At 60.4% G+C, this 57,671-nt stretch carries 46 protein-coding genes and 1 tRNA gene (1 of these 47 running past the window's edge); 25 read left to right on the forward strand and 22 right to left on the reverse strand.

What is annotated here, in order from left to right; translation table 11 throughout:
- The first annotated feature begins 137 nt into the window (after positions 1-137).
- Positions 138-2,663 (forward strand): T9SS type A sorting domain-containing protein, encoded by a 2,526-nt coding sequence (locus LGH70_RS00005; protein ID WP_226181499.1) that lies wholly within the window; start codon positions 138-140, stop codon positions 2,661-2,663.
- A gap of 100 nt (positions 2,664-2,763) precedes the next feature.
- Here the strand turns inward: LGH70_RS00005 and LGH70_RS00010 are convergent, their stop codons facing one another.
- The 5 genes from LGH70_RS00010 to LGH70_RS00030 all read right to left on the reverse strand — a co-directional run bounded on the left by LGH70_RS00010 (position 2,764) and on the right by LGH70_RS00030 (position 9,377).
- On the reverse strand, positions 2,764-5,607 hold the full coding sequence (locus LGH70_RS00010; protein ID WP_226181501.1) for a TonB-dependent receptor: 2,844 nt from the start codon (positions 5,605-5,607) through the stop codon (positions 2,764-2,766).
- Positions 5,608-5,799: 192 nt separating this feature from the next.
- Positions 5,800-6,798, reverse strand: a complete 999-nt coding sequence (locus tag LGH70_RS00015) for an MBL fold metallo-hydrolase (protein ID WP_226181503.1) — start codon at positions 6,796-6,798, stop codon at positions 5,800-5,802.
- 86 nt (positions 6,799-6,884) lie between these two features.
- Complete coding sequence (locus tag LGH70_RS00020; RefSeq protein ID WP_226181505.1) at positions 6,885-7,577, reverse strand: SGNH/GDSL hydrolase family protein; 693 nt, start codon at positions 7,575-7,577, stop codon at positions 6,885-6,887.
- Between the two features lie 139 nt (positions 7,578-7,716).
- Positions 7,717-8,238, reverse strand: a complete 522-nt coding sequence (locus tag LGH70_RS00025) for a hypothetical protein (RefSeq protein WP_226181507.1) — start codon at positions 8,236-8,238, stop codon at positions 7,717-7,719.
- Positions 8,238-9,377: a cystathionine gamma-synthase gene (locus LGH70_RS00030; RefSeq protein ID WP_226181509.1), complete on the reverse strand. Its 1,140-nt coding sequence runs from the start codon at positions 9,375-9,377 to the stop codon at positions 8,238-8,240. Before LGH70_RS00030 ends, LGH70_RS00025 begins: the two co-directional genes overlap by 1 nt.
- 173 nt (positions 9,378-9,550) lie before the next feature.
- Here LGH70_RS00030 and LGH70_RS00035 point away from each other — a divergent pair, with 173 nt between their 5' ends.
- From LGH70_RS00035 to LGH70_RS00050, 4 genes are all read left to right on the forward strand, one after another.
- Entirely contained in the window at positions 9,551-10,537 is a 987-nt protein-coding gene (locus tag LGH70_RS00035) for a DUF2167 domain-containing protein (RefSeq protein WP_226181511.1), read from the forward strand.
- Positions 10,538-10,612: 75 nt separating this feature from the next.
- Positions 10,613-11,323, forward strand: coding sequence for a TVP38/TMEM64 family protein (locus tag LGH70_RS00040; protein WP_226181513.1), 711 nt, complete (start codon positions 10,613-10,615; stop codon positions 11,321-11,323).
- Between the two features lie 124 nt (positions 11,324-11,447).
- Positions 11,448-11,524 (forward strand) — tRNA-Arg (locus tag LGH70_RS00045).
- Positions 11,525-11,694: 170 nt separating this feature from the next.
- Positions 11,695-12,270 carry a hypothetical protein gene (locus LGH70_RS00050; RefSeq protein ID WP_226181515.1) on the forward strand — a complete coding sequence of 192 codons (576 nt, stop codon included), beginning with the start codon at positions 11,695-11,697 and terminating at the stop codon, positions 12,268-12,270.
- Positions 12,271-12,350: 80 nt separating this feature from the next.
- Here LGH70_RS00050 and LGH70_RS00055 read toward each other — a convergent pair whose 3' ends face one another.
- The gene (locus LGH70_RS00055; RefSeq protein ID WP_226181517.1) at positions 12,351-13,397 is read right to left on the reverse strand and encodes a LacI family DNA-binding transcriptional regulator; all 1,047 of its coding nucleotides are present in this window, start codon (positions 13,395-13,397) and stop codon (positions 12,351-12,353) included.
- A 315-nt stretch (positions 13,398-13,712) separates the two neighbouring features.
- On the opposite strand from LGH70_RS00055, the gene fbaA reads away from it, so the two are divergent.
- From fbaA to LGH70_RS00080, 5 genes are all read left to right on the forward strand, one after another.
- Positions 13,713-14,798 carry a class II fructose-bisphosphate aldolase gene (fbaA, locus tag LGH70_RS00060; protein ID WP_226181519.1) on the forward strand — a complete coding sequence of 362 codons (1,086 nt, stop codon included), beginning with the start codon at positions 13,713-13,715 and terminating at the stop codon, positions 14,796-14,798.
- Between the two features lie 308 nt (positions 14,799-15,106).
- Positions 15,107-15,640 (forward strand): TetR/AcrR family transcriptional regulator, encoded by a 534-nt coding sequence (locus LGH70_RS00065; RefSeq protein WP_226181520.1) that lies wholly within the window; start codon positions 15,107-15,109, stop codon positions 15,638-15,640.
- A 548-nt stretch (positions 15,641-16,188) separates the two neighbouring features.
- Positions 16,189-17,625, forward strand: a complete 1,437-nt coding sequence (locus LGH70_RS00070) for a carbohydrate-binding protein (RefSeq protein WP_226181521.1) — start codon at positions 16,189-16,191, stop codon at positions 17,623-17,625.
- A gap of 120 nt (positions 17,626-17,745) precedes the next feature.
- Positions 17,746-20,190: a carbohydrate-binding protein gene (locus LGH70_RS00075; protein WP_226181522.1), complete on the forward strand. Its 2,445-nt coding sequence runs from the start codon at positions 17,746-17,748 to the stop codon at positions 20,188-20,190.
- 121 nt (positions 20,191-20,311) lie between these two features.
- On the forward strand, positions 20,312-22,321 hold the full coding sequence (locus LGH70_RS00080) for a carbohydrate-binding protein (protein WP_226181523.1): 2,010 nt from the start codon (positions 20,312-20,314) through the stop codon (positions 22,319-22,321).
- A 74-nt stretch (positions 22,322-22,395) separates the two neighbouring features.
- Here LGH70_RS00080 and leuB read toward each other — a convergent pair whose 3' ends face one another.
- From leuB to LGH70_RS00135, 11 genes are all read right to left on the reverse strand, one after another.
- Positions 22,396-23,517, reverse strand: a complete 1,122-nt coding sequence (gene leuB, locus LGH70_RS00085; protein ID WP_226181525.1) for a 3-isopropylmalate dehydrogenase — start codon at positions 23,515-23,517, stop codon at positions 22,396-22,398.
- Positions 23,505-24,101: a 3-isopropylmalate dehydratase small subunit gene (gene leuD, locus LGH70_RS00090; protein ID WP_226181527.1), complete on the reverse strand. Its 597-nt coding sequence runs from the start codon at positions 24,099-24,101 to the stop codon at positions 23,505-23,507. The genes leuB and leuD overlap by 13 nt, the downstream gene beginning before the upstream one ends.
- Positions 24,102-24,266: 165 nt before the next feature.
- Positions 24,267-25,661 (reverse strand): 3-isopropylmalate dehydratase large subunit, encoded by a 1,395-nt coding sequence (gene leuC / locus LGH70_RS00095; RefSeq protein ID WP_262905194.1) that lies wholly within the window; start codon positions 25,659-25,661, stop codon positions 24,267-24,269.
- A 5-nt stretch (positions 25,662-25,666) separates the two neighbouring features.
- Positions 25,667-25,813 carry a hypothetical protein gene (locus LGH70_RS00100; RefSeq protein WP_226181529.1) on the reverse strand — a complete coding sequence of 49 codons (147 nt, stop codon included), beginning with the start codon at positions 25,811-25,813 and terminating at the stop codon, positions 25,667-25,669.
- A gap of 14 nt (positions 25,814-25,827) precedes the next feature.
- Positions 25,828-26,994, reverse strand: coding sequence for a 2-isopropylmalate synthase (locus tag LGH70_RS00105; RefSeq protein ID WP_226181531.1), 1,167 nt, complete (start codon positions 26,992-26,994; stop codon positions 25,828-25,830).
- A gap of 493 nt (positions 26,995-27,487) precedes the next feature.
- Positions 27,488-28,762, reverse strand: coding sequence for a threonine ammonia-lyase IlvA (gene ilvA, locus LGH70_RS00110; RefSeq protein ID WP_226181532.1), 1,275 nt, complete (start codon positions 28,760-28,762; stop codon positions 27,488-27,490).
- Complete coding sequence (ilvC, locus tag LGH70_RS00115) at positions 28,755-29,819, reverse strand: ketol-acid reductoisomerase (RefSeq protein WP_226181534.1); 1,065 nt, start codon at positions 29,817-29,819, stop codon at positions 28,755-28,757. Before ilvC ends, ilvA begins: the two co-directional genes overlap by 8 nt.
- Before the next feature lie 119 nt (positions 29,820-29,938).
- Positions 29,939-30,544, reverse strand: a complete 606-nt coding sequence (gene ilvN, locus LGH70_RS00120; protein ID WP_226181536.1) for an acetolactate synthase small subunit — start codon at positions 30,542-30,544, stop codon at positions 29,939-29,941.
- A gap of 169 nt (positions 30,545-30,713) precedes the next feature.
- Complete coding sequence (ilvB, locus tag LGH70_RS00125) at positions 30,714-32,450, reverse strand: biosynthetic-type acetolactate synthase large subunit (RefSeq protein WP_226181538.1); 1,737 nt, start codon at positions 32,448-32,450, stop codon at positions 30,714-30,716.
- 20 nt (positions 32,451-32,470) lie between these two features.
- Positions 32,471-34,138, reverse strand: a complete 1,668-nt coding sequence (gene ilvD / locus LGH70_RS00130; protein WP_226181539.1) for a dihydroxy-acid dehydratase — start codon at positions 34,136-34,138, stop codon at positions 32,471-32,473.
- Between the two features lie 76 nt (positions 34,139-34,214).
- The gene (locus LGH70_RS00135; protein ID WP_226181540.1) at positions 34,215-35,117 is read right to left on the reverse strand and encodes a branched-chain amino acid transaminase; all 903 of its coding nucleotides are present in this window, start codon (positions 35,115-35,117) and stop codon (positions 34,215-34,217) included.
- Between the two features lie 531 nt (positions 35,118-35,648).
- On the opposite strand from LGH70_RS00135, the gene LGH70_RS00140 reads away from it, so the two are divergent.
- Positions 35,649-37,193 (forward strand): hypothetical protein, encoded by a 1,545-nt coding sequence (locus tag LGH70_RS00140; RefSeq protein ID WP_226181541.1) that lies wholly within the window; start codon positions 35,649-35,651, stop codon positions 37,191-37,193.
- Positions 37,194-37,377: 184 nt separating this feature from the next.
- Here the strand turns inward: LGH70_RS00140 and LGH70_RS00145 are convergent, their stop codons facing one another.
- Positions 37,378-37,872 carry a hypothetical protein gene (locus LGH70_RS00145; protein WP_226181543.1) on the reverse strand — a complete coding sequence of 165 codons (495 nt, stop codon included), beginning with the start codon at positions 37,870-37,872 and terminating at the stop codon, positions 37,378-37,380.
- A 208-nt stretch (positions 37,873-38,080) separates the two neighbouring features.
- Positions 38,081-38,317: a hypothetical protein gene (locus LGH70_RS00150; protein ID WP_226181546.1), complete on the reverse strand. Its 237-nt coding sequence runs from the start codon at positions 38,315-38,317 to the stop codon at positions 38,081-38,083.
- Between the two features lie 187 nt (positions 38,318-38,504).
- Between LGH70_RS00150 and LGH70_RS00155 the strand changes: the two genes are divergently transcribed.
- Positions 38,505-39,239, forward strand: a complete 735-nt coding sequence (locus tag LGH70_RS00155; protein WP_226181548.1) for a LytR/AlgR family response regulator transcription factor — start codon at positions 38,505-38,507, stop codon at positions 39,237-39,239.
- 3 nt (positions 39,240-39,242) lie between these two features.
- Here the strand turns inward: LGH70_RS00155 and LGH70_RS00160 are convergent, their stop codons facing one another.
- Positions 39,243-42,026, reverse strand: a complete 2,784-nt coding sequence (locus LGH70_RS00160) for an ATP-binding protein (protein ID WP_226181550.1) — start codon at positions 42,024-42,026, stop codon at positions 39,243-39,245.
- A 279-nt stretch (positions 42,027-42,305) separates the two neighbouring features.
- On the opposite strand from LGH70_RS00160, the gene LGH70_RS00165 reads away from it, so the two are divergent.
- From LGH70_RS00165 to ureG, 6 genes are all read left to right on the forward strand, one after another.
- A complete protein-coding gene (locus LGH70_RS00165) occupies positions 42,306-42,905 on the forward strand; it encodes an urease accessory protein (RefSeq protein ID WP_226181552.1) in 600 nt (199 codons plus the stop codon).
- Positions 42,906-43,060: 155 nt separating this feature from the next.
- Positions 43,061-43,819, forward strand: a complete 759-nt coding sequence (locus LGH70_RS00170) for an urease subunit beta (RefSeq protein WP_226181554.1) — start codon at positions 43,061-43,063, stop codon at positions 43,817-43,819.
- A 2-nt stretch (positions 43,820-43,821) separates the two neighbouring features.
- Positions 43,822-44,265 carry a hypothetical protein gene (locus LGH70_RS00175; RefSeq protein WP_226181556.1) on the forward strand — a complete coding sequence of 148 codons (444 nt, stop codon included), beginning with the start codon at positions 43,822-43,824 and terminating at the stop codon, positions 44,263-44,265.
- Between the two features lie 30 nt (positions 44,266-44,295).
- Positions 44,296-46,011, forward strand: a complete 1,716-nt coding sequence (gene ureC / locus LGH70_RS00180) for an urease subunit alpha (protein WP_226181558.1) — start codon at positions 44,296-44,298, stop codon at positions 46,009-46,011.
- 171 nt (positions 46,012-46,182) lie between these two features.
- Positions 46,183-46,854: an urease accessory protein UreF gene (locus LGH70_RS00185; protein WP_226181560.1), complete on the forward strand. Its 672-nt coding sequence runs from the start codon at positions 46,183-46,185 to the stop codon at positions 46,852-46,854.
- A 178-nt stretch (positions 46,855-47,032) separates the two neighbouring features.
- Entirely contained in the window at positions 47,033-47,785 is a 753-nt protein-coding gene (gene ureG, locus LGH70_RS00190; protein WP_226181561.1) for an urease accessory protein UreG, read from the forward strand.
- A gap of 115 nt (positions 47,786-47,900) precedes the next feature.
- Here ureG and LGH70_RS00195 read toward each other — a convergent pair whose 3' ends face one another.
- Both LGH70_RS00195 and LGH70_RS00200 read right to left on the reverse strand, forming a co-directional pair.
- Entirely contained in the window at positions 47,901-48,749 is an 849-nt protein-coding gene (locus LGH70_RS00195; protein ID WP_226181562.1) for an urease accessory protein UreD, read from the reverse strand.
- Positions 48,750-48,751: 2 nt separating this feature from the next.
- Positions 48,752-50,161 (reverse strand): urate hydroxylase PuuD, encoded by a 1,410-nt coding sequence (locus LGH70_RS00200; RefSeq protein ID WP_226181563.1) that lies wholly within the window; start codon positions 50,159-50,161, stop codon positions 48,752-48,754.
- Between the two features lie 221 nt (positions 50,162-50,382).
- Between LGH70_RS00200 and allB the strand changes: the two genes are divergently transcribed.
- The 7 genes from allB to LGH70_RS00235 all read left to right on the forward strand — a co-directional run.
- Complete coding sequence (allB, locus tag LGH70_RS00205) at positions 50,383-51,726, forward strand: allantoinase AllB (RefSeq protein WP_226181564.1); 1,344 nt, start codon at positions 50,383-50,385, stop codon at positions 51,724-51,726.
- An 80-nt stretch (positions 51,727-51,806) separates the two neighbouring features.
- Positions 51,807-53,123, forward strand: a complete 1,317-nt coding sequence (locus tag LGH70_RS00210; RefSeq protein ID WP_226181565.1) for an allantoate amidohydrolase — start codon at positions 51,807-51,809, stop codon at positions 53,121-53,123.
- Positions 53,124-53,870, forward strand: coding sequence for a (S)-ureidoglycine aminohydrolase (gene allE / locus LGH70_RS00215; protein ID WP_226181566.1), 747 nt, complete (start codon positions 53,124-53,126; stop codon positions 53,868-53,870).
- 155 nt (positions 53,871-54,025) lie between these two features.
- The gene (gene uraD, locus LGH70_RS00220; RefSeq protein WP_226181567.1) at positions 54,026-54,532 is read left to right on the forward strand and encodes a 2-oxo-4-hydroxy-4-carboxy-5-ureidoimidazoline decarboxylase; all 507 of its coding nucleotides are present in this window, start codon (positions 54,026-54,028) and stop codon (positions 54,530-54,532) included.
- On the forward strand, positions 54,529-54,867 hold the full coding sequence (gene uraH, locus LGH70_RS00225; protein WP_226181569.1) for a hydroxyisourate hydrolase: 339 nt from the start codon (positions 54,529-54,531) through the stop codon (positions 54,865-54,867). The genes uraD and uraH overlap by 4 nt, the downstream gene beginning before the upstream one ends.
- A 47-nt stretch (positions 54,868-54,914) precedes the next feature.
- Positions 54,915-56,351, forward strand: coding sequence for a DUF6986 family protein (locus LGH70_RS00230; RefSeq protein WP_226181571.1), 1,437 nt, complete (start codon positions 54,915-54,917; stop codon positions 56,349-56,351).
- A 739-nt stretch (positions 56,352-57,090) separates the two neighbouring features.
- Positions 57,091-57,671, forward strand: partial view of a SulP family inorganic anion transporter gene (locus LGH70_RS00235; RefSeq protein ID WP_226181573.1) — the 5' end (the start) only. 1,786 nt of this gene lie beyond the right edge of the window; the window shows 581 of its 2,367 coding nt (coding positions 1-581); its start codon is at positions 57,091-57,093; its stop codon lies beyond the right edge, outside the window.

The following is a 57,671-nucleotide window of genomic DNA, read 5'->3' on the forward strand; positions in this document are numbered from 1 at the left end:
ACGTGCTGCTGCTCAAGAAAGTGGAGGAGCTTACCCTGCACCTCATCGACCTCAACAAGCAGGTCCAGCAACTCAAAGCGGAACAGACGACCCGCAAGTAAGCCAAGTCATTTTGCACGTTTAACAGCACTTGGTTTATGAAAAATCGACATCTTCTTACCCTGCTGGTTCCCCTTAGTCTGGGCCTGAGCCAGCCACTGCAGGCCCAGGCGCCCACGCCCTGCGGCACGATTGCGCCGAACGACATGACCAGCCGCGACTTTGCGACCTGGGACTGGGAAACACCCCGCGTGAATGCCGCGGGCAACTCGCTCGACTATTGCCGCACCTGGGCCATCCGGCGCCCAAACTTCGCTAACACTTCTGTCGATGCGCCCTGGGAATCGGGTTCCAACGGGGGCCCGCTGCTTCAGCTCAACTACAACCAGGACTATACCCGGGCCAAAGGCTGGGAGCTGCTGCGCGAAAACCTAGGTGCCCTGAACCCCGTGGCCACACCCTATTTCGTGCTGTATAACAAGTACACTGGCATGATCCGGGCGTTCTTCTACCTGGATACCAGCCAGGGCACATACATCAACGGCGCGGTGGTGACCATGAGCCACAGCAGCGTGAATGCCAACCGTAGCACCGGCGTAATGGCCCTGACCAATGAGTTGCTGCTCACTCCGGACAAGTACCAGCAGCGGACCGACCTGAGCACCGACGTAGTGTCGTACGTAGCCAAGCTAAGCGGCCAGAACCACTGGCTCATGGCCGAGTTTACGGCCGCCTACGACCCCAATGCGGGCAGCAGTCAGTTTGCTGGCAACGCCCTGGAGTTTGCCGTGCACGGCATCGTTACGTCGGATGTGAAGCTGAGCGGCAACCTGAGCTTCAAAACCGAGGCCCAGGAAGACTATGCTTTTGCCGGCAAGAAGGCCGAGGTAATTCAGGAAGATCCGGCCGCGGGCGTCAAGAAGTTTCTGACCAAAGGCAAGAAGCTGCTGGGTTCGGTCAAGCCCGACCAGGCCGAGAAGTTCGTGAACAAAGTACACGACAAGGCCAACAAGCTGCTCTACGCCCCCAGCTCCCAGCGGGCCGGCAACGCCGGCATGCTCAACATCTACAGCAAGGTTGCCCAGGCCACCAGCGCCGGGGGCAACCTGCAGAAGACCATTAAAAACGTGCTGAACGTGGCGGGCAGCGTCAGCTCGGCCTTCGGCATCATCGGCAGCGTGGTGGGCTTCCTCTGGCCGTCGGAAAATGCAGCCACTGAGCCCCAGGCTCCGCCCTTCACCCCGACTATTTCCAACGGCACCATCTCGCTGGAAGGCTCGATTACGACCCGCTACCCGCTGGTGACCATCACCGTGCAGGTGCCGGGCACCCAGCACCTGGGCACGGGCACCACCCAGCCCTACTACGACTGTAAGCTGGGTATTTTTAACATCAAGAACACGCCCGTCCTCAACAAGCTGGCGTGGAACTATTTGGCCGGCGAGCAGACGTATTATGATCCTTGCTACTATACGAACTGCATCGGTGAATGGGTCACGGCTCCTTACTACGACCAACTGGAGTCGTACCAGGTCAGCAACGACCTGATTGCGGCCTACAACAAAGCCGCGGGCTTAAACCTGACGTCGGTGGAAGCAGCGCTGGTGGCGGTAAACACGGGGGAGCCGTTCTACGAGGAAGGCACCTACTCGAGTACCTCCAACGACACGCGCACAGCGCGCGACTACATGCAGAATCAGATTCAGGCCGGCGTGCTGCAAGTGACCAACATCGACCCGGATAACAACACGCACATGCTCCAGACGCCCTTCGTAAGCCTGGCCTGCTTCAAGAACATGTCGATTACCGTGAAGCCCGGCGCAAAAGTATACGTACGGGTGAAGGCCATTCTGCACCGCTCCGACCGCGCCAACGACGCGCCTCCCGTGTACTATGTGCAGGACTACGACGTGACCGTCAACACCGCCAATGCAGTGGCCACCAACCCACGGTTTGGCGCGGGCAACGAGCCTCCCTTCACCAATCTGGCCGCCGCCCTCGACCCCACGAAGGTAGACGTGGAGCTGAACGATTACAGCGGCTCCTCCACCCGGTACACTACGCCCTTTACCACGCAGGCCACCAATTCCATTTTGGCGTCGAACTTTGACTATGCCTACGGCGTGACGACCACCCGAACGGTTGACCACCCGGGCAGCACTGGCGCGTCGAAGCTTCTGGCGGGCAATTTTATCGGTCTGGACGCAGGCTTTGAGGTAACGCCCGGCACCAACTTCGTGGCCCTGCCCACGCTGATGGAGCAGCTCACCTGCGGCCCGCTGCAGGTTGAATTCACGGCGGCGGGCTCCTGCCCCTTCAATACCGGGGCCTACCCCCGCGTGGCTCTGAGCACGGAGGAAACCAAGGCTGCACCCCTCAACGACTTCACGCTCTACCCCAACCCCTCGCACGGGCAGGTGCAGCTAGAGCTGAACGCAGCCCCCAACACTGAAGTCCACGTGCGGGTATACAATGTGTACGGCAGCTTGGTGCAGAATCTGAAGAAGCTGCCCCGCGGTCAGAAGCAGCTCAGCCTGAGCCTGGAAGGCCAGCCCGCCGGCATCTACGTGGTGCAGGTCACGATGGGGCAGAACACCATCAGCAAAAAGGTGGTGCTGCAATAACCAGAAGCCCTGATTTCCTCGGCCGCAATGCCCTTACATTTACCGACAACAGCCGGCTTCCTACGCGGAGGCCGGCTGTTGTGGCTATGGCGCAAATCGTTTAGTTCGAAGTCGGCAGGTTGATTAGCAGCCGGGCAAAGTAGAAGCCGCCGTTGTAGCCGAACTGGTTGGGGTTGTAAATGGTACGGCCCCGGTTGGTATTGTCGCGGGAGGAGTTGTAGCCCAGGGCGCCCACGGCAAAGTTCTGCTCACTGTTCAGGGCATTCACCCGGAACTTGTCGGGGTACACGTCGAAGATGTTGTTGGCACCCACCGTCAGCCCGATTTCCTTGCTGAGCTGCGCACTCAGGGTCAGGTCGGTTATCCACTTAGCCGCAAACGTCTGGTCGATGCTGGAAAACAGGAAGCCGTTGTTGGCGCCGGGGTTATCCAGGCGGGCATCCCGGTATTCTACCGAGCCAAAACGCAACGTACGGGCCTCCACGCTGAACTTACCCAGCGCATAGCCGGCCGTCAGGTTGATTTTACTGCGGGGCTGGGCATTCTCGATGCGGCCCCGCTGCTGGCGGTCAAACAGCGTGTTCTGCAGGCCGGTCTGGTCGGCGTCGATGGTGGAGGAGCTGTTCACTTTGCGCACTTCGGTCTTGTTGAAGTTGGCCGCTATCGTCAGAGTCAGGCGGCCGGGGCCTACTTCCATGCGGTTGTTGGCTACCACGTCGATGCCGCGGGTGCGGGTGTCGATGGCGTTGGCAAAAAACTGCACCTGACTCACGGGCAGCGTACCCAGAATGGCTGCTACCGTGGCATTGGCCCGGCTGAACTGTGACGACAGCACAATCCGGTCCGCAATGTCAATCTGGTAGGCGTCCACCGTCAGGCTGGCCGTGCGCAGAATGCGGGCCGTAATGCCCAGGCTGTAGTTCAGGGATTCTTCCTGCTTCAGGGCCGGAATGCCGAAACCCTGCTGCCCGGTGCCGCCCGCCGTGAAGGTGTTGCGCACGATGGGGTTGTCGTTGTTCACGGTCAGCACCTGGTTGGGGGCGCCCTGCACAAACTGGGTGCTGGTATTGGTGAAGTAGCGCTGCTGCAGGGAAGGCGCCCGAAAACCGTTGCTCAGGGCCCCGCGCACGGCCACGTCGGGCAGAATGCTGTAGCGGGCCGCCACCTTGCCGCTCACGTTGTTGCCAAAGTCGCTGTAGCGCTCGGCGCGGCCGGCCACGCTTACCAGCAACTTCTCGGTGATGTCACTTTCCAGGTCGATGTAGCCGGCGGTATTGGTGCGGGAGCGGTTTACGGCGTCGGAGGGCTGGTAGCCGGGAAACACCTGGGCCCCGGCCGCAGCCGGCGTGCCGGGCGCAATCAGGCGGCCGTAGTTGGCGTAGGAGCCCCGCTCTCCCGCCATAATCTGGTAGTTGTCGTCGCGGTATTCCAGCCCGAAGGCCACGTTCAGGGTGCTCAGCGCGGCTACGTCGGTAAAGCGGCGGGTGAAGTTCAGGTTACTCGTGTTCTGCCGAAACGCGATGGAGCCGGCGTAGAAGTTGGTCGGACTCAGCCCCACGGGCAAGGAGGCGTTGAGCGTGTTGCTGATGTCGAAGCGCAGCTCGTTGCGGCCAAACGTGTTGCTCAGATCCACGTCGAAGCCGGCCACCTGGGTGCGCAGCCCGGCAATAATCGACTGGTCATCAATAAGGGTATTGATGAAGGGCAGAAAGCCGTTGGGGTAGATGGTGGCGTCCATTTGCGTGAGCTGGTTGGGCAGCCGGTAGAAGCCGGCGGCCTTGCCGGTGCGGTGCGTCACGCCGGCCGTCACGTAGGCCTGCAGCCCGATGGATTTCACCAGGGTGTAGCCCAAGTTGAGGAAGCCGCCGTAGTTGCGGGCTTCCGACTGGCCCAGGCGCAGGTTTTTGCGGTCGTAGCCGTTTTGCCGGACCAGCGCGTCGTCCTGAGCTTTCAACTCGCGGCGCTTCTGCTCGGTGTCGGCGCTGCCAGGGTAGTTGCCGCCGTTGCCACCGAGGTAAATCAGCGGGGCCGTGTCGGTACCGGTGCGGTTGGTGTAGCTGCGGTTGCTGAACTGCCCGCTCAAATCGAGGTAGCCGCGCCCGTTCAGGCCGATGCCCACGTTGGCATCGGCCTGGTAGAGGCGGCCGTCGCCCTCGTAGGTCTGGCCCACGGTGCTGCTGGCCTGCACGCCGGTGGTGTCATCCTTCAACTGAATGTTGATGACGCCCGCAATAGCATCGGAGCCGTACTGGGCCGCCGCTCCGTCGCGCAGCACCTCGATGCGCTTGATGGACGCATTGGGAATCGTATTCAAGTCAGTGCCCACCGAGCCGCGGCCCACCGTGCCGTTGATGTTGACCAGGGCCGAAGAATGCCGCCGCTTGCCGTTCACGAGCACCAGCACCTGGTCGGGACCGAGGCCGCGCAGGGAGGCCGGGTCCACGTGGTCGGTGCCGTCGGAGATAGACTGGCGCGACGACTGAAATGACGGGGCCACGTAGGTCAGAATCTGCGACACGTCGACTTGGGCAAACAGCTTTATTTCGCGGGCCGAAATAACGTCGACGGGCGCCGTGGTCAGGATATTGGACCGGCCCTCGGTGGCCCGGGAGCCCGTCACGACCACCTCGCTGAGGTCGGTGGTGGCGTCCTGCAGACGCACGTCAACAGCGGTGCGTCCCCCCACGGCTACCTGCTGGGCGGCGGAGCCGATGGCGGAAAAAACCAGAACGGCATTGGCGGGCACGCCAATCGAGTAGCGGCCCTCACTATCGGTGGAAGTGCCATTGGCGGTGCCTTTTTCCAGCACCGTGACGCCGGGCTGGGCCGCGCCGGTAGCACTGGTTACACGCCCCGTTACGGTGGTGGTTTGGGCAGAGCTGCGGGTGGTCAGCAGGAGCAGCGTGAGCAGCAGCGTGCAGGTAAGGAGTAGGCGTTTTTTCATACAAACCCAAAATGTAAATGGTGGAAAGTCGGCTAATGCAGCAGCTGCGGGAAGCCGTACGCCCGGTTACAATGGTATTTTGTTGGTAATCAGCCCGGTTTCCTTAAATATAGCAGTATACCTATAACAAAAAAGCAAACCGCTTGGGGTTTGCTTTTATACTTTTCCGTTCAACTGCCTTCTCAGCAGCGTTCAGCTACTGAGTGGGTTGCGCCACCACTGCGAGTTCAGCGCCCCTTCTGCCACCGTCACGCGCTGGCCGGGCCGGGGCAGCACCAGCGGCACTTGTAGCGCCGCCGCGGCTTGCAGCAGCCGCTCCACCGGCTCGGTCCAGCCGTGGAAAGCCAGATTGAACGTGCCCCAGTGCAACGGCAGCAGCAGCTGGCCGCCCAGCGCCTGGTGAGCCGCCAGGGCGTGGTCGGGACCCATATGAATGTCGGCCCACAGCTCGTCGTAAGCCCCGATTTCGAGCATGGTCAGGTCGAATGGCCCGTAGGCCGCTCCGATTTCTCGAAAGGCGCTTTCGTAGGGCCCAGAGTCGCCGCCGAAAAAGGCGCGGTGCGTGGGCCCGAGCAGGCACCAGGAGGCCCAGAGCGTGTTGTCGCGGGTGAGCGTGCGGCCCGAAAAATGCCGGGCCGGCGTGGCCACCAACGTATGCGTACCGTCCAGCCGCACTTCCTGCCACCAATCCAGCTCGGTTATCTGAGAGGCCGGCACGCCCCAGCGGCGCAGGTGGCCGCCCACGCCCAAGGGGCAGAAAAACGGCACGCCCGTGCGGCTCAGCGCCCGAATAGCGTCTTTGTCGAGGTGGTCGTAATGGTCGTGGGAAAGAATGACGGCGTCGAGCGGGGGCAGTTCGGCCAGCTGTAGCGGCGCGGGAAAGAAGCGCTTCGGTCCTACCACCGCCAACGGCGAAGCCCGCAGCCGCCACACCGGGTCGGTCAGAAACCGTTTGCCGTCCAGCTCAATCAGCGTGGACGAGTGCCCGAACCACGTGACGCGCAGCGTGGCGGCCGGTACCGGCTCGGCCAGAGCGGCTACGTCGGCCCGGAATGGGCCCAGCGGCGCTTTCGGCTCCCGCTCCTCCGTGCCCCGCAACCAGCGGCTCAGCATCCGACCATAGTCCATCGACATGCCGGTGACAACGGTATTCAGGTATTTTTTGCCCGTAAACTGCGAAGGTGTTTTCATGGGAAAGCCGGGAGGTAAGAGCCAGCTGTTCTACCAGACGCACAGCGGCCGACTTTACTTTACGACTCCTGGTGGGCACCCCGCTTTTACTTCAGCAGACCCTGCGCGACCGGCAACGCCCGCTGGGCCCACTGCTGCATCTGCTTGCCCGAGTAGTGCAGGCCATCCGGGGCAAACTGGCTGACGTCCCCGGTCGCAGCCCGGGTCAGGTCGGTGATATCGACGAAGGCTACCCCGGCCCGCTGGCACTCCTCCCGCGCCGCGCCGTTGAACTGGTCTATTTCGCGGGCAATGCGGGCCTGGTCGGAGCTCTGCGCATAGGGCGAGCGGCCCCAGTCCGGGATGCTCAGCACGAATACGCGCCCCGGGCGGTTGCCGGCAAAGGTGGTGGCCGTTTGCAGCAGCTGCCGAAACTCGGTGCGGTAGGTAGCCAGCGGCAGGTTGCGAAACTGGTTGTTCACGCCGATCTGCAACGAAACCAGCTCGTAGGTGCGCGTATTGTTGGCCTCCCGAATAGCCTGCTGCAGCTCCCCGGAGGTCCAGCCAGTACGGGCAATGATGTCGGGAGAAGCAAAGCCGGCCGTGCGGGCCAACTGCACGCTCCAGCGGTCGGCCTGCGGCACGCCCTGCCCGATGGTGTAGGAGTCGCCCAAGGACAGAAAAGAAGCGCCCGAACCAGTCGGCGCAGTTGGCCCGGAGCCGGGACCCGCCGCCGGAAGCGGCGACTTCTCGGTGCAGCCGAAGCTGAAAAGAAAAGCAAGAATGATCAGCAGGCGCATACGCTCGGGGAAATCGGAAACAGACTCTGCCACATACGCCGTCCTTCACCCGTCAGATTTAGCCCAGCGGCCCGAAAACCAAAAGCCGCCCGCTCCCTGCGGAACGAACGGCTTGGTAAGGAGACTACTAGCGGGCGGGTTACCAGGGCATTTTCAGCGCGTCGTCTAGCTTGGTGAAGGCGCCGAAGCGGACTTTGCCCCGGCTGTAGCGCAGCGTGCCTTGCGGCACGGCCTGGGCGGCGGCTACCACCTGCCGGAAAGCCGTTTTGTTCGGAGCCGATTCCAGGCCGAAAAACTCGGCCGGGAATGCCGTGGAACCGCTGTTCATGGGCCCGGCCAGCAGGAAGAGGCCGGTCAGCTTCCAGCCATCAGCCACGCGCACGGCCCGGATTTTCATCTGTTCCTGCAGCGTCTGGGCCGAGGCCTGAGACTGGGTCGTTACCAGACCTCGCTCTGCATCCAGCGTATCCAGCACAAAGCCATTACGCTTCAGACACTGACCGAGCCCGGCCAGCACTGAGTCGGGCTGAGCGGTGGTTTGGACCAGCACGGTGTTGGCCCGACTAAATGGAACTGATTCCTCTTTCGGCTGCTGGGCCGCCGCCGAAAGGCTGGTGCCCAGCGCAACGCTCAGTGCTCCTGCAAACCAGCTGTTCCGCATTAGCCGATGGCCTGCTTCAGGTCCTCAATCAGGTCTTCCACATCCTCGATGCCCACGCTGAGGCGAATCAGGGAGTCGGACAGGCCGGCGGCTTTGCGGGCTTCGGCCGGAATGCTGGCGTGCGTCATGGTAGCGGGGTGACCCGAGAGGCTTTCCACGCCGCCCAGGCTTTCGGCCAGCGAGAACAGCTGAAATTTCTCCAGCACGGCAATGGCGTCTTCTTTCCGGTCGCCTTCGAGCACGAAGGAAATCATGCCGCCGAAGTCGTTCATCTGCCGGGCCGCCACCTCATGGTTGGGATGATCAGCAAAGCCGGGCCAGTACACCTTGCCCACTTTGGGGTGCGCCTTCAGATACTCGGCGATTTTGCGGCCGTTTTCGCAGTGGCGCTGCATACGGATGTGCAGCGTTTTGAGGCCGCGCAGCACCAGGAAGCAGTCCTGGGGGCCGGGCGTACCACCGCAGGCGTTCTGGTAGAAGCTCAGGCGCTCGTGCAGCTGGTCGTCGTTGTACACCAGGGCACCCATCACGGTATCGGAGTGGCCGGCCATGTACTTAGTGAGCGAATACACCACGATGTCGGCCCCCAGCGCCAGCGGAGTCTGCAGGTAAGGCGTCGAGAAGGTATTATCGACCACCAGCAACGCACCGGCTTCCTTAGCCACGGCGGCGGCGGCGGCAATGTCGATGACGTTGAGCAGCGGGTTGGTGGGCGTTTCCACCCAGATCATCTTGGTGCGCTCGTTCACCTTGGCCCGCACGGCTTCCATATCGTGCATGGGCACAAAGTGGAATTTGATGCCCAGCGGCTCGTATACTTTAGTGAAGATGCGGTAGGAGCCGCCGTAGAGGTCGTTGGTCGAAATAACCTCGTCGCCGGGCTGCAACAGCTTCACCACGCAGTCGGTGGCGGCCATGCCCGAGGCGAAAGCCAGGCCGTGCTGGCCGTTGTCGAGAGCCGCCAGCGCGTCCTGCAGCTGGGTGCGGGTCGGGTTGTGGGTGCGCGAGTATTCGAAGCCTTTGTGGTCGCCGGGGGAGCGCTGCACATAGGTAGAGGTCTGGTAGATGGGCGTCATGATGGCCCCGGTGGTGGGGTCAGGGTGCACGCCGGCGTGGATGGCTTTGGTACCGAATTTCATGGGTGAGGTGTTACGGAATCAAAAAGGAAGACGCGTTGCTCGGAGCTGGGCGCCAAAGGTAAGAAGGTCGGCGCGAGAAAAGTTTCTTTAAATCTGGGGCGGCCTGCATACGTGCCCGCCGCAAACCGGTACCTTGGTGGCAAAGTTTTATTCACACCTAACCCGTTATGCGCTTGAAACAACTTCTACTCCTATGGGTGCTACTCAGTACACTCGGGGCCGCGCAGGCTGCCCCCACTCCCACCGCCGACTCGGCCGCTTACTTCCAGGCCCGGCGCGACTCGCTGCAGGGCGCGCTACGCTACCAGACCGGCACCATCAAGCTGCCCGACGACGTGGGCGAAATCACCGTACCCAAGGGCTTCCGCTACCTCGACGCCACCCAGAGCCAGCAGGTCCTGACGCAGTTCTGGGGCAACCCCGACGGCAAGTCTCTGGGCATGATTTTTCCGGCCGACAAAGGCCCGTTGGATGAAAAGGGCTGGGCGTTCATCGTCGAATATGAGCAGGTAGGCTATGTAAAGGATGACGACGCCGACAAAATCAACTATGACGAGCTGCTCACCGAAATGAAGGCCGATGTAGAGGAAGGCAACCAGGAGCGCATCGACGCCGGTTACGACCCTATCACCCTCATTGGCTGGGCCGCCAAGCCCTACTACGACAAGGAGAAAAAAGCCCTGCACTGGGCGAAGGTGGCCCAGTTTGGCACTGCTACCGAGCACGTAATGAACTACAACCTGCGCCTGCTGGGCCGCAAAGGCGTGCTCGTGCTCAATGCCGTAGGTTCGCCCGGCCAGCTGGCTGAGGTGCGCCAGAGCATTCCCGGCCTGATTGCGGGCGTGAGCTTTTCCAAGGGCCTGCAGTACGCCGACTTCAACCCCAGCATGGACGAGGTGGCGGCCTACACCATCGGGGGCCTGGTGGCGGGTAAGGTGCTGGCCAAAGCCGGGCTCATCGGCCTGGGGCTGAAGTTTGGCAAGGTCATTCTGCTTACGTTGCTCAAGTTCTGGAAGGTGGCCCTGGCTCTGCTGGCCGGCGCCTGGACGTTTATCCGGCGCTTTTTTGGCAAGACCACCCCAGAGGAAGCAGCCGAAACCGCCGAGCCCCAACTGGCCCTCGAAGCCGAAGCGCCCGGCAAGACCGACGAGGAAGTGTAGCCTTCTGCCGAGTTCTTTCGTTTTACCTTCGGGCCGGCTGCTCTTAGCCGGCCCGATTGTTTTTTAGCGTTGCCTATGGCTTTTCTCAAGGAGCTTTTTCAAAAGAATGCTTCCACCCTGCTGTCCATGCTGTTTCTGTCGGGCATGCCGCTGGTAGGCGTTTCGTTGGTGTCCTTGTTGCTCTACAAAAACCAAGGTTTGCTGGAGCAGCTGACGTTGCTGGAAGGTCTGCTCTACTTCGGGCTCATGGCCTTGCTGATGGCGTTTGCACTGATGCCGACCACGGTTGGGGTGCTCATTACGGGCTTCTATTTCGGCTGGATTGGCTTTCCGGGCATGCTGCTGGCCTACGCGCTGGCTGCGCTGGCGGGCTACCAGCTAGCGTCGTCCCTGGACCACGGCAAGATGACGGCCTTTCTGCACCGCTTTCCGAAAGCCGAAGCCGTGATGCGCGAGCTGAAGGCCGACAGCTTGCAGCTGATTGTGCTAACCCGAATTTCGCCCGTCACTCCATTTGCGCTGATGACCTTTATCCTAGCCGTGGTAGGCGTCGACCGGCGGCGGTTTCTGCTGGGCAGTGTAGTGGGCATGCTGCCGCGCAGCCTGTTCTTCTACTGGCTCGGCACCAAGGCCCAGGACGTTTTCACGCTCGTCAACCACCCCGATACCGGGACGGCCGGCAAGCTGCTGCTCGTGGGCCTGATTGCCATTTCCCTGTTTGGCCTCTACTACATCTTCAACCGGGCCCTGAAGCGGGCTTTGGGCCGTAGCACCGCGCAGCAGTAGAAAATATTAAAACTGACTTTCAACGATTTGTGCTTTCTTAGGGTCTTTTTTCGGAAGAATTTTTACCCCGCGTTTGCTTGACCCAGATTTTTGCTCTTATCTTTGCAGCACCAAAACGGTAGATGGTTGTATAGCTCAATTGGATAGAGCATCTGACTACGAATCAGAAGGTTTAAGGTTCGACTCCTTATACGACCACCAAAAAGGCCTCTAGCAGCACGCTAGAGGCCTTTTTTATTTTCCAGTGGCAGTTGCAGAGGCCACTGGTAGCGGTAGCGGCTCTGGTTCAGGCGGGCACGAGGCCGAGGCTAATACTGGAGGCGTCGACCTGGAAAATATAGGCTACACTTCCCCGCATCAACTGTCGCTAAGTGAATCACTTCATCAATGCGGCTTGGGCGTCGTCTCTACTGCTTCTCTATAGCTGTATCCAGGAACAGCGTACACCGGGAAAAGTACAGCATGCTTTCTATCCGTACACTCTTGGGGCTATTACCATGCGTGTTCCTGCCTCCTGGAAACCTGCTGACTATACCCCCGACTCAGCAGATTCCACCCGTACGAGCCAGACATACGTCTTCGTGAATGCGGCGCAACCGGACAGTGCCTTTCGTGACGCAGTTGTGGTTAGTGTGAAGAAACGCAATGACAAGATGTCTGGCAATTACATACGGACTCACTTTGTCGAAGGAATGCAGCAGGGCTCCAACCGCGTTTCAATGCTTACCTACCAGGACACTGTGCTGGCTGACCGGGAACTGGTGCTTATCGACTTTGATAACGACATGCAAAGGCCAGATTTAACCTTAACCGGGACTTATGCCTGCTATCTAAAAGGGAAATATACAGTCTCCATAGTAGCATCGGCACGTAAGCAATCCACAGAAGCAGACAGCAAGAGCCGGGCTCTATTTCGAAAGATTATTTATTCGGTTAAGGGGCTCTAACGACACTGAGCAATCTTTACAGCGGCCAGACCTAGACGAGTATTTCGGTTAGCCTGCTATTGCCCTGGCTTTATTCAGCTCTACCCTTTTCTGCGCAGCCGCACCGACGAATCCCGGATGATGAGCTTGGGCTCCAGCACCACCGGCTTGAGCGGAGCGGCGGTAGCGGGCCGGTTCAGGAGCTTGAGCAGGAGGCGCACGGCGGTACGGCCCATCTGCTCGGTGCGCTGATCCACGGAAGTCAGGGTGGGCTCGGTCAGCTCGGTGAAGGCCTCGTTGCTGAAGCCCACCAGGGCCACATCCTCGGGCACGCGCAGGCCCTGCTCCTTCACCACCTGCATGGCCCCCACGATGGCCAGGTCGTTGGAGGCAAACACGGCATCGGGGCGCTGGGGTAGCCGCAACAGCTTGCGCATGGCCTGGCTGCCACTTTTCAGGTTAATATCGGTGTGGTGCGACACGTACTCGGGGCGCAGGGGCAAGCCGTGGGCCTGGAGCGCATCGAGGTAGCCCTGGTAGCGGTTCTTGTTGATGTTCACATGCAGCGGGCCGCTGAAAATGGCAATGCGGGTGCAGCCCTGCTCAATCAGGTGGGACACGGCCTGGTAGGCGCCCAGGTAGTCGTTGAGCACCACGGCACTCACGTTGGGCCCCTGGAAGCCTTCGATAATCCGGTCGAAAAACACGAGCGGCAGGCGCTGGTCCTTCACCGAGTCGAAGTGGGTGAAGTCCTGGGTCGTGTTGGCCAACGACACCAGCACGCCTTCCACCTGGGCGTTCATAAACAGGTCGATATTCTTCTTTTCTTGCTGCACGTCCTCGTCCGACTGGCAGATCAGCACGTTGTAGCCGGCTTTGCTGGCCTCGGTGGCAATGCCGTGCACCACGTGCGGGAAGAAGTTGCCGGTAATGTGGGGTACCAGCACGCCCAGGGTTTTGCTGTGGCCCCGGCGCAGGGCGGCGGCCAGTTGGTTGGGCCGGTAGTTGAGCTCCTGGGCCAGCTGCCGCACCCGCTCCTTGGTGGCCTCACTCACGTCGTTGTGGTCGGCCAAGGCCCGCGAAACGGTGGAGGCCGACAGGCCCAGGGCTTTTGCTAAGTCAGTGATGGAGGCCCGACGATGTGCCATGCGCGGAAAAGTTGATTCGACATATGCCGGGGCTCAAGATAGAGCCAATTTCACAGCTAAAGCCACGCGTGTATGAAATCTGCCTTATCTTTAGCCCAGTTCCCGGGCGGTGTCGCCCCGGAATTCCGGGGTTGTTTTTCGGGCTTACCGGGAAAATTCTCCGCTAGTTGCCTTATTTATAGCACCAACGGATGCGGTGGTATTCTGGGGAAGCAGCCCGGCTTCTTGCCCGGATAGTCTACGGCGCGGTGGTGGCTTTTTTTGTCGCGCTTTCCCTCTCCAATTCTCGTTTCGCACCCTAATTCCTCTCCCTCAATGGCAGAATCAACGCTTACCGGCTTGCGCGCCGGCGTGCTCCACAGCGACGAAGTTCAATCCCTGTTTAAAGTGGCCAAGGCTCAGTCCTTCGCTTTGCCGGCCGTCAACGTGACGGGCACCAACACGGTGAATGCCGTGCTGGAAACGGCCAAGGCCGTTAACTCGCCCGTCATTATCCAGTTTTCGAATGGCGGGGCTCAGTTCTTCGCCGGCAAGTCGTTGCCCAACGACAAGCAGCAGGCCAGCATTGCCGGTGCTATTTCGGGTGCTCAGCACGTGCACCTGATGGCCGAGCTCTACGATGTGCCCGTGATTCTGCACACCGACCACGCCGCCAAAAAGCTACTGCCCTGGATTGACGGCCTGCTGACGGCCGGCGAAAAGCACTTCGCCCAGTACGGCCAGCCGCTCTACAGCTCCCACATGCTGGACTTGTCGGAGGAGCCGATTGAGGAAAACATTGAAATCTGCAAGCGCTACCTGGAGCGCATGAGCAAAATCGGCATGACGCTGGAAATCGAGCTGGGCGTAACCGGCGGCGAGGAAGACGGCGTGGACAACTCCGACGTGGACTCCTCGAAGCTCTACACCCAGCCCGAGGAAGTGGCCTATGCCTACGAGCAGCTAAGCGAGGTGAGCAACCGCTTCACCATTGCCGCCGCTTTCGGCAACGTGCACGGCGTGTACAAGCCCGGCAACGTGAAGCTGCAGCCCAAGATTCTGCACAATTCCCAGGAGTTTCTGCGTCAGAAGCACAACATCACCGAGGCCCTGCCCATCGACTTCGTGTTCCACGGCGGCTCGGGCTCGTCGCAGGAGGAAATCCGCGAGGCCATCAGCTACGGCGCCATCAAGATGAACCTCGACACCGACCTGCAGTGGGCGTTGTGGCAGGGCATCAAGGATAACTACGTGAAAAACGAAGGCTTCCTGCAGGGCCAAATCGGCAACCCGACCGGCGCCGATTCGCCCAACAAGAAGTACTACGACCCGCGCGTGTGGCTGCGTAAGGGTGAAGAAACCTTCGTGGCCCGCCTCAAGCAGGCCTTCGACGATTTGAACTGCATCAACCGCCGCCCCTAACCGGCCCGCGTTTGTTGCCTCCTTCCTGAAAAAGCCCCTACAAAAACGATGTGGGGGCTTTTTTTGTACTGTATGGGCTTCCCTAGCTATGGCTTTCCGTAAAACTATTGTAGTTTGCCAGCTTATGGTTGTGGTTGGCAAGCCCCAGATTGATAGATTTGCAAGGTTGCGGAGTGCGCAGCCAGCTCTTGCCAGCCTGGCCCCGGCGGCCTGGGTTTCTGGCCCTGTCAACTCCAAAGCAGCTTTTATCTCTACTTGCTGAGCAACAGCAACTGCCGGAATTCTTCCGGCCAAACGTATCCGCGCCCATGACGAACCGTAAGCAGCACATTGCCCAGGTAGCATTGCAGCTATTCGGCGAGAAAGGCTTTGAGCACACGCCCACGCAACTGATTGCGAAGGAAGCGGGTGTTTCGGAAGCCCTGATTTTCAAGTATTTCGGCTCCAAGGAGCAGCTTCTGGAGTTCATTATCAAGAACGGCTACAAGCGCATCATCGAGCACAACCGCGGCTGGCTGGAAGAGCGCGACTCCCTGGGCCTGATTCACAGCGTGATTGAGCTGCCTTATAAGCTGGTGAAGGAAGAGCCCCACTTCTGGAAGCTGCAGTCGCGCCTGACCAACAGCGAGGTGGCCCAGAAGCAGCACGAGCGGTTTTTGCAGCCTGTGCCGGCCCTGCTGCACCGCGCCTTCGTGAAGCTGGGCTACGCCGAGCCCGACAAGGAAGTAAGCCTGCTGCTGCTGCTCATCGACGCACTGTGGAAGATTCAGGCCCAAAAAACCGACGAGCAGATTCAGGAGACGCTGGACTTCATCAAGTCCAAGTACAAAGCGCAGAGCTAGAAGCCGCGGGTGGAGCCAACTCCTGGTTGGGCTGCCAGCCCAACCAGGAATACGACGAGGCCGGACATCTGCATGTCCGGCCTCGTTTGCTTTGGGCAAGTTGGAAGGTGAATTCACGCAAAACTGCGCTATTATCAAAATACCGACACTCGTATTGATATTATTACAACTCAGCCAGCTGAAACCGGATATTTTTTGCGTGTTTTTTATCCGCCCCGAGTTGTGCACAGGTTGTGGGGCGCTTTCACCGTTTCCGGCGGGAGAAGCGCCCTTCAAGTGTGCCGTAAGCGTGTAGGCCACTTCGCCAAACCGGCTCCGCGCGGCGTATAAGCTATTCTCTACCTTGCTTTTGAGGCGGGCGGCGAGGTATATTTGACTACACCGCCCCTATTGCTACCGGCCTTGCCGCCTTGTTGCGCAGCTCTCTTCTTCGCTCGCGCCGTCGCCCGGCACCTCGCTCCTCTTCCCGAATTCCATTCCGCTTCCGGCCACTTGCTGGCGGTGGCTTCCGCACGCTCTTTCCTTTCACTTCCAACCCCACCAACCCCATGAGAAAAGCACTTACTACCCTGTGGCGGGCCGCTGCCTTCCTGGCATTGTGCCACGTTCCGGCCAAAGCCCAAACCTATCAGCAGGTCTGGGCCGACGAGTTCAACGGCAGCATTAGCTCGGCCTGGCAGTTTGAAACCGGCGGCGGCGGCTGGGGCAACAACGAAAAGCAGTATTACCAGCGCGCCAATGCTACCGTCGTGAACGGCATTCTGCAGATTACGGCCCGCCGGGAAAACGTGGGCGGCATGCCCTACACCTCCTCGCGCATGATTACCAAGGGCCTCAAGGAGTTCACCTACGGCAAAATGGAGGCCCGCATCAAGCTGCCGCTGGGCCAGGGGCTGTGGCCGGCTTTCTGGATGCTGGGCGGCAACATCAGTCAGGTGAGCTGGCCCGCCTGCGGTGAAATTGACATTATGGAGCACATCAACTCCGAAAACAAGATTTACGGCACCCCGCACTGGGACAGCAACGGCCACGCCGAGTACGGCGGCAGCACCATCACCACGCCCGCCGACTACCACATTTACTCGGTGGAGTGGGACGCCAGCTCTATCCGCTGGTTTTTGGATGGGGTGCAGTACCACGTGATGAGCATTCAGAACAATGCGGGAGGCACCGAGGAATTTCACCGACCTTTCTTTCTGCTGCTGAACCTGGCCGTAGCTGGCAACTGGCCCGGCCAGACCGTAGACGAAAGCAAGCTGCCCGCCACCATGTATGTGGACTACGTGCGGGTGTACCAGAAAACCAGCACGCCCCCGCCTACTTCGTCGCGCCTGATTCAGGCTGAAGCCTACAATGCCATGAGCGGCGTGCAGCTGGAAGCCTGCTCCGACACGGGCGGCGGCCAGGACGTGGGCTGGATTGACACCAACGACTGGATGGCCTACAACGCTATCAACTTCCCGACCTCGGGCGCTTATACCATCGAGTACCGCGTGGCCAGCGGCGCGGCTGGCGGCCGGATTTCAGCCGATTTGAATGCCGGCTCGATTCAGCTGGGCTCGGTGGCCGTGCCCGCCACCGGCGGCTGGCAGAACTGGACCACCGTGACGCAGACCGTGAACGTGAATGCAGGCACCTACAACTTCGGCGTATTTGCCCAGGCCGGCGGCTGGAACCTAAACTGGATCCGCATCACCAAGTCGGGGGCGGCCCGGGTAGCGGCGCCGGAAACTTCAGTTGCTTCGGCGGCACCTTCTACGGAGCTGCACGTGTATCCTAACCCGGCTACCAATCAGCTCAACGTACAATCGGAGCTAAACCTGAGCGGCAGCCAGTACCAGATTGTTGACCAGCGCGGCAAAACCGTAGCCACGGGCACCCTGGGCGCGGGCCGGGTAGAAGTAGCCAACCTGAAAAACGGCCTCTACACGCTCATTATCCTCACCCAGGACAACCAGAAGCTGACCCGCCGCTTCAGCAAATAACCCACTGTATTCCGAACTTGGAAGGCTGCCTGCACAGGCAGCCTTCTGTGCTGTTGCCGGTTGAATTCGAATTTCTTAGCTCTCCTTCCTTTCCACAATCCAATTCTCTTCTAACTCACTATGAAACAACTTTATTGGCACGGGCTCAGCGCCCTGCTCCTCGGCGCCGGATTTGGCAGCCCCGCCTGGGCCCAGACCCAGGATGCCAAAGCGCCCTATTCCCTGGGCTCGGCCCAAACGCTGGTGCGCCAGCTGGAAGCCCAAACCGCGGTGGCCGAGCTGCAGCGGGCCACGCCCAGCGTTACGCTGCGCGTGTCGGCCACCCAGGTATTTACCGGCAAAGTCAACTACCGCCAAGACTTGTCAGCCACGGGCGAGTATGTGGTGGGTGAGATTCAGAATGCGGTGGGCTCGTCGTTTCTGCTGCGCATTGAAGGCGAGAAAGTGCAGGGCCACATTATTCTGCGCAAAACCCGGGAAGCCTACGAGTACTCGGCCGATGCCCGGGGCAACGTGCTGGTGCAGCCCGTGGACATCAATAAGGTTATCTGCATCGACTACAACAAGCCCGTGGGCTACGAAAGCCCTACGTTGAAGACGGACAACACCGCCGGCCGGGCCGCCGTGGTTTCCCTGCAAAGCTACCCCGGTGCCCGGGGCTGCATCATGCTCGACTTCGACGGCCAGTACGTGGCGGGCACACCCTGGAACAACGGCAACCCCATCAGTGCGGCCCCGGCCGGCATGACCGACGCGGCCATTCAGGAGTTCTGGGAGCTGGTGAGTGAAGATTTCCGGCCCTTCAGCATGAACGTGACAACCGATGAGGCGGTATTTAACTCCTACCCCAAAACCATGCGCATGCGCTGCATCATCACGCCGACCAACACGGCGGCGCCCGGCGCGGGCGGCGTGGCCTACCTAAAGTCCTTCAACTGGAACGACGACACGCCCTGCTGGGTGTTTATGACCTCGCCCAAAGCCGGGGGCGAGGCCGCTTCCCACGAAGTGGGCCACACCCTGGGCTTGAGCCACGACGGGCGCCTGAGCCCCAAGGAAGAGTACTACGACGCCCGCACCTCGGCCGGCAACTGGGCCCCGATTATGGGTGCTGGCTACTACAAGCCCGTCACGCACTGGAGCCGCGGCGAGTATGCCTCGGCCAGCCAGACCCAGGACGATCTGGCTATTATGGCCAGTGCAACTTACAACGTGGGCTACCGCAACGATGACCACGCCAACGGCTTGAGCGGTGCTACTTCTCTGGCCCGCAACGGCACGAGCGTGTCGGGCTCGGGCATAATCGAGCGCACCGGCGACCAGGACTACTTTGTGTTTTCCACCGGCGGCGGCACCGTGAATCTGAGCCTAAACACCGTGGGGCGGCACGGCAACCTGGATATTGTGGGGCGCTTGTTCAACAGTGGGGGCGGCCTGGTCGGCACGTTCGACACCCAGGGCAGCCTGAGTACTTCGCTCAGCGCCAATCTGGGGGCGGGCACCTACTACCTGCAGATAGACGGCACCAGCTACGGCAACCCGGTTGGGGAAGGTTACTCGGACTACGCCTCGCTGGGCACCTTCTCGATTTCGGGCACCATTCCGGCTCCGGCCGCGGGTGGCGTAGCTACGGTGTACCGGGACTGCAACTACACGGGTGCCGCCGTGGACCTGCCCGTTGGCGACTACACCCTGGCCGCGCTGCAAAGCCGGGGCATTCTGAACGAAGATATTTCCTCGCTCACGGTGAATAGCGGCTACCAGGTGGTGCTCTACGAAAACGACAGCTTCAGCGGGGGGGCTCTGACCCTCACGGCCAGCAACAGCTGTCTGGTGGGTAACGCCCTGGGCACCGGCAACTGGAACGACAAAGCCACTTCCGTGCGGGTGCAGCCCGCGGCTTCCTCCTTTAGCGTGCTGCTGCAAGCCGAGGCGGCCAGCGTGAATAGCGGCATGACGGCCGAAACTACCACTGATGCGGGCGGCGGCCAGAATATGGGCTACGTGGATGCCGGCGACTACTTGGTCTGGAACGGCATTAATTTCCCCACTTCCGGCACCTACACCATCGAGTACCGCGTGGCCAGCCCCAGCGGCGGCACCATCTCCTCGGACCTGAATGCCGGTGCCATCCTGTTTGGCAACTCGGCTGTTCCGGCCACCGGCGGCTGGCAGACCTGGACCACGGTTTCCAGGACGGTAAACGTGAATGCGGGTACCTACAACTTCGGCATCTATGCCCAAAGCGGCGGCTGGAACATCAACTGGGTGCGCATCAGCAAAGCAGGCAACGCGGCCCGCGTAGCAGCTCTGGCCCAGGCCAGCGCCAGTGTAGCCCCGCAGCTGGAAATCTACCCCAACCCGGTAACCGACCAGCTCCAGATTCGCTCTGAGCGCAGCCTGGCGGGCAGTGAGTATCAGATTCTGGACGCCTGGGGCAAACCGGTAGCCAGCGGCTCGGCCGCCACGGGCCGCCTGAACGTGTCGGGGCTGCAGCCGGGTATCTACACGCTGCGGCTCGTGGTGGAAGGCCAGGTGCAGCCCACCAAACGCTTCGTGAAATAGCCGGTTTGCCCGGATTCTACCAGCGGGAACCGCTATTCGCCAAGGCCAGTAGTGGCCTACCGACCAGCCGTTTCCGCTGGCAGAATCCAGCTTTTACTAGCCCATCTTAGCCCCTGCTTCTATGAAAACGAGCATTTTACTTAAAAGAACTCTGGCCACTCTACTGCTGGCATTGCTGGCCTCCGTGTCAGCCGTGGCCCAGTTTCGGGTTATCGGCTACGTGCCCTCCTGGGCCGGCGACGTGAACAGCGTGCAGTACAGCAAGCTGACGCACATCAACTACGCCTTTCTGCTGCCCACCGCCACCGGCGGCCTGCAACCCATCGAGAACCCCGCCAAGCTGCAAAGCCTCGTGACGTTGGCCCACGCCAACAACGTGAAGGTGCTGATTTCGGTGGGCGGCTGGAACAACGGCGACGACAGTGCCTTCGAGAGCTTGGGAGCCAATGCGGCCTACCGCAATGCCTTCGTGAGCAACCTGGTCAACTTCGCCAACCAGTACAACCTCGACGGCGTCGACATCGACTGGGAATACCCTGATGCGGGCGCCTCGGCCAACAACCACGCCCTGCTGATGCAGCAGCTCTCGACCGAGATGCGCAGCCGGGGCAAACTGCTGACGGCCGCCGTGGTGGGCACCAACGGGGGCAGCATCCTCAACAGCGTCTTTACCTCCGTAGACTTTCTGAACCTGATGGCCTACGACTTCAACAACTTCGACCACTCCACCTACGACTACGCGGTGCAGTCCATCAACTACTGGCGCGGCCGTGGCTTGGCGGCCAACAAAACCGTGCTCGGCGTACCCTTCTACGGGCGGCCCAGCTGGGAATCGTACGCCCAGCTGCTGGCGCGCGGAGCCAGCCCCAACGCCGACGTGTTCAACGGGGTGGGCTACAACGGCATTCCGACCATCAAGAGCAAAACCAACCTGGCCTTCGACCAGGGCAGCGGCATCATGATCTGGGAATTGTCGCAGGATGCTACCGGGGCCAATTCCCTGCTCACGGCCATCAACCAGGTAGTAGTGCAGCGCAACGGCGTGACACCGCCGCCCGCTCAGGCCATTCCGGGCCGGGTGGAAGCCGAGCGGTTTGCCGCCCAGCAAGGCACCCAGACGGAAACCACCACCGACACCGGCGGCGGCCAGAACGTGAGCTACTTCGATGGCGGCGACTGGCTCGATTATGCCGTGAGTGTGGCTACGGCCGGCTCCTACACGCTGGGTTTTCGGGTGGCTAGTGCTACGGGCGGCGCCACGCTGCAGCTGCGCACCAGCGGCGGCACCGTGCTGGGCAGCATCAATGTGGGCAATACCGGTGGCTGGCAGAGCTGGCAAACCATCAACGCTACCGTAACCCTGCCCGCCGGCCGCCAAACCCTGCGCCTGTACGCGGCGGCTTCTACGGGCTGCAACGTCAACTGGCTCAACTTTGCCAGCTCTACTCCACCGCCCACTTCCTCCACCCTGATTCAGGCGGAAGCCTTTACCAGCATGCAGGGCGTGCAAACGGAGGTCACCACCGACGCGGGCGGGGGCCAGAATGTGGGCTATATCGACGCTACCGACTGGCTGGCCTACGCCAACGTTACCTTCCCTACGTCCGGCACCTACACCATCGAGTACCGCGTGGCCAGCCCCAGCGGCAGCACCTTGTCGTCGGATTTGAATGCGGGTTCAATTCAGTTGGGCAACGTAGCCATTCCGGCCACCGGGGGCTGGCAAAACTGGGCTACCGTGTCGCAAACGGTGAATATCAACGCGGGCACCTATAGCTTTGGCGTATACGCCCAGGCCGGGGGCTGGAACTTCAACTGGCTGCGCATCACCAAGGCCGGCGCCGCCCGCACCGCCGGCACCACCTTGGCCACGGCCGGCGCCGGTCAGCTCGACCACCGGCTCGAAGTATACCCCAACCCGGTGGCCCGCACCCTGCACTTTCAGGCCGTTTCGGCACTGACAGGCACTTTCTACGAGGTACTGGATGCCACGGGCCGCACGGTGCTGCAAGGCCAAGTATCGACCCACGACCTCGACGTTTCCGCCCTGAAAGCCGGAATATACACCCTGCGCTTTTCGGCTACCGGCCAGGCCAGCGTGACGCGTCGCTTTGTTAAGCAGGCCGAATAAAACGAACTGCCTTTTACACGCAAAAAGTCCGCCCCCAGACTGGGGACGGACTTTTTTGCGATTATAAACCAAACCTAAATAATCGTACTCAATCCCAAGGCAATATTGTTCTTGTGCAGCTGGCAGTCCAGAATATCCAGGATGCCATAGGCCACAAAGCTGCCCACCTGCTCGGTAGTATAGGGTGAGCGGGCATTCAGCTCCGGCGTCAGCACGCCCTGCTCCAGGGCATTGTCGACGGCTTTGCGCACCGAATCAGCTTCGGCCTGCAGCCCGAAATGCTCCAGCATCATGGCCGCCGACAGAATCGTGGCAATGGGGTTGGCAATGCCTTTGCCCTTGGCCTGCGGGTAGGAGCCGTGAATGGGCTCGAACAGCGCGGCCTCGTCGCCAATGGAAGCCGAGGGCAAGAGGCCCAGGGAGCCGGCAATAACCGAGGCTTCGTCCGAAATGATGTCGCCGAACATATTCTCGGTCAGAATCACATCGAACTGCCTGGGGTTCAAAACCAGCTGCATGGCCGCATTGTCCACGAACAGGTAGTCGACAATGACGCTGGGGTACTGCAGGGCAATTTCCTGCACTACTTCGCGCCACAGCCGGGAGGTTTCCAGCACGTTGGCCTTGTCGACCAGCGTTAATTTGCGGCGGCGCGTTTCGGCGGCCCGGAAGGCGCGGTGGGCAATCCGCTCGATTTCGTAGCGGCTATACGTGCAGTTATCGTAGGCCGAGCCGTCCTCGTGGCGGCCTTTTTCGCCGAAGTACACGCCGCCAGTCAGTTCGCGGAAGATGACCATATCGGCGCCCTGAATCCGCTCTTTCTTTAGCGGTGAGTGTTCCAGCAGCCGGTCGTAGGCTGTTACGGGCCGGATGTTGGCGTAGAGCCCCAGCGACTTGCGCAGGCGCAGCAACCCTTGCTCGGGGCGCACCTTAGCGCTGGGGTCGTTGTCGTATTTGGGGTCGCCGATGGCCCCGAGCAGCACGGCATCGGCGGCACGGCAGGCATCCAGGGTGACTTCCGGGAGCGGGTCGCCGGTGGCATCGATGGCGCAGGCACCCATGAGCTGATAGTCGAAGTGAAACTCGTGCCCGAACTTATCGGCCACGGCTTTCAGGGCCCGCACCGCCTCCTGACACACTTCCGGCCCGATACCGTCGCCCGACAGTATCACGATTCGTTTGCTTAGAATACCCATTTGCGGAGCTGTTCGTAGGTTTTGATGGCGTCGCGCTGGCTCACCAGATAGTCAATATCGTCGTAGCCGTTGATCAGGCACTCTTTCTTGTAAGCGTCCAGCTCGAAGCCAATCGTAGCGTCCCATACCGGCACCGACAACGTCTGGCTGGGCAAATCCACGACTAGCTGGGTTTCGGGTTCCAGCTCAATCTGCCGGAACAGGCCCTGCAGCACTTCATCCGACACCTGCAGGGGTAGCAGGCCCGTGTTCAGGGCATTGCCGCGAAAGATGTCGGCGAAGTAGCTCGAAATAACCACCTTGAAGCCCGCGTCATACAAGGCCCAGGCGGCGTGTTCCCGGCTGGAACCGCAGCCAAAATTTTTACCCGCCAGCAGAATCTGGCCCTGGTAGCGGGGGTTGTTCAGCACGAAATCGGCCTTGGGCTGTCCGTCGGGCTGGTAGCGCCAGTCGGCAAACAGGTTTTGGCCGAACCCCTCCCGGGTGGTGGCCTTCAGGAAACGGGCCGGGATAATCTGGTCCGTATCGACGTTTTCGATGGGCAGCGGGACGACGCCCGAGCGGAGCGTTTGAAATTTTTCCATGGGTGGGACGAAATGGAAGTGATGCTACAGCCAGCGGCAAGTGAAAGAAGAAACCAGCGTTGGGAGCGGGCTGGTCCGGCGGGCCCGAGGCCAGCTTCCGTAGCCGATTCCTCCTCTCGCTTGCGTGCCGGGCGACTCAGGAGTCGCGGCAAAATGGCTGGGTTGTTAGTTCAAATACTGGGTGATGTCGACGATGCGGCCTTCCACGGCCGTTATGGCCGCCACCAGCGGGCTGGCCAGCAAGGTGCGGGCGCCCGGGCCCTGGCGGCCTTCGAAGTTGCGGTTGGAGGTCGAGACGCAGTAGGCCCCGGCCGGAATCTTGTCGTCGTTCATGGCCAGGCAGGCCGAGCAGCCCGGTTCGCGCAGCTCAAAGCCGGCCTCGGCCAGCACCTGGTCGATACCCTCGGCAATGGCCTGCTTCTCGACCAGCTTGGAGCCGGGTACGATGATGGCCTCCACGTGCTGAGCCTTATGCTTGCCCTTTACATAGGCCGCCACGGCCCTTAGGTCCTCAATGCGGGAGTTGGTGCAGCTGCCGATAAAGACATAGTTGATTTCCTTGCCGAGCAAGGACTCGCCCGGCGCAAAGCCCATGTAGGCCAATGATTTGTCGAAGCTGGCGGCTTCCCCATCGGTACCCAGCACCGGAATATTGCCATTCAGCGCGATGCCCATACCGGGGTTAGTGCCGTAGGTAATCATCGGGGTAATGGCCGCCGCGTCGAAGCTCAGCTCCGACTCAAACTCGGCGCCTTCCTCCGAGTACAGCGTTTGCCAATAGTCCACGGCCTGCTCCCACCGCTCACCCTGCGGGGCGTAGGGGCGGCCCTGCAGGTACTCGAACGTGGTGGCGTCGGGGGCAATGAGGCCGCCACGAGCCCCCATTTCGATGCTCATGTTGCAAACCGTCATGCGGCCTTCCATGCTCAGGCCGCGAATGGCGCTGCCGGCATATTCCACGAAGTAGCCCGTGGCCCCGCCCGTACCGAGCCTGGCAATGATGTGCAGGATGATATCCTTGGCCGTCACGCCCGGCTGCAACGCGCCGTCCACGGTGATGCGCATGCGCTTGGGCCGGCTGATGAGCAGGCATTGCGAGGCCATGACCTGCGTCACCTGGCTGGTACCAATCCCGAAGGCAATGGCCCCGAACGCGCCGTGGGTGGAGGTGTGCGAGTCGCCGCACACGATGGTCATGCCCGGCTGGGTGACGCCCAGCTCCGGCCCGATGACGTGCACAATGCCCTGGTACTGGTGGCCCAGCCCGAATAGCTCGACGCCGAATTTCTCACAGTTTTCCGTCAGCTTATCCACCTGGGAGCGGCTCAGCGGGTCCTCAATAGGCAGGTGCTGGTTGCGGGTCGGCACGTTGTGGTCGGCGGTGGCCAGAATCTGCCCGGGCCGGCTCAGGGGCAAGCCCCGCTCCTGCAGCTCGTCGAAAGCCTGCGGGCTGGTCACTTCGTGAATCAGGTGCCGGTCGATGTAGAACACCTCCAACCCGCCCGGAATGGCTTTCACCACGTGGGCATCCCAGATTTTATCGAATAAGGACTTGGCCATGATTCTTACTTTGAAGCCTTGGGAGGAGTACTTTCCGCGGGCCGGCTGCTTTGGCGCAGCTGCTCGGTGGCGTAGGTTATCCAGTCGGGACAGCGGGAGGAACGGGCCGCGGCGCGGGGCTCGACCTGGCTGTGTTGCAGGGGCAGGTTCATAGGAGTAAGCGTAATTAGGTAGCGGCTACCAGGTTTTCCTGCTCCACTAGGATGTGCAGGTCCGTATCGACTACTTCCTTCTGGCGGTCGGCCAGCTGCAAAAACGAGGCGTAGGCCTTGTTCAGCGCGGTTTTATCGAAGTCGTAGCCAATTTTTTGCAGGCGGTACGCCAGAGCGGCGCGCCCCGAACGAGCGGTTAGTACAATCGACGAATCCGCCACGCCCACCTCGCGCGGATCAATGATTTCGTACGTCTCGCGGTGCTTGATTACGCCGTCCTGGTGTATCCCACTCGAATGCGAAAAGGCATTCGCTCCCACAATAGCCTTGTTGGGCTGCACCACCATACACATCATCTGCGACACCATGGCCGAGGTTTCGGCCAGCAGCTGCGTGGTGATGTTGGTGCCCAAATTAAGATAAGGGTGCTGGCGCAGAATCATCACAACTTCCTCCAAAGCCGTGTTGCCGGCCCGCTCCCCTACCCCGTTAATGGTGCATTCAATCTGCCGGGCGCCGTTCATGACGCCGGCAATGGAATTGGCCGTAGCCAAGCCCAAATCGTTATGACAATGCGTGGAAAGCGTCACGTTCTGGACGCCCCGCACGTTTTCGTACAGATACTTAATCTTGGCCCCGTATTCCTCGGGCAGGCAGTAGCCGGTCGTATCGGGAATATTGAGTACCGTGGCCCCGGCCCGAATGGCGGCTTCGCAGACCCGGGCGAGGTACTCGTTGTCGGTGCGGCCGGCGTCCTCGGCGTAGAACTCCACGTCTTCCACGAAGGACTTGGCCAGCTTCACGGCCGCCACGGCGCGCTCAATCACCTGCTCGGGCGTGGAGTTGAGCTTAAACTTGATATGCGACTCGGAGGTGCCGATACCGGTGTGAATGCGCGGGTAGCGTGCCTGCCGCAGCGACTCGGCTGCCACGCGAATATCGTTTTCCACCGCCCGCGACAGGCCGCAGACCGTAGCCTCACGGGTTTGGGCCGCAATAGCGGCCACGGCCGCAAAGTCGCCAGGACTCGATACCGGAAAGCCCGCTTCAATCACGTCGACGCCGAGGAGCTCCAGTTGCCGGGCAATCACCAGCTTTTCGGCCTGGTTGAGCTTACAGCCGGGCACCTGCTCCCCATCGCGCAGGGTGGTATCGAAGATCTGAATTTTCTGAGCAGCCATGTTGTCGGAGTCCTTACAGCGAATTGCTGCTCGCAAGAACACCGGCAAACCGCGGCAGGGAAAACATATTTTCGGCACGCCTACTATTTCTAGTAGCAGCATTTTTATTTGTAATTATCTGTATTTCAGATATATAATATTTACACAAATACAACGGCTAACGCAAAGTTTGTGAAGAACAGCGCCCTATCTAGACTGTCATGATTAATCTGATGTCCGCTTGCCAAAGCATCTCGCGCGCTGACATTGTTTTGCCTGTCATCCTGAGCAGAGCGAAGGACCTTCCTCGCCTATCCCACTACTGGTTTTCCCAACGTGACAAAGCCTTTTACTACTTGCGCAGTAAAAGGCTTTGTCACGTTGAAACAAGCTAATCACATATCAGAGGAAGGTCCTTCATTCCGCTTCGCTCCACTCAGGATGACAGATGACGAAGGTTACTACTGCGGTAGAGATTCCTCGACAAGCTCGGAATGACGTTCTCCTAGCTCTACTATACCAACAGGCTCAGAAAATCCTGCTTGCCGTTCAGGTACTCGTAGGCAAATCCTTCCTCCTGCATGCGCTGCTGGATTCCCTGGATTTCGTGGGGCTTTTTGACTTCGATACCGACGAAAACCGGGCCTTTTTCCTTGTTATTCTTCTTGATATACTGGAAGTGAATGATGTCGTCGTCGGGGTGTAGCACGTTATTTACGAAGCGGCGCAGGGCCCCGGGGCGCTGGTTAAAGGTCACCATAAAGTAGTGCTTCAGGCCCTGGTGGCGCATGGCCCGCTCCTTGATGTCCTCCATGCGGGTGATGTCGTTGTTGCTACCGCTGAGCACGCACACCACCGTTTTGCCCCGGATTTCGGCGGCAAACTGGCGCAGGGCTGAGATGCTGAGCGTGCCGGCCGGTTCCAATACGATACCCTCCTCGTTGTACATACGGAGCAAATCCTCGCACACCTGGCCTTCGGGCACCAGCACCACGTCGTCGAGCAGCTCGCGGCATAGCTCAAACGTGAGGGCGCCGGGGCACTTCACAGCCGCGCCATCCACAAAGCTTTCGATGTGCTCCAGCGCCTGCCGCTTACCATGCTGAATAGCCTGCTGCATCGACGGGGCGCCCAGCGGCTGCACGCCGATCAGCTTGGTTTTGGGGCTGAGCTGCCTGAATACGCTGCCTACGCCCGAGGCCAGCCCGCCGCCGCCAATGGGCATGAATACGTAGTCAATGGCCTGGGGTGCGGCTTTCAGGATTTCCAGCCCCACCGTGGCCTGACCTTCCACAATGGCCAGATCATCAAACGGGTGGACGAAGGCGCAGCCCCGCTCGTCGCAGAAGAGCTTAGCGGCCTGAAACGTGTCGTCGAAGGTGTTGCCGGTCAGGATTACTTCGACCTGCTCCTGGCCGAAGAGGCGGACTTTGCTCACTTTCTGGGCCGGGGTGTTGGCCGGCATGAAAATATAGCCCTTCAGCCCCAGCAGCTGGCAGGCGTAGGCCACGCCCTGGGCGTGGTTGCCGGCGCTGGCACACACCACTTCCGGCACATCCTGCTCCCGGGCCAACTGGGAAATCTTGTGGTAGGCGCCCCGTATTTTGTAGGAGCGGACCACCTGCAAGTCTTCCCGCTTCAGGTATACCGTCGCGCCATAGGTGGCCGAGAGGCCCAAGTTCTGCTGCAGCAGGGTTTCGTAAATCACGCCCTGCAGGGTGTGGGCGGCCTGCTCCACGTTCTGGAGCAGCACTGCGGGGACTGAAGGAGCTATGGTGTCGCTATGCATCGGCTTCCTGGGTCTTTTTCAGGGAGCGGAGCTGGCGCACGGTGGCACCCGTCTGCCACAGCTCCGAGTCGCGCACTTCCTTCAGTTCCACTTCCAGCTCCTGGCGGTAGTTGGGCGTGGAGCCGCGCTGGATGGTGCGCTCAGCTTCCTTGCCCGAGGCCACGCTGTCGTACAGCTCATTCAAAACAGGCAGTGTGGCTTCGCGGAAGCGGCCTTTCCAGTCCAGGGCGCCGCGCTGGGCCGTGACGGAGCAGTTGCTGAACATCCAATCCATGCCGTTTTCGCCCACCAGCGGCACCAGGCTCTGGGTCAGCTCTTCCACGGTTTCGTTGAAGGCCTCGGAGGGCGAATGGCCGCGCTGGCGCAGCACCTGGTACTGGGCCTCGATGATGCCGGCCAAGGCGCCCATCAGCACGCCCCGCTCCCCGGTGAGGTCGGAATATACTTCCTTCTTGAAGTCGGTTTCGAACAGATAGCCCGAGCCCACGCCGATACCCAGGGCAATGGCCTTTTCGTAGGCCTCGCCGGTAGCATCCTGGTACACGGCAAACGAGGAATTCAGCCCACCGCCCTGCAGGTACAGGCGGCGCAGACTCGTGCCGCTGCCCTTGGGCGCCACCAGAATCACATCCACGTCGGCGGGCGGCAGGATGTTGGTCTGGTCGTTGAAGGTGATGCCGAAGCCGTGGGAGAAATACAGCGTTTTGCCCGGCGTCAGGTGCTGCTTCAGCGTGGGCCACAGCGCAATCTGGCCGGCATCGGAGAGCAGGTTGGCAATGATGGTGCCCCGCTCGGCGGCTTCCTCGATGGAAAACAGGGTTTCGCCTTCCACCCAGCCATCCTGCAGGGCCTTTTCCCAGGAGGGCGAATCCTGGCGCTGCCCGATGATGACGTTGAAGCCGTTGTCGCGCAGGTTCAGCGCCTGGCCCGGGCCCTGCACCCCGTACCCAATCACGGCAATGACTTCGTTCTTCAGGTAGGCCTGGGCCTTGAACAGCGGATACTCGTCGCGGGTGATGACAGTTTCGTCTACGCCGCCAAAGTTGATGGTTGCCATGATGGTGATTATTGGGGGTTGATGGATGATTGTTAATTTTTTGAGTTTGTTTAGCCGACCGTCATTCCGAGCGAAGTCGAGGAATGACGGTCGGGGTTGCCGTTCCAACGAAGCCAACTTCACATCTCAAACACCTCGTCACGGCGGTTGAGAAACTCGTTTTCCACGACTTCCGAGCCGGGCTCGGTGCGCTCAAACTCGCGGAGCTTGCGGTTGAACCCGTCACTGTGCTTGATGATGGCAATGCGGGCCGAGCGCACGAATTCGATGAGGCCGTAGGGCTGCAAAACGGTAATCAGGCGGTCGGTTTCCTCGCGGTGGCCGGTGGTTTCAAACACGGTGTAGTCCTTGCGGATAACCACGGCGCGGGCCCCGAACTCGCGCAGCAGACGCTCCACGGAGGCTTTTTCGGCAATGATGTCGGTAGGCACTTTGTAGAGCGCCATTTCCTGCCAGATAACCTCCTGGTTGGTGTTGTAGTAGACCTTGAGCACTTCCACCTGCTTTTCGATCTGCTTGGCAATCTTGCGCACCACCTCTTCCGTCTCGTGAATCACGATGTTGAAGCGGTGAATTCCGTCGATTTCCGAGGGCGAGGTATTCAGGCTCTCGATGTTGATTTTGCGGCGCGAGAAGATGATGGCAATGCGGTTGAGCAAGCCAATCTGGTTCTCGGTGTAGGCCGTGATGTTATATTCCTGCCGCTCGATAGGGTGCTCACTCATGGCTCTTTTGTTGTTTGATTTGCCCGTCATGCTTGATCTGTCGTCCGCTTGCCGAAGCATCTCTCGCGCTTCGTGGCAGACGTCAGGATTTACCAGCGTGGTAGAGATGCTTCGACAAGCGGACGACAGATCAAGTATGACTGCCTTTTTAATTGCACCCGTTCTACCCTTAGCGCAGACGGATTTCGCTCACGCTGCAGCCCTGGGGCACCATGGGGAAAATGTTGTTTTCCTTCGTCACCATGACTTCCAGCAAAAAGGAGCCTGGGTGTTGCAGCATTTCCTGGAGGCTACGGCGTAGTTTACTGCGATCCGCTACCCGCTTGCCGGCAATGCTGTAGCCGCTGGCCACCGTCACGTAGTCGGGGCTGCCGATATTGACGAAGGAGTAGCGCCGCTCGTGGAACAGCTCCTGCCACTGGCGCACCATGCCCAGAAACTGGTTGTTGAGAATGATAATTTTCACGTCCACGCCGGTTTGCATGATGGTACCCAGCTCCTGAATCGTCATCTGGATGCCCCCGTCGCCGATAATAGCCACCACGGTCCGGTCGGGGCGGCCAAACTTGGCGCCAATGGCGGCCGGCAAGGCAAAACCCATGGTGCCCAGGCCGCCGCTGGTAATGTTGCTGCGGGCGTGGTTGAAGCGGGCGTAGCGGCAGGTCACCATCTGGTGCTGGCCCACGTCGGTTACCACGATGGCCTCGCCCTGGGTCAGCTCGTTGAGCTGCTGAACCACCTCGCCCATCGTCAGCTCCTCGGAAGTCGGAAACAGCTCCTCCTGAATCACGGCGGCTACTTCCTCGGCCCGAAACTGCTCGAAGCGCTGCCGCCACTCCGGGTGGATTCTGGCCTCGACAAGTTCCGTGAGCAGCGGCAGGGTTTCCTTGCAGTCGCCCCACACCGGCACTGTCGTGGCCACGTTCTTGTCGATTTCGGTCGGGTCAATATCGAGGTGAATGACCCGGGCCTGCCGGGCGTACTTGTCGAGGCGGCCGGTGACCCGGTCGTCGAAGCGCATGCCGATGGCAATGAGCACGTCGCACTCGTTGGTCAGCACATTCGGGCCGTAGTTGCCGTGCATGCCGAGCATGCCCACGTTCAGGGGGTGGCCGGTGGGCAGCGCGCCGGCGCCCAAGATGGTCCAGGCGGCCGGAATGCCACTTTTCTCGATAAAGGCCCGGAACTCAGCCTCGGCCCGGCCTAGGGTGATGCCCTGGCCCCAGAGCACCAACGGGCGCGTGGCCTGGTTGATCAGCTCCGCCGCCTGCCGAATGTATTCGGGCCGCACGATGGGCGCAGGCCGGTAGCTGCGAATGTGGTGGCAAACTTTGTACTCCGGAAAGTCGCATTGCTGCAGCTGGGCATTCTTGGTGATGTCAATCAGGACCGGGCCGGGCCGGCCGCTGCGGGCAATGTAGAAGGCCTTGGCCAGCGCCTCGGGCAGCTGACTGGCCTCCGTCACCTGGAAATTCCACTTGGTAACCGGCGTGGTGATGTTGATAATGTCGGTTTCCTGGAAGGCATCAGTGCCGAGCAGGTGCGCGAAAACCTGCCCCGTGATGCATACTAGCGGGGTGCTGTCAATCTGCGCGTCGGCCAGGCCAGTTACCAGGTTGGTAGCGCCCGGGCCGCTGGTAGCAAACACGACTCCCACCTTGCCCGAAGCCCGCGCATAGCCCTGGGCCGCGTGAATGCCGCCCTGCTCGTGGCGCACCAGCACGTGGTTGAGCTGCCCCGCAAAGTCGTAGAGCGCGTCGTAAATCGGAATGATGGCCCCGCCGGGATACCCAAAAATCGTATCCACACCCTCCGCCAACAGGGCCCGCAAAGTCATTTCCGCCCCCGACATCGTCTGGAGAGTGGTTTCCGGTACCAGCTGAGTTGGCTCTGCCTTGGTCAACATACTCGTGCGTTTTGTGTGCTTCAGGAATCGGTGATGCACCCGGCGCTGGCCGAGCCCACAGTGCGGATGTATTTGCGCAGCACCCCGCGCGGCGCATTCACAGCCGGCGGCGTCCACTGGGCCCGGCGGGCCGCTAGTTCGGCCTCATCGACTAGCACGCTGATGGTATTATTGGCCGCGTCCAGCACCACTTGGTCGCCGTTCTGGACCAAGGCAATGGGGCCGCCGTCGTAGGCTTCGGGGCTCACGTGGCCGATAACGAAGCCGTGGGTGCCGCCCGAAAAGCGCCCGTCGGTTACCAGCGCCACCTTGTCGCCCAGCCCGGCCCCGATGATGGCCGAGGTTGGTTTGAGCATTTCGGGCATGCCCGGCCCGCCCTTGGGCCCTACGTAGCGAATAATGACCACCTGCCCGGGCTGCACCTGGCTCAGGCCTTCGTTCAACGCTTCCTCGGAGTCGAACACGCTGGCCGGACCTTCGAAGCGGGTGCCTTCCTTGCCGGTGATTTTGGCCACCGCGCCTTCCGGCGCCAGATTGCCGTAGAGAATCTGAATGTGGCCATCGGCTTTAATGGGGTTGAAAAACGGCCGCAGCAAGTCCTGCTCCTCGCCCAAAGCGGGGATGTCAGCCAGGTTTTCGGCCAGCGTCCGGCCCGTCACCGTCAGCAGGTCGCCGGTGAGGAGGCCTTCGTTGAGCAGGGTTTTCATCACGGCCGGCACCCCGCCCAGGGCCGACAAATCCTCCATCAGATACTTGCCGCTGGGCTTCAGATCGGCCAGCATAGGTACCCGGTTGCTCACGTTCTGGAAGTCCTGCAGCGTGAGCGGCACGCCGGCCGCGTCGGCAATGGCCAGCAGGTGAATCACGGCGTTGGTGGAGCCGCCCAGGGCCGTGATGAGCACCATGGCGTTTTCGAAGGCTTCACGCACCAGAATGTCGCGGGGCTTGAGGTCCATTTCCAGCAGCCGCAGCAGATACTCGCCCGTGCGCCGGCACTCCTCATGCTTTTGCTCACTCACGGCCGGCGCCGACGACGAAAACGGCACCGACATCCCCAGCACCTCAGCCGCCGAAGCCATGGTATTGGCCGTGTACATGCCCCCGCAGGCCCCCGGACCGGGGCAGGCGTGCTTGATAATACCGCGGTAGTCTTCGTCGGAAATGCCGTTTTGCAGCTTTTTGCCGTAGGCTTCGAAGCACGACACGATGTTGAGCTGCTGCCCCTTGAACGAGCCGCCCTTAATCGTGCCGCCGTACACCATCAGCGCGGGCCGGTTCAGGCGGGCCATAGCCATCAGGGAGCCGGGCATGTTTTTGTCGCAGCCCACCACGCAGGCCAGTGCATCGTAGTTGTGGGCCCCGGCCATGGCTTCAATGGAATCGGCAATGATTTCGCGCGACACTAGGGAATAGCGCATGCCCGGCGTACCGTTGGTTATTCCATCCGAAACCCCAATCGTGTTGAACCGCAGCCCTACCAAGCCCTGGGCCTGCACCCCCGCTTTTACCTGGTCGGCCAACCCGTTCAGGTGCATGTTGCAGGTGTTGCCGTCGAAGCCGGTGGAGCAGATGCCCACAAAGGGCTTGCGCAAATCAGCTTCCGACAAGCCCGAGCCGATAAGCATGGCCTGGGAGGCTGGCAGGCTGTCGTCCTGGGTGTAGATGCGGCTATAGAGGTTCAGCGCCATGGTATTGTAGGGCTCAAGCCTTGGGAAGCAGAGCTTGGACGTAGAAGTGAAAAGGAAAAGGCCGTCAGAACGGAGGCTAGGATCTGACCTCCACCTTCTCGGTTCTGACCTCCTGGCCGGTTACCAAGTCGTGGTAGCGGCTGGCCAGCCGGGCCCCGATGGTGTCGGCGAAGGGCTTCTCAAACACCACCTCATCAACCGACGACACCCCGATGACCTCGGCGGCCGTACCGGTCATGAAGGCCCCCACGGCGCCCTGCAGCGCGACCGGCGTGAAGAACTGCTCGTGCACCGTAATGCCCGCCTCACGCGCCAGATCGATGATGGTGTTGCGGGTGATACCGCGCAGGATGCTGCCGGCCGGCGCGGTGAACAATTCGCCGTTTTTCTCGAAGAAGAAGTTGGCGCCCGGCCCTTCGGCCACGTAGCCGTTCATGTCCAGCAGCAGGGCTTCGTCGTAGCCGCGGCCCTTGGCTTCGGAGCTGGCAATGATGGAATTGACGTAGTGACCGGCCACTTTGGCCTCAATCGGCACGGCTTTCGGGTTGGGCCGCTCGTAGGGCGAGATGGTCAGGCGCAGGCTTTGGTCGCCCAGGTACTTGCCCCACTCCCACACGGCCAGCAGCAGATTGCTGGTCGTGGCGTGCTTGAGGCTCATATTGGGCGTGGCGGCATACACCAGCGGCCGGAGGTAGGCGTCGGTCAGCCCGTTCTTTTCCAGCAGCTGGTAGCTGATCTGGGTCAATTCCTCCACCGAGTACTCCAGGGGCAAGCCGATGGCCTTACAGGAGTAGTGCAGCCGCTCGTAATGCTCCCGGGCCTTAAAAATCTGGGAGCCCTGGGGGGTATTATAGGCCCGGATACCCTCGAAAACGGCATACCCATAGTGCAGCGACTGGGCGTATACGCCACAAGTGGCCTCACTGGCCGGAACGAATTCACCATCCAGAAAGGCGACGGTGTTGCTGTTGAAATACATAAGAACGGTGGTGTTAAGTGGAAGCAGTGATTGAGTAGAATGATTGAGGAGTAAAAGCAAGCAGTAAAAAAGCCTTCCTGAGCGCGGGGCTTAGAAAGGCTTGTTGCTTGGCAATCAAACGCAGTTTCTTTAGCCCGCCAGCGGCGGAATAATAATCTGAATGACGAATAGAACGGTAGATTGCATGGCAACTGACTGGTGCGGCGGGGTTGATGCGGGCAACGAAGCGTAGCTCAACAATCCACTTGGTTTCGTTTACATTGGCGGCCGGTACGCCCGGTTGTCCGGCAGTATTGCGCTGCTTCCGGTTAGCGTCCTTGCCTGCCTGCCAAACTTTTTGCGGTGATTCCCCAAAGTCAGCAGTGGTTGTAACTTGCCCGGCAGCGGCTGTTTATTGCCCGAAGCCGCACGCAAGTAGTAGCCTTGCCTTGCGCCACGAAAAACAATGTTTCCCTTAATCACTATTTCCAATTGTGGAGTTCAATTCCACAAGGCACTGAAATACAGATTATTACCAAACACCCTACTACAATGCCCAACGAAAGCATTGACCCTGTTTTTCAGCTGATTAAGTCCCTGACGCGCTCCGAAAAGCGGCATTTCCGGCTGTTTACCAACCGGCAGGGCTCCAACGAGGGCCTGAAGTTCCTGCAGCTCTTCGACGCCCTCGACGGGCAGGCGGCCTACGACGAGGACCGGGTACTGGTCCAGGTACCGGCTATTAAGAAAGTGCAAGTAGCCAACCTCAAAGCCAACTTATACAAGCAGCTGCTGGCCAGCCTGCGCATGTACCACTCGGGCCAGAACCTCGATATTCAGCTTCACGAGCAGCTCGACTATGCCCGGGTGCTCTACAACCGCGGCCTCTACCAGCAAAGCCTGAAAATGCTGGAAAAGGTGAAGCAAACGGCCCAGCAGGCCGAAATGCCCCACATTGCCCTACTCGCCCTTGACTTCGAAAAGCTCATCGAAGCCCAGTACATTACCCGCAGCCTGCGCGGCCGGGCCGAAGTACTGTCGGCCGAAGCCTCCGACACGGCTGCGCACGTGGCCCAGATGCACGAGCTGTCGAATGTGGCGCTGCGCATGTACGGGCTCTACCTCAAAATCGGGCACGTGCGCAACCAGGAAGACTACGACAACATCACGGCGTATTTTCACGAGGCGCTACCGCCCGTGGAACTGCAGCAGGCCGGTTTCTACGAGCGGCTCTACTATTACCAGGCCCACGTCTGGTACCATACCATCACCCAGAATTTCCCGGCCTGCTTCCGCTACGCCCAGAAATGGGTGGATTTGTTTGAGCAGAACCCCACGATGAAGGAGCAGCAAACCATGCTCTACATCAAAGGCGTGCACAACCTGCTGATTTCCCTGTACAATCTACTGTATTACAGCAAATTCATCCAAGTACTGGAGAACTTGGAGGCGTTTGCGGCTGATCCGGAGCGGCGCACCAACCCCAATACGGAGATGCTGTTGTTTCTCTACATCTATACCAACCGCATCAACGCCCACTTCCTGCAGGGCAGCTTCACGCAGGGTCTGCAGCTCATTCCCGACCTGCTCCACAACCTCGACCGGTTTCAGCAGCAGCTCGATTCGCACCGCCGGCTGGTGTTTTACTACAAAATTGCCAGCCTCTACTTTGGTAGCGGCAATAACGACAAGGCCATCGAGTACCTCACCAAAATCATCCAGTTTCGGGATGTGAGCCTGCGGGAGGACATTCAGTGCTTCGCCCGCATCCTCAACCTGATTGCCCATTACGAAGCCGGCCGCGACGAGGCCCTGGAGTACCAGATCAAGTCGGTGTACCGCTTCCTGGGCAAAATGAACGACCAGCAGCAGATGCAGGTGGCCATCTTCCAGTTCCTGCGCAGCGTCGGCGACATTGCCCCCGACGAGCTGAAAACCGCATTCAGCCAGCTCAAGGAAAAACTCATCAGCATCGCCGCCGACCCATTCGAGCGGCGCCCCTTCCTCTACCTGGACATTATTTCCTGGCTGGAAAGCAAGATTGAAAATGTGCCGGTGCAGGAAGTTATGCAGCGCAAATTCCGCCGCCTGAAATAAACAGGCCGTGTCATCCTGAGCCTGAGTGCAGCGCCTTCCTCACCTCAGTGAAAAACTAGCGTAAACGTAAAAAAGCCCTTTACCATGTGATTGGTAAAGGGCTTTATGCTTTGATAAATTTCCGTGGTAGAGGTGAGGACAGTTCCTCATTCCGCTTCATTTCATTCAGGATGACAGATAAAAATTAAGCGCTGTGGAAGGCAGGCAGCTTGCTTTCAGCCAGACGCTGTTCCATCAGGGTTTTGCTGGCCAGCACAATGGTAGCAAAGCCCTGGGGCACTTCGGTGTAGCGCAGCGTCACCTGCGGGTCGGTCCAGTTTTCGCTTTTGGCCGCTACCCGCTGGCTGGGCCCGTACTCGGAAAGCAGCAGGTTGTGGATGCCTTTGCAGTTCGTGTCGCCCATCACGCGCAACTCTATCGAGCAAAGCTTGTCCTTGTAGAAACCGTAGCTGATACCGGTAACGGTGTAAGAACCCACGCGCAGATTTTCGCGCTTGCTGGTGTAGTACACCGTTTGGGTGCTGGCCTCCACCCGCTCGGGCACCAGGTGCCGAAACTGACGCACATCGGTGCCGAGGGCGGCCCGGCGCTGCTCCAGCACGCGCCCCGATTGCCCCTTCTGGGCTGCAACTGGGCTGGCCAGAGCCAGCATAAGCGAGAATACAGCCAGGTATTTCATGAGCGCGAGTTGATAAAAGCGGCCCTTAAGATTAAGAAAAAATAATAATAAAAGCTAGTATCCCTATTCTTACGTGCTGTCTTTCAGCCTGCCAGCTACGCACAAGCCTTTTCGGCCGGCCCACGGAAACGGTCCAAGAAGCGCACTTCCCACTGGAGGCACACTTAAAATGGCAGAGCCGCGACGCCGACGCAAGGGCCTGCCCAAGCTAATAGAGTTGTAGCAATTCCTGGTGTATAGCCTGCTTCGGGGCCGCCTGCTGCTCGCTGAGCCGGATGAGCCGGAGTGCGTCGGTGTAAAAGCAGGTGAGTTTCAGGATGCGGGTGAGTATTCCCGGCGGCGGGTGGCAGTCTGAATTCAAGCCGGTTATGGCAATTGCAAAGGCCGGGGCAGAAGTAATTGCAGGGCGGGTAAATCCAATCAACAGGTATACTACGTTCTTCATCGGGCAGCAAAAGGTGGTTAGCGAGAAGCAGTTGTAGAACTGAACAGTGCAAGCGTAGATTGTAGGGCTCTTCATGGCTATGCTTCCTTGCGGAACAGAACGTTTTGCTCTCTAAATGCTTCTGCTAGCTGTGTCAACGCTGTTGGCCCACGCTTTCACCTTGCTGTTTTTGTCTTCTAGTTCCAGTATGCCCGTACGCTCTGCTCCAGCCCGTCTTCGCTGCCTCATCGTCGACGACAACGAAATTAACCGCCTTACCCTCGAGCATTTCGTGGAAATGACTGATGCGCTGGAACTGGTAGCCTCCCTGCCCGATGCCATTCAGGCCCTGAACCTGCTGCAGAGCGGTACTGCCGTCGACTTGCTGTTTCTGGATATTGAGATGCCCCGCCTCAGTGGCTTGGACCTGGTACGGGCCCTGCCCCAGCCCCAGCCCCAGGTGATTCTGGTAACCACCCACGCCGATTTTGCCGTGGCTGCTTTCGAGCTGGCCGTAGCCGACTATCTGGTAAAGCCCGTGGACTACGCCCGCTTCAGCAAGGCCGTGGCCCGGGTGCTGGCCCAGCCGGCCACGCCGGTATTACCGGATGCCGAGCCCGCCGCTGCCGAAGGCTCGGAGCTATTCGTAAAGGTGAATAATAAGCTGGTTAAACTGGATTTCAATGATGTGCTATACATCGAAGCCATGTCGACTTACTCGGTTTTCGTCACGCCCCGCCACAAGCACATCGTCTATATTACTCTCAAGGCCCTGGAAGAGCGCCTGCCCTTCGCGCACTTCATGCGGGTACACCGCTCCTTCATCGTCAATACCAAGCGCATTGAAGCCGTGGAAGATAACCAACTGCTGGTAGGTGAGCACGAAATACCAGTAGGAAAGTCCTACCAGGACGACTTTTTCCGCAAGCTGCGCAGTTTGTAGGCACTAGTCTTCCGATTCGGTCGTCAGCTCGTCGGGCAGCTCCTGCAGCACCCGGTCGAGGCGGGTGGTGAGGTGACTGACGGCGGCGGTGCGGGTTTCCGAGCTGCCGAGGCCCTGGCGGGCCTGCTCCAGCTGTTTCACCGCCTCATCTACGCCTTCTACGCCCAGCTGCACCAGGTTGGGCTTGATGTGGTGCACCAGCTCGGCCACGTGAGTCCATTGCCCTTCGGCGGCCGCCAGCCGGATTTGCTGCACCGTATCGGGAATATTGCGCAGAAACGAGCGGATTATCTTATCGACAAAAGCCTGCTTGCCCCGGGCCAGCTCGCGCAGGCTGGCCAGGTCGTAGCTGCGCGTGCCGCCGGTGGGCGTGGCGGCAATCAGGCTCACCAGCTTCTGGTAAAGCGTATCTTCCTCAAACGGCTTGGCCAGGCAGTCATTCATACCGGCGGCCAGATACAGCTCATTATCGGCGCGGAAGGCATTGGCCGTCAGGGCCAGAATCGGGACCTGGGCGCGCAGCTGCTCGGGGTGCTGCCGGATGCGGGCCGTAGCCTCCAGGCCGTTCATGTTGGGCATCTGAATATCCATCAGCACGGCATCGTAGGCGTTTTCGGCGTGCATCTGCACGGCCACCAGGCCATCGGGAGCTTCATCTACCTCCACCTGCCACTCCTCCAGCATGAGGCGGGCCACGTCGCGGTTTATTTCGTTGTCTTCGACCAGCAACACGCGGCGGCCGGCCAACGAGCCGTTATCCACAACCTCCTCTTTACGCAGGCGCGGGGCCTCGGCTTTGGGCAGCGTGAGCGTAAAGGAAAAGGTGCTGCCCCGGCCCACTTCACTTTCTACCCGCAGCGAGCCGCCCAGCTTTTCAACCAGGGCGCGGCTGATGCTCAGGCCCAGCCCGGTGCCGCCAAACCGGCGCGTGGTATCGGCGTAGGCCTGGGTGAAGCCTTCGAAGATGCGGGCAATTTTATCGGGGGCAATACCGATACCGGTATCCGTCACGCGGAACTCGGTGGTCAGGTGGGTATCGGTTTCGCTGAGGAAGTAGCCGCCCACCGTGATGGTGCCCCGCTCAGTGAACTTGATGGCATTGGATACCAGATTGATCAGAATCTGGTTGAGGCGGAATGGGTCACCTACTACCCAGGAGTTGGGGCAGCTCTCGCGCAGGGGCGTGCCCTTAAACTCCAGGCCTTTGTCGGTGGCCAGCACCACCAGGGGCTCCACGGCCTGCCCCATGGAGTCGCACAGGTTGAAGGCGCTTTGCTCAAACTCCAGCTTGCCCGACGTGATTTTGGCCATGTCGAGCACGTCGTTGAGCACGCCCAGCAGGTGTTGCCCGGAGGAGCGGATGACGGTCAGGAGCTCCTGCTGGCGCACATCCAGGCGGGTTTTGGCCAGCTGGCCGGCCATGCCCAGCACCCCGTTCAGCGGCGTGCGAATCTCGTGGCTCATGTTGGACAGGAAGTTTTCGCGGGCCGTAGCCGCCGCCTGCGCAGCCTCGGTGGCTTTCTTCAGGTCGGTAATGTCGGTGCTGACGCCCAACACTTCCACCGTCCCGTCGGGGCGGCGCAGGGGGCGCTTGATGGTCTGGAACCAGAGCACTTCGCCCGAGGGCAGCGTGTAGGGGTCTTCCTTCTTAATTTCCTCGCCCGTGGCTAGTACGTGCGCATCGGCGGCGGTATACTCCTGCTCTTCGCGGGCAACGGGGCTGGCGGGGTCCTGGCTGGCGCGCTGCCGGTACGTCTGGAATTCGCGCAGCTGCTGCATGGCCTGGTTGGTAAACACCAGCTTGCCCTGGCTGTCGCGCACGTAGATCAGGCTGGGAGCCGTATCGAGCACCTGCTGGGTGAACTTCTGCTGGTCCAGCAGCTGCTGCTCGGCGTGTACCCGGTCGGTAATATCGAGGCCGTAGCCCAGCATAAACCGCAGCGTCTGGTCGGGGCTGACGATGGACTTGAAGTGGCGCTGGTGGCAGCGCGTGCCATCGGGGTACGGCGTGATGTCGTCCCAGCGCACCAGCTCCTGCTCCTGCTGGGCACGGTCGAACATGCGGTGGCGCTGCTCGGCCAGCGCGAGCGGGTAGCCGTAGCGCTGGCAGAACTCAGTAATGGTATGGCCCATCAGCCAGGCCCGGGACTCTTCATCGGGCACGGCGCTGGGGTTGGCGTAGAGGTAGCGCTGCTCTTCGTCGAGCACGACAACCTCCACGGGCAGCTCGTTGAGAATGGTTTCGTAGAACTGACGCTGCTCGGCCAGCTGGCCTTCCACCTGGCGCTGCTCGGTAATGGCCTGGTGCTGGGCCGTCACGTCGCGGTAGCGCAGCAGCACGTTGGTCGAGCCTGGCTCCAGGGCCTGCAGCGGTACCACGTCGCGGTCGAGCACCCGGCCGCTGGTCAGGCAGATCTGCACGCTGTGCGAAGGCTGCCCCGTGCGCACGGCCTGTTCGAATTCGTGGGCCAGCTGCTGGGTCTGGTCGCTGCAGAGCGTGATGGCCTGACTGAGCTCGGCAGCGGGGCGGTGCACCCACTGGCTGGTGGGCAGCGGCACGCCGAAGAAGCGGCAGTAGGGCTCATTCAGCAGCAGCACCCGGCCTTCCGCGCTCAGCAGCACCACGGCTTCGGTCAGGTAGTCGGCATAATAGGCCATGCGCTCATCGGCCAGCTGCCGGGCCGCCTGGGCCTGCTGCAATGCCGTTTCCAACTGCGCAATACGTTCTTGCGCCTGCGTAAACTCGGCGAGGGAAGGGGTAACGGCGGAAGAAGGAAATTCGGACATAAGAGGCACTACGACATGGGGTAACTATGCAAGAAATAGAGTATACCGACAGCAAATGGGTTTTTTGGCTGAATCGACGCCCCGGCCGTGCCAACGGCGGCCAAGACTGGTTAAACACTTTTGCGGCCCGGCCAAACGGCGGGGCTAGTACGTTGGCCGCCGGCTATATACCCGACCCGGCCCGAGCGGCAGTGCCCCGGAAAAATTCGCCGCCCGCTGTGGGAAAGCCGGGCCAGCTTCTATATTGAGGCCGCAAGCCTGTAGTATGCGTTGTCCCGTATGGAAGCTTTAGTCCCGATTATGTTTGCTTCCGTGGCCGGGGTGGGCCACGCCTTCGAACCGGATCATCTGCTGGCCGTGGGCAACATGGTGTCGCGCCGCGACAGTATCGCCCTGGCCCTGCGCGACGGTATTTACTGGGGCCTGGGCCACACCACGATGCTGGTGCTGATGGGCTCGGTTATTATTCTGAGCCGGGCCACCTTTCTGACCTCGGGCTACTTCGAGGCCGCCGTGGGCGTGCTGCTAATAGCCCTGGGCCTAAGCCGGTTGGTGGGCTGGAACAAGCCCGTGAACGTGCGGCCGGCGCGCTACCAGCACCGCCTGGCCTACACGGTGGGGCTGCTGCACGGCCTGGCGGGCAGCGGGGCGCTGGTGCTGCTGGTGATGAGCGAAATCCGGCAAGTGCTGCCCAGCATTCTGTACATGCTGGTGTTCGGGGCGGGCTCTATTCTGGGCATGTTTGTGGTGGCCGGGCTGTGCAGCATTCCGTTCACGCGGCGCATGAAAATCAACAAGCACCTGAAATTCAGCAGCATCTTTCTCTCCTCGGCGCTGTGCATCGGCTACGGGGCCTGGATGGTGGCGCAGAACGTGTAGCCGTTAGATCGTTCTTTTTCCAGCTGTCATCCTGAGCTGGCGAAGGACTTTATCCCATTTAAACGACCTGGTTCTGACGTGATAAGGTCCTTCGCCAGCTCAGGATGACAGAACCGAAAAAAACAAGTATCACTTAACAATCAGCAACCCATTCCGTGCACCTGACTCCCAAAGACCTCGACAAACTGGTGCTGCACCAGGCCGGCTTCGTGGCCCAGAAGCGCTACGCCCGCGGCCTGCTGCTGAACTACCCCGAAGCCATGGCTTTGCTGGCCACCCAGCTGCTGGAGTTTATCCGCGACGGGGAGCCGGTAGCCACGCTCATGAACAAGGGCAAGCTGCTGCTGGGGCTGCAGGACGTGATGCCCGGCGTGGCCGCCATGATCCAGGAGGTGCAGGTGGAAGGCACCTTCCCCGACGGGACCAAGCTCGTGACGGTACACCACCCCATCTGCCGCGAAACCGGTGACCCGGCCCTGGCCCTCTACGGCTCCGGCCTGACGAAAGCCCCGGTGGTAACGACGCCCGACAACCACAGCCACGATACGCCCGGCGAGTACCAACTGACCGAGGGTGAGCTGATTCTGAACGAGAACCGCAACACGGTGGAAATCGAAGTGGTGAATATGGGCGACCGGCCGGTGCAGGTGGGCTCCCACTACCCCTTCTTCGAAACCAACGCCGCCCTGCAATTTGACCGGGCCGCGGCCTACGGTTTCCGCCTCAACATTCCGGCCGGTACGGCGGTGCGCTTCGAGCCCGGCGAGCGGAAACGCGTGACGCTGGTAGCCCTGGGCGGCGAGAGAATCGTGTACGGGGGCAATGGGTGGATTGATGGGCGGCTGGGTGAGGAGAATAAGCTGAAGGCTTTGGCCAAGGCAGCAGATGCAGGTTCTGCAACCCAGCAACTGTAGCTATGAGTAATCAAGCAGCTGATAGCAACCATGTTGTCGAGCAGATAGACCAAGAAATTCGCAAACACCTTTGGCTTGACTTTCACGTGCTTTCCTACAATGGTTCAGATCTAATAATTGCTGGTGGCGAAGACTTAACCTATAACCACGAACTAGAAATCATCTTTTCAGACGTCTTCTTTGTTTCCGCCTTTTTCCAAGGTTGGCATTCCGACGCCAAAGCCCCGGTGTTTTATTTACCAGACAACTTGCGCGAGCTGAATCTGCGACACGAAATAGAGCAAGAATACACCCTGTTTGCATTCCGCACCGAAGACTACCGCAACGACGTGATTGCAGCGGCTGAGGCTGTCAGCTACAATACGGATACTGTTTTCTACTATGAACGACCGGAGCTGAAGGCCAACGAGCGAATAGCAGATTTTGTCATTCGCAACCGACAGTAACCTGTTCCTGTACTTCTCAACCTTATACATATGTCCCTACCCATCTCCCGCCGCGCCTACGCCGATATGTACGGCCCTACTACCGGCGACAAAGTCCGCCTGGGCGATACTGACTTGCTCATCCAGGTCGAGCAGGACTACACCGTGTACGGCGAGGAATGCAAGTTCGGGGGCGGTAAGGTGCTGCGCGACGGCATGGGCCAGGCCGCGGGCATCAGTCAGGCTGAGGCGCTGGATTTGGTCATTACCAACGCCCTGGTGCTCGACTACACCGGCATCTACAAGGCCGACATCGGCATCAAAAACGGGCGTATCAGCGGCATCGGCAAGTCCGGCAACCCCCACATTATGCCCGGCGTGACGCCCGGCATGACCGTGGGCGTGACCACCGAAGTAATTGCCGGCGAAGGCCAGATTCTCACCGCCGGCGGCATCGACTGCCACATTCACTTCATCAGCCCCCAGCAGATTCCCGAAGCCCTGGCCTCGGGCCTGACCACCATGATTGGCGGGGGCACGGGCCCGGCGGCCGGCACCACGGCCACTACCTGCACGCCCGGCGCCTTCTACCTGGAAATGATGCTCAAGGCCACTGAGGCGTATCCGCTCAACTTCGGCTTCCTGGGCAAGGGCAACACTTCCAAGCCCGAGGGCCTGCGTGAGCAGGTCGAGGCCGGAGCCCTGGGCTTTAAGCTGCACGAGGACTGGGGCACCACGCCCGCCGCCATCGACCAGTGCCTGACCATAGCCGAGAAATACGACGTGCAGGTCTGCATTCACACCGATACGCTCAACGAAAGCGGCTTCGTGGAAACCTCCACGGCGGCCTTCAAGGGGCGCACCATCCACGCCTACCACACCGAAGGCGCGGGCGGCGGCCACGCCCCCGACATCATCAAGATCTGCGGGGAGCCCAACGTTATTCCTTCCAGCACCAACCCCACGCGGCCCTTCACGGTGAACACCATCGACGAGCACCTCGACATGCTCATGGTCTGCCACCACCTCGACAAGAACATTCCCGAGGACGTGGCCTTTGCCGAAAGCCGTATCCGCCAGGAAACCATTGCCGCCGAAGACATCCTGCACGACATGGGTGCCCTGAGCATCATTTCCTCCGATTCGCAGGCTATGGGCCGCGTCGGTGAAGTTATTACCCGCACCTGGCAAACGGCCCACAAGATGAAGCAGCAGCGCGGCCCGTTGCCCGAAGACGCGGCCGGCTCGGCCGACAACTTCCGGGCCCGGCGCTACGTGGCCAAGTACACCATCAACCCGGCCCGGGCCCACGGCATTGCCCACGAAATCGGCTCCGTCGAAGAAGGCAAGCTGGCCGACCTGGTGCTCTGGAAACCGCAGTTTTTCGGAGTACGGGCCGAAATGATCCTCAAGGGCGGCATCATTGCCCAGAGCCAGATGGGCGACGCCAACGCCTCTATTCCCACGCCCCAGCCGTCCTTCTCCCGGCCCATGTTCGGCGCCCTGGGCTCGGCCATCGGCAAAGCGTCGATGGTATTTGTGTCGGCGGCTTCGGTAGAGCGGGTGAGAAATACCTACGGCCTGCAGAAGCAGGTGGTGGCGGTGCAGGGCTGCCGCACGGTGGCCAAAAAGGACATGGCCCTGAACGACTTTCTGCCTAACATTCAGGTCGACCCGGAAACCTACCGCGTGACCGTCGACGGCGTGCATCTGACCTGTGAGCCGGCCACAAAACTACCCTTGGCGCAGCTGTACAGCCTGTTTTAGAGCAGCGCCTCACTTTCCCGGCCGCAACTGCTTGAAGCGCAGAGTCTCCGAAAAGAGAGGGGGAGCCACTCATTATCTATTTCTGCTTTTTGAAAATTGTACGTGCTACTTCGGCTCCCCTCTCCTTTTTGGAGAGGGGTCGGAGGTGAGGTGCCCATTAGAACATCGTTCATGTCCCAATTTGCCCGCCTGCTGCACCTCATTGATTCGTCCATCCCGACGGGCTCCTTCGCCTATTCCTACGGCCTGGAAAGCAGCATTACGTTTGGGCTGGTCAAAACGCAGTCGGAGCTGCGCAACTTTCTCTACTCGCACTTGCAGCAGATTGGCAGCCTGGAACTGCCTTTTATCAGCTCCTGCTTTCAACTGGGACTAGGCCCGGAGCTACTGCCGCTGGCCCAGGAATACGAGGCGCTGCTGCTGGTGCCCGCCCTGCACAAGGCCAGCGTGGTGCAGGGCCGCACCTGGCTCAAGCTGCTCGTTTCCTTTTATCCCGAAGCCCGCTTAACCAACATCAGCGCCTGGTTTCGTCAGCACGAGTTGCCGCCGCACTTCACGCTGGTCTTTGCCCTGGCTCTACAGAAAGTGGGATTTGCCGCCGACCAGGTCCAGACCATGTACCTGCACATGCTGCTGCGCGACCAGCTCAGCGCGGCCATCCGGCTGGGGTTTCTGGGGCCGCTGGAAGGCCACCAGCTCCAGCACGATTTCTACGCCGTCTTCGAGCATATTCTGGCGTCGCAAGCGGGTAAAACCTACCAGGAAGCCACCCGCTCCGCCTTTTTGCTCGACGCGGCCCAGGTGCTGCACGAAGACATTTACTCCAAGCTGTTCCAGAATTAACCCTTGAAATTGTCTGCTATTTTCCGTCTGTCATCCTGAGCTTTGCGAAGGACCTTATCACGCGAGAAAAAGTCGTTGGTATACCTGTCGTTCGTATCCTATAAGGTCCTTCGCAAAGCTCAGGATAACAGGGTAAACAACGACAACTTACCATCTCACTACTTCACCACTTCACCCTATGGCATTTGTCGATAAGCTGGCCCTGCTGCTGCACGGGCACACGCACGAAGCCTACGAGTCGCCGGGCGACTTTGCCCAGCGCGAAACCCGCCGCCTGCCCTCCTACCGCAACTTCCGGCAGCGTGCCTTCACCGTGGGCATCGGCGGGCCGGTGGGCACGGGCAAGACGGCCCTGCTCAAGGCCCTGTGCGAAAGAATGCGCCACGAGCACGAATTGGGCGTGGTTACCAACGACATTTTTACCCGCGAAGACGCCGACTTCCTGATCCGTAACAGCGCCCTGAGCGAGGACCGGATTGTGGGCGTCGAAACCGGGGGCTGCCCCCACGCGGCCATTCGGGAGGATATTTCTCTCAACATGGACGCGCTGGAAGGCCTGATGCAGCGCTTCGACAACAACCTGGATTTCCTGTTCGTGGAAAGCGGCGGCGACAACCTGGCCGCCCACTTCAGCCGGGAGCTGGTCGACTACTCGATTTACGTAATCGACGTGTCGGGTGGCGACAAGATTCCGCGCAAGGGCGGCCCCGGCATTACCCAGTCCGATTTGCTCATCATCAACAAAATAGACCTAAAGGACCTGATAAAAGCCGATCTGGGCGTGATGGAGCGCGACTCGCGCAAGATGCGCGGCGAAGGCCCCTTCCTCTTCGCCCGCGCCATCGACGGCCACGGCCTCGACGAGATTATCAATCACATCAAAGAAGCCAAAGCCCGCGCTCTGGCCTCCGTGCGCGAAGACCGGCGGTAACTGCCCCGGAGCCAAAAACAAATGGTTTGGAGCCCGGGGGCGGTAGCGAAGTCAGAAAACACCTGCGCAGATAGCCTTTCCAGAATAAGACGCAAATCCGCAGCCCTCCCGCGGGCTAGTACTTGCGCAGCAGCGGGTTGTAGCCCAGCATGTCTTCCGCAGCCAACTCTTCCAATATCTGCTCACACAAGGGCTGCAAGGCGGCGCGGCTATGGGCGGCGGCGCGCAGCACGTACACGTCGTCCTTGGCCCGCGACACGGCCACCACGCACTGCTGGCTGCTGATCTGGAAGTGCGGGCCGGTGCCGCCGGGCATCTTTTGCTGCTCCAGCCGCGCGGCCAGGCGTTGGAACAAGCCGTCTTCGGGATTACCAACCAGATATAGGGAGAAGAAGGTCTGGTAGCCGGCGAAGTTGGCCGGCGAGGTGGCAATGTGGTGCTCGGGCTCGAAGCTGAGCTTGTCGAGCAGCACGAGCCTGTCGCCGCGATGCACGCGCAGCTCGGAGTGCAGGCTGGTGAAGGCAAACTTTTCGCCCTGATCCATGCGGCCCGAGTGAAACCAGTCGATGAGCAGCAGGGTAGCTTCGGGGTGCAAAGTCCAGTGCTGGATTTGGCGGTAGCGGCTGTCCGCCTGCAACACCACCGGGTCGGTAAACACGATGGCCAGGGCATCGGCGGCTACGGTGCCGGCTACGTGCTGCTCAGCTACCGCTCCATCCAGCGACTTGAAAATCTTGGTATTGGCCTGGGTGCTGACGAACAGCCGGGCCTCGGCTTCCACGTTTATCCGCAGCCGGATAGCGTCGCCGGCCACCATGCCGCCGCCGTAGCTGCTGAGCACCACATGGCAGGCCGCAGTGGGCGACGTAGGGTTCAGCAGCTTCAGGGGTTGCCGGTTGTGGCAGGTGATGAGCCGGCTCTGACCCCGCACCCGCGCTACCTCCACGGTGCTCCAGTCGTCCATGCTTATTTGTTCTGGGCGCCCTGCTCGATCCAGCAGCGGATGAGGTTGCGCTCCTCCTCGGTCATGTGGGTCTTGTTGTTCTGGGGCATCGTTTTGGTAACCACCACGCGCTGCATGATCTTATCCTGGAGCCGGATAATGTCCTCGGGCGTGTCGTATTTCACCCCGTTGGGCGCCGATTTGAATACGTCGTCGGTGGGGTTGGACGAGTGACACTGCACGCAGCGGCTCTGCACAATGGCATTTACCTGCACGATGCTCACGTTGGGCGTGCAGGTGGCCGCACCGCCCGCGGCCTGCTGTGGCGGAGCCGAAATGAAAGCCACGGCCAGCAGGAATACCACCGAGGCGGGCAGAACCCAGACCGTAGCCTGCTTTTTCTCACGCAGGTTCAGCCAGTGCTTCACGCCGGCTACGCCCAGGGAAATGGCGGCCAGAATCAGCCAGGGCTGGGAGTGGCCGAAGGTGCTGGGGAAGTGGTTGCTGACCATCACAAACAGCACCGGCAGAGTGAAGTAGTTGTTGTGCAGGGAGCGGGTCAGGGCGTTTTTACCCAGCGTGGGGTCGAGCGGCTGGCCCAGGGTGGCGGCCTTCACCATGGCTTTCTGGGCCGGAATGATGGTAAAGAATACGTTGCCCACCATGAGCGTACCGAGCATGGCCCCGAAGTGAATGTAGGCGGCCCGGGCGCTGAACACCTGGCAGTAAAACCAGGCAAAGCCCACGATAACCAGAAAGCCCAGCAGGGCAAACCACGTCCCCTTCTTTACCAGCGGCGACTTGCAGAGCACGTCATACACCAGCCAGGCCACCACAAACGAGCCCACCCCGATGGCCACGCCCGTCAGCGGGGCAATGGCCAGCACGCTAGGGTCGATGAGCATGGAGCCGGCGTTGAAGTAGTACACCACAAACAGCAGGCTGAAGCCCGAGAGCCAGGTGAAATAAGCCTCGTACTTAAACCAGTGCAGGTCGCGGGGAATTTCCTTGGGCGCCAGCTTATACTTTTCCAGGTAGTAGAAGCCCCCGCCGTGCACGGCCCAGAGGTTGCCGGCCAGCTCGTCGCGCACGTTGTCGGTGCGGTTCAGGGCGTTTTCCAGGAACACGAAGTAGAACGAGGCCCCAATCCAGGCAATGCCGAAGGTGATGTGCATCAGGCGCACCACAATGTTGAGCCATTCCATCAGGTGGCCCTCCCAGGGCGTGCCTTTGATCAGAATGTAGAACACGGCCAGCACGTAAATAACCGTCAGCAGGATAAGAAGATAGGAGAAGCCTTGCATAGTCAGGCCATTTTCCCCTAGCTTACCACCCCTTTTGTCGACTTTGGCGAAGCGCTGCAATGCGTACGTAGCTCCCAGCAGCAGCACGAGGCCCAGCAGGAAAGCGGAAAACAGTAAAACGTGAGTCATGCAATCAGAAAGCCGGACCTCATTGCGAGGCCCGTGGGAAAGTGGGAGAAATAGGACTTTTCGGGCCGGCATTCCGCTTTCCGACAAAACACCAGCTTCAGCAGCGCGCTAAAGCCGTTTTTTAGTCATTGGGCGCCGCCGGAAACACCCGTGCTGCGCGGGGAAAGTCGAAGAAAACTGGCTTGGAAAAGCCACCAATTTAAACAGAAAGTAAGTTGCGTATGCCAGAGGTAGCCATAAAAAGCCAGCGCGTGGTATTGCCCACCGGGGAGCAGCCCGCCCAGGTGCTCATTGCCGACGGCCGCATTGCCGAGATTCTGCCTTTCGACGCGGCCGTAGGCTGCCCCGTCATCGACGTGCAGAACCACGCTGTGCTGCCCGGCCTTGTCGATCCGCACGTGCACATCAACGAGCCGGGCCGCACCGAGTGGGAAGGCTTTAACACGGCGACCCGCGCCGCCCTGGCTGGCGGCCTGACCACGCTGGTCGACATGCCTCTGAACTCGGCCCCGGTCACGACATCGGTAGCCAACTTCGAGTTGAAGCTGGCCGCCACGCAAGGGCAGCTGCACACCAACGTGGGTTTCTGGGGCGGCATCGTGCCCGGCAACGCGGCCGAGGTGGAAGGTCTGATTGCCCGCGGCGTGCTGGGCTTCAAGGCCTTTCTGACCCATTCGGGCATCGACGATTTCCCTAACGCCACCGAGGCCGATTTGCGCCAGGTAATGCCCGTGCTGGCCCGCCACGGCTTGCCCCTGCTGGTCCACTGCGAGCTGACCACCGACGACGCGGAGTGGAAGCAGCGCGACAAACGCTCCTACCCGAACTACCTGGCCTCGCGCCCGACCAAGTGGGAAGACGACGCGGTGGATCTGATGATCCGGCTGTGCGAGGAGTTCAACTGCCCCGTGCACATCGTGCACCTGTCGTCGGCCGATTCGCTGGGGGCCGTAGCCGTAGCCAAGATGAAGGGCCTGCCCCTGACGGTGGAAACCGGCCAGCACTACCTGTTTTTCAACGCCGAGGATATTGCCGACGGGCAGACCCAGTTTAAGTGCGCCCCGCCAATTCGGGAAAAGGCCAATAACGACCAGCTCTGGGAAGCCTTACAGCAGGGCATCATCGACTTCGTGGCCACCGACCACTCCCCCGCCCCGCCCGACCTCAAGCAGATTGACACCGGCGACTTCACCACGGCCTGGGGCGGCATTGCCTCCCTGCAGCTGGCTTTGCCGGTGCTCTGGACGGCCGCCCAGGCCCGCGGCGCCAGCCTGAGTGACCTGGCCCACTGGCTGAGCTCCAACCCGGCCAAGCTCATCGGCCAAAGCCACCGCAAAGGCCAGATTGCCCCGGGCTTTGACGCCGACCTGCTGGTGCTGGACCCCGAACAGACGTTTACCGTCACTCCGGAACTGCTGCAGCACAAGCACAAAGTGTCGCCCTACGTGGGGCGGCAGCTGCGCGGCGTGGTCGAGCAGACGTTTCTGGCCGGGCAGTTGGTGTATGAGCGACCGGAGTTTCTGGCGCTGAACCAGGGCCAGCTGTTGACTGATAGAACGATGTAGAGATGCAACCTCGCGTCTGGTCGTAGAACGACTTGGCACCGCGCCCTACAAACACCGTCAGCAACGATTGAGACGCAATCATGCGTCTCTACCGCGTTCTAACTACTCTTTCAACCCTAACCCACTCCTACTTGGTGGACGACAACTACACTTCCCGGGCCGAGAAAATCCTGCGCCGCATCGAGGCTTTAGCGGCCATCAGCGAAGACCCGCAGGGCGTGACGCGCACGTTTGGCACCCCGGCCTTTTTGCAGGGCAGCGCGCTGGTTAAATCCTGGATGGACGCGGCCGGCCTCGCCACCCGCGTCGACAGCATCGGCAACGTGCGCGGGCGGCTGGTGAGCCGGGCGGCCGGAGCCAAAACCTTTGTCCTGGCCTCCCACATCGACACGGTGGTGAATGCGGGCAAATACGACGGGCCGCTGGGCGTGCTCATGGGCCTGGACTTGCTGGAGCAATTCATTCACAACGCGGTGGAGCTGCCCTTTCACGTCGAGCTGATTGCCTTCAGCGACGAGGAAGGCGTGCGCTACCACACCACCTACCTGGGCAGCAAAGTTGTTACTGGCTCCTTCGACCCCGGCCTGCTCGCCAGAACCGACGCCCACGGCATTACCCTTACCCAGGCCATCGACACGATGGGCGGCAACACCCAGCTGCTCAGCGCCGACGCTATTCCCAGTGACCAGTGGCTGGGCTATTTCGAAACCCACATCGAGCAGGGTCCGGTGCTCTGGGAAAACCGGGTTCCGGTGGCGTTGGTAACGGCCATTGCCGGGCAGCAGCGCGTGGAGCTGACCTGGCGCGGCATGGCCGGCCACGCCGGCACGGTGCCCATGCACATGCGCCAGGATGCCCTGGCCGGGGCCGCCGAGTTTGTGCTGGCCGCCGAGCAGTTCGGCGTAGCCCATAAGCACGAGCTGGTAGCCACCGTGGGCAAGCTGGAGGTGCGCCATGCGGCCAGCAACGTCATTCCCGGCGAGGTGGTCTGCAGCCTCGATTTGCGTAGCGCCGACGCCGCCCGCCTGGCTACGGCCTACGAGGAACTGCAGCAGAAAGCGCAGGCTATTGCCCAGAAACGCCACCTGACGCTGCACTGGGACCTGATTCAGTACACGGCCCCGGTCACGTGCGCCCCCGAAATGAATACCTTGCTGGCCCAGGCCATCCAGGAATCGGGCCACGAGGTGGTGCGGCTCGTCAGTGGCGCGGGGCACGACGCGGTGCCGGTTTCGGCCGTGTCGCCCGCCACGATGCTGTTTATCCGCTGCTTCAAGGGCATCAGCCACAACCCGCTGGAAAACGTGGAGCTGGCCGACGTAGCGGCCGCCGTGCAGGTGTCCGAGCGGTTTTTGCAGCTCCTTTTCTCTCACTACTCATCCTCCCCTTCCCACTAGATGGAAATATCCGCCCTGACTCGCTCCGTGGTGAAACACAACCACGCCATCATTGCCCCCGACGGCTACATCAACAGCAACGTGCCCGGCTGGACGAACTGCACCGTCAACGTCATCATCAACGAGCAGATGGGCGCCCACTTGGCCCAGACCATCATCACGCTGCGCGAAGGCGGCGAGCTGCAAGGCCAGACTCAGGCTTCCCAGATTTTCTTCTACGTGGTGGAAGGCCAGGTGCAGGCCAGCATCGACGGGCAGGACAAGACCCTGGCGGCGGGTCAGTACGTGTACGTGCCGGTGGGGAAAAGCTACCTGTTCCAAAACCCCGAGGAGGGCACCCAGCTGCTGACGTTCCATAAGGTGTACGAGCCGCTGGCTGACCACGAAACGCCCGGCGTGCTGTTTGGCGAGCGGGATTTGAGCAAGGCGCCCGTGTACATGAACAACGACGCGCTGCGCATTCAGGAGCTGCTGCCCAACGAACTAGGCTTCGACATGGCCGTGAACATCTTCACCTACGACATGGGCGGCCACCTGCCTATGGTCGAAACCCACATCATGGAGCACGGCCTGCTCTACCTAGAAGGCGAGGCCATCTACATGCTCGACCAGCACTGGTACCCGGTGAAAAAAGGTGACTCTATCTGGATGGCGCCCTACTGCCAGCAGTGGGCCACCACCATGGGCAAAGTGCCTTCGGTCTACATCTACTACAAGAACGTCAACCGCTTCCCGACGGTGATTTAAGCCCTTTGCCTTTTCAAAATTTGTCATCCTGAGCAGCGCGAAGGACCTTACCACTCCAGAACAAGTCGTTGTTACGATAATCGTTCAGCTGGCATAAGGTTCTTCGCGCTGCTCAGGATGACAGACGATTCTCAGTGTTGCGTCTGCCGCCCTCCATGACCTTACCCGAACTCAACTCCCGGCCCGCGCCGGCCCGCGCCGAGGCCCTGGCCAAGTGCTGCGGCGCCACCGCCTGGGTGAGCCGCCTGAACGCCATTTTCCCCGTTCCCGACGCTGATACGCTGTTTGCGCAGGCCAGCACCATCTGGCACGAGCTGGCGGAAGCCGACTGGCGCGAGGCCTTCACCCACCACCCTAAAATCGGGGACGTGAACTCGCTGAAGGAGAAGTTTGCCAGCACCAGCCAGTGGGCCGAGGGCGAGCAGGGCGCCGTGAAGCAGGCCTCGCAGAATACGCTGGAGGCCCTGGCGGCGGGCAATGAACAGTACGAGCAGAAGTTCGGCTACATCTTTATTGTGTGCGCCACGGGCAAGTCGGCCGAGGAAATGCTGGCCCTGCTGCAGGCCCGGCTGCCGAATTCACCCGAGCAGGAAATCCGCGTTGCCATGGCCGAGCAGGACAAAATCACCCGTATCCGCCTCGAAAAACTATTAGCCGCATGAGTCAGATTACCACCCACATTCTGGATACCACCCTAGGCCGCCCGGCTCAGGGCGTCACCATTGCCCTGGCCGCCCTGCAGAGCGAAACCTGGGTGGAGCTGGCCCGGGGCCGCACCAACCAGGATGGCCGCATCCCCGACTTGCTGCCCCAAGGCCAACAGCTGCCGCTGGGCACCTACCAGATGAAGTTTTTCACCCAGGAATACTTCGAGCGGCAGGGCACTACCATCTTTTACCCCTTCGTGGAAATCGTCTTCAACGTGCTGGCCGCCGAGCACTACCACATTCCCCTGCTGCTCAACCCCTTCGGCTACAGCACCTACCGCGGTTCCTGATTGCAGCTCTAGCTGCCTTTTTTCAAATTCCCGCCTACCCTTCCCATATGAAACTAAGCCTCCAAGACACCGAGAAAAGCCAGCTGCTGGAGCAGCTGGGCGTGGCCAACCGCCACTTTCAGCAAACCTACCCCGGCGACAAACCCGACCGGCAGCCCGTGCACACCGTGTACGGCGGGGCCAACCTGTTTAAGTCGGATACCTGCGTGCGCATGGGCGACATTGCCCTGAACAACCTGCGCAGCTACGCGCCCAACTTCACCGAACTGGCCCGCGTGCTCCAGCTCAAGGGCTACGAGCACCTGCCCACCCTGGAGAAAGACATTGTGGCCCTGACCCAGCGCCTCGACGCCATGAGCCCCGAAGAGCGCAAGCAGGAGCACGCCTGGCTGGCGTACTCGGTGTATAACAAGATTATTAAGAAGCTGCAAACCGAGCCGGTAGAAGATTTCCGGGTTGATTTTGAGGATGGCTTCGGCAACCGGCCCGACGCGGAAGAAGACGAAACCGCCGTGCGCGCCGCCCAGGAAGTGGCCAAGGGCTTGGCAAACGGCACCTTGTCGCCCTTTATCGGTATCCGCATCAAGCCCTTCACCGAAGACCTGAAGGCCCGTGGAGTGCGCACGCTCGACATTTTCCTGACCACTCTGCTCGAAGCCACCAGCGGCAAGCTGCCCGACAACTTCGTGGTGATGCTGCCCAAAGTAACCATTCCGGAGCAGATGACCACCATGGTGCGCCTGTTCGAGCTAATTGAGCAAGCCAACAACCTCGCGCCCGGCACCCTGAAAATGGAAACCATGGTGGAGGCCACCCAGATCATCATGGACGAGGAAGGCCGCAACCCGCTCATGCGCATCATCCGGGCCAGTGAGGGCCGCTGCGTGGCCGCCCACTTCGGCACCTACGACTACACCGCCTCGGCCGGCATTACGGCCAAGTACCAGACCATGGCCCACCCCGTCTGCGACTTTGCCCACCACATGACCAAGGTGGCCCTGGGCGGCACCGGCATCTTCCTCTCCGACGGGGCCACCAACGTCATGCCCATCGGCCCCCACCGCGGCGACAACCTCAGCTTCGAGCAGCTCAAGGAAAACCGCGACTCGGTGCACAACGCCTGGCGCCAGGGCTTCCACCACACCACCCACTCGCTTATCAACGGCCTCTACCAGGGCTGGGACCTGAACCCGGCCCAGCTGCCGATGCGCTACGCGGCTACCTACAACTTCTTCTTGAGCAGCTACGACGACGCGCTGAACCGGTTGAAGACGTTTGTGGAGCGGGCCGCTATTTCCACCCTCACCGGCGACATTTTCGATGATGCCGCCACGGGCCAGGGCCTGCTCAACTTCTTCCTGAAAGCCATGAACTGCGGCGCCATTACGGAAGAGGAAGTGCTGGCCACGGGCCTCACCCTGGATGAAATTCACACCCGGTCCTTCTTCCGCATTCTGGAAGGCCGGCGCCAGCAGAAAGCATAGTTTTCTAAGCCCTTAAACCGCGCACCCCGCTGGTCATTTTTGAATGGCTGGTGGGGTGTTTTTTGTGGCCGGTGTACAAACATTGTGGCCGATACACAAACACTTTTTCCGGATTGCGGTTATGCGCCCCTCACTATTTCAGGCTAGCAAAAGAAGCAACAAACACACTTTACACTAATTATTAAAGCCAATTAATCACCCACCCTAAAATCAGCAAATAACACCATACAAAAGCCAGCAATTTGTTTGAAACAACTTGCATTAAACTCTCTTAACGCTTTATTAAAGCCTTTTCATACAGCACGATGCTACCAAAATAAAAGTCACACATTTCCCAGTCAGCATGATTAATCACATTATAAGTATCTGACAATAAAATAGTTAATGCCAATAAAACATATTATTAAACCAATATTAAATTTGTTCTTTACTAATAACAAACAAGTTTTTGAAACATAATTCTTTCATCGATTTCTAATTTATTTTTAACAACATTCTAACAACCTTATAATACTGCTTTAATTCTGACCCCGTATTTACAATCTACATTTGCATCAGATCCTTTAATCATCTGATTAAGAATCTTCTTTACTGGCATTCCTAAGTAGAAACCTCCTTTAGACTTGCTTTGCCCGCAACCGGCTCCACGTGGCCGGCTCTGCTTTCTTCTCCTTTCTGACTTCCCGCTGCTTCACTGCTTTTTGACAGTGCCGGACTTTCCATGCCTTTTCCTACGCCTATGTCTACCATATCCGCTGCTCCCAAAACTTGGGACTTCTCCTACTTAAAAAACGATTTCCAGGGCGGTCTGGTATCGTTTCTGGTGGCCGTGCCGCTGTGCCTGGGCATTGCGCTGGCCTCGGGCGCGCCCCTGTTTTCCGGCATCATAGCCGGTATCGTCGGGGGGCTGGTGGTGGGCGCGCTGAGCCGCTCGGCCGTGAGTATTTCCGGTCCGGAAGCCGGTCTTATTCTGGTGGTCGTGAGCAGCTTGGAGGCGCTGGGCTCGTTCAAAACCCTGCAGTTGGCCATTTGCGTGGCCGGCCTCATGCAGCTAGTAATGGGCGTGCTCCGGATGGGCGTTATCAGCAACTTCTTTCCCTCCTCCGTTATTAAGGGCATGCTGGCGGCCATCGGCATCATTCTGATTCTCAAGCAGCTGCCCCACATCATGGGCTACGACGCGGATGCCGTCGAGTCCCTGGCCCTGTTTTCCTGGAACGGCGGCAACCTGGAATCCCTGCTGGAACACGCCCTGCGCGAGTTTAACCCCACGGCGCTGGTCATTGCCCTGGTAAGCCTAGCCGTGCTTATTGCTTGGGA

The sequence above is a fragment of the Hymenobacter nitidus genome, from assembly GCF_020447315.1.
GTDB lineage: Bacteria > Bacteroidota > Bacteroidia > Cytophagales > Hymenobacteraceae > Hymenobacter > Hymenobacter nitidus.

Coding starts and splice junctions, on each gene's coding strand:
- LGH70_RS00150 (WP_226181546.1), bottom strand. CDS start 38,317: ATGAAGAACGTAGTATACCTGTTGATTGGATTTACCCGCCCTGCAATT.
- LGH70_RS00070 (WP_226181521.1), top strand. CDS start 16,189: ATGAGAAAAGCACTTACTACCCTGTGGCGGGCCGCTGCCTTCCTGGCA.
- LGH70_RS00040 (WP_226181513.1), top strand. CDS start 10,613: ATGGCTTTTCTCAAGGAGCTTTTTCAAAAGAATGCTTCCACCCTGCTG.
- LGH70_RS00015 (WP_226181503.1), bottom strand. CDS start 6,798: ATGAAAACACCTTCGCAGTTTACGGGCAAAAAATACCTGAATACCGTT.
- LGH70_RS00155 (WP_226181548.1), top strand. CDS start 38,505: ATGCCCGTACGCTCTGCTCCAGCCCGTCTTCGCTGCCTCATCGTCGAC.
- ilvB (WP_226181538.1), bottom strand. CDS start 32,450: ATGTTGACCAAGGCAGAGCCAACTCAGCTGGTACCGGAAACCACTCTC.
- LGH70_RS00230 (WP_226181571.1), top strand. CDS start 54,915: ATGAAACTAAGCCTCCAAGACACCGAGAAAAGCCAGCTGCTGGAGCAG.
- LGH70_RS00005 (WP_226181499.1), top strand. CDS start 138: ATGAAAAATCGACATCTTCTTACCCTGCTGGTTCCCCTTAGTCTGGGC.
- LGH70_RS00055 (WP_226181517.1), bottom strand. CDS start 13,397: ATGGCACATCGTCGGGCCTCCATCACTGACTTAGCAAAAGCCCTGGGC.
- LGH70_RS00080 (WP_226181523.1), top strand. CDS start 20,312: ATGAAAACGAGCATTTTACTTAAAAGAACTCTGGCCACTCTACTGCTG.
- fbaA (WP_226181519.1), top strand. CDS start 13,713: ATGGCAGAATCAACGCTTACCGGCTTGCGCGCCGGCGTGCTCCACAGC.
- ilvA (WP_226181532.1), bottom strand. CDS start 28,762: ATGCATAGCGACACCATAGCTCCTTCAGTCCCCGCAGTGCTGCTCCAG.
- LGH70_RS00165 (WP_226181552.1), top strand. CDS start 42,306: ATGGAAGCTTTAGTCCCGATTATGTTTGCTTCCGTGGCCGGGGTGGGC.
- LGH70_RS00210 (WP_226181565.1), top strand. CDS start 51,807: ATGCGTCTCTACCGCGTTCTAACTACTCTTTCAACCCTAACCCACTCC.
- LGH70_RS00025 (WP_226181507.1), bottom strand. CDS start 8,238: ATGCGGAACAGCTGGTTTGCAGGAGCACTGAGCGTTGCGCTGGGCACC.
- allE (WP_226181566.1), top strand. CDS start 53,124: ATGGAAATATCCGCCCTGACTCGCTCCGTGGTGAAACACAACCACGCC.
- leuB (WP_226181525.1), bottom strand. CDS start 23,517: ATGGGTATTCTAAGCAAACGAATCGTGATACTGTCGGGCGACGGTATC.
- ilvN (WP_226181536.1), bottom strand. CDS start 30,544: ATGAGTGAGCACCCTATCGAGCGGCAGGAATATAACATCACGGCCTAC.
- LGH70_RS00020 (WP_226181505.1), bottom strand. CDS start 7,577: ATGCGCCTGCTGATCATTCTTGCTTTTCTTTTCAGCTTCGGCTGCACC.
- uraH (WP_226181569.1), top strand. CDS start 54,529: ATGAGTCAGATTACCACCCACATTCTGGATACCACCCTAGGCCGCCCG.
- LGH70_RS00065 (WP_226181520.1), top strand. CDS start 15,107: ATGACGAACCGTAAGCAGCACATTGCCCAGGTAGCATTGCAGCTATTC.
- LGH70_RS00160 (WP_226181550.1), bottom strand. CDS start 42,026: ATGTCCGAATTTCCTTCTTCCGCCGTTACCCCTTCCCTCGCCGAGTTT.
- LGH70_RS00195 (WP_226181562.1), bottom strand. CDS start 48,749: ATGGACGACTGGAGCACCGTGGAGGTAGCGCGGGTGCGGGGTCAGAGC.
- LGH70_RS00100 (WP_226181529.1), bottom strand. CDS start 25,813: ATGAACCTGCCCCTGCAACACAGCCAGGTCGAGCCCCGCGCCGCGGCC.
- LGH70_RS00075 (WP_226181522.1), top strand. CDS start 17,746: ATGAAACAACTTTATTGGCACGGGCTCAGCGCCCTGCTCCTCGGCGCC.
- ureC (WP_226181558.1), top strand. CDS start 44,296: ATGTCCCTACCCATCTCCCGCCGCGCCTACGCCGATATGTACGGCCCT.
- allB (WP_226181564.1), top strand. CDS start 50,383: ATGCCAGAGGTAGCCATAAAAAGCCAGCGCGTGGTATTGCCCACCGGG.
- LGH70_RS00175 (WP_226181556.1), top strand. CDS start 43,822: ATGAGTAATCAAGCAGCTGATAGCAACCATGTTGTCGAGCAGATAGAC.
- uraD (WP_226181567.1), top strand. CDS start 54,026: ATGACCTTACCCGAACTCAACTCCCGGCCCGCGCCGGCCCGCGCCGAG.
- ilvD (WP_226181539.1), bottom strand. CDS start 34,138: ATGGCGCTGAACCTCTATAGCCGCATCTACACCCAGGACGACAGCCTG.
- LGH70_RS00105 (WP_226181531.1), bottom strand. CDS start 26,994: ATGGCTGCTCAGAAAATTCAGATCTTCGATACCACCCTGCGCGATGGG.
- LGH70_RS00030 (WP_226181509.1), bottom strand. CDS start 9,377: ATGAAATTCGGTACCAAAGCCATCCACGCCGGCGTGCACCCTGACCCC.
- leuD (WP_226181527.1), bottom strand. CDS start 24,101: ATGGAAAAATTTCAAACGCTCCGCTCGGGCGTCGTCCCGCTGCCCATC.
- LGH70_RS00145 (WP_226181543.1), bottom strand. CDS start 37,872: ATGAAATACCTGGCTGTATTCTCGCTTATGCTGGCTCTGGCCAGCCCA.
- LGH70_RS00185 (WP_226181560.1), top strand. CDS start 46,183: ATGTCCCAATTTGCCCGCCTGCTGCACCTCATTGATTCGTCCATCCCG.
- LGH70_RS00135 (WP_226181540.1), bottom strand. CDS start 35,117: ATGTATTTCAACAGCAACACCGTCGCCTTTCTGGATGGTGAATTCGTT.
- LGH70_RS00010 (WP_226181501.1), bottom strand. CDS start 5,607: ATGAAAAAACGCCTACTCCTTACCTGCACGCTGCTGCTCACGCTGCTC.
- LGH70_RS00140 (WP_226181541.1), top strand. CDS start 35,649: ATGCCCAACGAAAGCATTGACCCTGTTTTTCAGCTGATTAAGTCCCTG.
- LGH70_RS00200 (WP_226181563.1), bottom strand. CDS start 50,161: ATGACTCACGTTTTACTGTTTTCCGCTTTCCTGCTGGGCCTCGTGCTG.
- leuC (WP_262905194.1), bottom strand. CDS start 25,661: ATGGCCAAGTCCTTATTCGATAAAATCTGGGATGCCCACGTGGTGAAA.
- ureG (WP_226181561.1), top strand. CDS start 47,033: ATGGCATTTGTCGATAAGCTGGCCCTGCTGCTGCACGGGCACACGCAC.
- ilvC (WP_226181534.1), bottom strand. CDS start 29,819: ATGGCAACCATCAACTTTGGCGGCGTAGACGAAACTGTCATCACCCGC.